This window comes from Micromonospora sp. NPDC005173 (assembly GCF_040608515.1).
GTDB lineage: Bacteria > Actinomycetota > Actinomycetes > Mycobacteriales > Micromonosporaceae > Micromonospora.
This window is the reverse complement of record NZ_JBEXIK010000038.1, coordinates 1-56,620: the sequence shown is the minus strand read 5'-3', so window position 1 is coordinate 56,620 and position 56,620 is coordinate 1. Positions and strand designations below refer to the sequence as shown.

Below are 56,620 nucleotides of genomic sequence, written 5' to 3'. Positions count from 1 at the left end.
TCACCACGCCGTTCGTCGGCCGGGTGACGGTGCTCGGGTCCAAGGCGTGGGTGGAGATCCGTGATCGCAACCACCCCGAGCTCCCGCGCGGCTGGGATGTCACCACTGTGCACCGGGGAGCGGAGCCGAAGACGGTGTTCTTTCCGCCGCACCCGAGCGTCCGCGAGAACATCGAAGCATTCGCCCGTGCCGCCGCCGGCGAAAAGCCGTACCCGGTGTTGTACGAGGAAATGCTGTACAACGTCGACGCGTTCGAGGCGATCACCCGCTCGGCGCACAGCGGGCTCGTTGAACGGGTGGGTGGTTCGTCGTGACGACCCCAGGCGCATCGTGGTTCGACAGCAGCCGGCTTCCCTAGCGGTCCGCGCCTAACCACTCCAACGACGAAACGTCTCGCGCGATCACCACCGAGTCGACACGATGACCGAATGCACGATTGGCCCGGACACTCCGGCAGCGAGGTTCCCGCACCAACTCCTGTCGCGTGGCTGACGCTGGGCATGTTGCCCACCGAATGGATCCCTCGGTGGGCCGCGTTCTGGCTCGCAGGGGGATACGACGGGTCAGCCCTCGTCGAGCTCGCCGGACTTCACGGCGACGACCCGCACGAGGTCCGGGCCCTGCTCCCGGCGGCGCTTGCAGAATGTGGTGTAGCCGTGTCAGGAACAGATGTCGCCGCCGCGATGGAAGCCTTCACCCACCTGACTCAGCTCTACGCTGACGGCAAGGCAGGCGAGCGGTGGATCGTCAACAAAGTCGACCAAATCCTCGCCAGTTCCGGATACGCCAACAGCGTTATCTCCCTCCCCCTCGGCCAGCTCTACGGTCTGGACGACGAGTGGGCAGGGGGTGGGGTAAGCAGTTACGCGGCAGAGCAACTACGACTGCGACGAGCGCACGGTGCGAAACCGGCTGCACAAGCCCGCGCTGCTCGGCCACTCCTTTCAGCGGCGGCGAACCCTGCCTGAGGTCGCCGTCCGGCTGGTACGGCTGCTCCTACCCCTCGCCCAGCCCGAACGCGAGGCGACGGCTTATCCGCACCGACGGTCAGGAGAGAAAGCCCGCCACCACGTCCGCAAAAGGCTTCGGGTGCTCGTATGCCGTGGCGTGCCCGCCCGGGAGCCACGCCACCGTCACCGCTGGAATCGTCGCGGCGAACCATTGGGTCGCTTGCCGGAACGGCGGCGCGTCGTCCCTGCCGCACGCCACGAGCACGGGCGCCGCAACCGACCCCACCAAGGCGGTGGTGTCCGCGATCGCCAACGCCTCACAGGTGCGGGCGTACCCCTCCGGGTCGCTGGCCAGCAGGATCCGGCGCACGCGCTCGACCGCATCGGTCGCGTCCCGGCGGAACGCCTCGGAGAACCACAGCGCCTCCATCGGCTCGACGACGGCCTCGATGCCCTCACGCCGCACCGTGGCCGCCCGGTTTCGCCACATCGCTCGCATGGCGTCGGGGTAGACCGCGACGGTGTCGGCGACGACGAGTCGCTTCACAAGGTCGGGCCGTCGAGCGGCGAGCACCTGGGCGACCAGGCCGCCGAGCGACACCCCTACGAGATGGATCTGGCTATGCCTGGCGATGTCAGCCTCGATCGCATCGGCGAAGTCATCAATTGTCGCGCCCTGCGGCGGCAGCGGGGCGGACCCGTGACCCAGCAGGTCGGGCACAACGACGTCGCCCACGTCGTCGGGCAGCGCTTCGACCACTGGGTTCCAGAACCGGTGGTCGACACCCAGCGGGTGCAGTAGGACCAGTGGGGCCTTCATGCGCGCTCCCGGGCCGGAAGTCGTGGCGCCCGGTCGGGCGGGGGTGTCCGGGCGGTGTTCATCGTCATTGCCAGAGTGGTGTAATAGCCGGCTGTGCCGACCACCTCGACGACCCGCGCCTCGCCCAGTGCCTCGACAGCGGAGGCGTACGTCGCGTCGGAGACCTGGCGCGTGGTGTGCAGTTCGTCGAGCAGGTCGTACACATAACCGACCTCCGGCCGGCCACCCGCCGGCCGCACGCCTCGCGCGACGGCGTCGACGACGTCCTCGGGGAGGCCGGCCTGCAACGCCAGCGGCTGGTGGTAGCCGAACTCGAACTCCTGGTCCCAAGCCCGCGCGACGTAGAGGATCACCAGCTCCACCAGGTCGTCGTCGAGTGCGCTGTCGAACCGCAGGTACTCGCCGACCAGTTGGAGCCGGGTCATCAGTTCGGGGCTGCGCAGCAGTGGCACGAACGGCCCGAAGATCGCGCCGCGCGGACCGGCGGCGATCCGTGCGGCGGCCGCGCGCTGCTCGTGGGTGAGCTCGGCGTCGGAGGGCAGTGGCAGGCGGTCGCTCACGCCGCGGAACCCAGGGCCGAATTGACGTCGGGCATGACCTTCTGCGCCATCAACTCCATCGAGCGGCGGGCCAGCCTCGGGTCGACCCAGTCCAGTCCGGCGTACACGAGTTCGCCGAACTCGCCGATCTCCTGGCGGAAGGCGAGGATCTGCTCGGTAACCGACTCCGGCGTGCCCGCGATGACCAGCTTGTCGAGAACGTAGTCGAGCGTGATCTCCTCGTCCGGCTGGTCCCGGTGCGTCTTGAACAGCTCGAGGCGGCCGAGTTTCCGCATCTTCTTCAGCATCTGCGAGTAGTAGAACCGGTACGGGCTGTCCTCGTTGTCGCGGCCGTAGGCCTGCGCCACGCTAGGGTCGTCGGCGACGAACACCGTACGAGCCACGCGCCAGTCGGCCGGGTCTGCCACCTCGCCGGCGGCTTGCTTGCCCTGAACATAGTTGGGCCAATGCGTGGCCACCCATTGCGGGAGCAGGAAGTTGGACGACAGCGGGTGGAAGTCCCGTTGGCCCATCGCGATGACGCCTTTGGAGAACGGCGCCACGACGGTGCCGACGATCTCGGGCCGGGGCTGTTGGAGCGGCTTCGGCATGATGCCGACGCCGAAGTCGAGGTCGATGGTGGTCTCGGTGGTGACCTTGAACCGGTTGTCGGGCAGATCGATTGAGTACGGCGGGTCCAGCTCCCAGATCTTCGTGATCACGTCGATCGCCTCGGCGAAGATCCGGTTGCGGTCCTCGTGCAGGATGCCGAGCGCCTCCGCGTCGGACGTCAGCGCGCCCGGGCTGATGCCGAGGATGAACCGGCCGTTGCTGAGGTGGTCGAACATCGCTGAGTTCGCCGCCACCAGCACCGGGTGCTGCTGTGACAGGTTCGTGGTGCCGGTCGCCAGCCGAATGTGCTGCGTGTCGGAGATCAACGTTGCCAGGAACAGCAGACTGTTGGTGATGTTCTCGTGCTGGTCGGTGAGGTGCTCTCCGATGAACGCGTCGTGGAAGCCCAGCGAGTCCGCCAGGATGACCGCCTCGCGGTCCTCCCGGAGGGTTTCGGCCCACGTCCGGCCGAGTGGGTGCAGCGGCATCGAGAAGTAACCCAGTCTCACGGCGTGCTCTCGCTTCCTGTGCGTCGCCCCGCGGTCTGTTCCGCGTATCGGCAGTCTCGTTCGCGATCCGTGTCTGGGCAGTGGCGCGGCCTGTGAATCCGCAGGCGGTGAATGACGCAAGTCGTCAGTGCCGGTGCGGTGGCCAGCGCTCCACCACAGCTGTCATGCGGCTGTCGATGACGTGCAGGCGGCCGGCTTCGGTGATCAGCCCGCGCACCGAGGGAGCCGGCAGGCGTCGTCGGTTCAGCGGCCGCCCGAAACGTCGAGCACGGTGCCGGTGATGTACGACGCGGATGTTGAGAGCAGCCACACGACGGCCTCTGCGACCTCGACGGCCGTGCCCGGCCGTCCCATCGGCTGCGCGGGGCCGAGCCGCGGCACGCGCCCCGGATCCCCACCCCTCGCGTGAATCTCGGTGTCGATGATGCCGGGGCGCACGGCGTTCACCCGCACCCCGTGGCGGGCCACCTCCAGCGCGAGTCCCCGGGTCATCGTGTCGACGGCGGCCTTGCTGGCGGCGTAGTCGACGTACTCCAGGGGCGAGCCGAGCTGCGCGGCGCGCGACGACAGGTTGACGATCGCGCCACCCTTGCCGCCGGTCTGGGTGGACATACGGCGGACCGCGGCACGGCAGCACGCGGCCGCGCCGAAGACGTTGACGGAGAAGACCCGGCGCCAGCGAGCCATGTTGATTTCGACCATCGACCGTTGCTGTTCGAGGATCCCGGCGTTGTTGACCAGCGCGGCCAGCGGACCCAGCGCGTCGGCGACGGCGAACAGTCGCTCGACATCGGCCTCGTCCGCGACGTCGCAGCGCACGGTGCGCACCTCGACGCCCCGCTCGCCCAGCTGTTCGGCCAGCTCGGCCGCCTCGTCGTCGCGCGACCGGTAGCCCAGCACCAGGTCGTGGCCGCGGTCGGCGAGGAGTTCGGCCGTGGCAGCCCCGATTCCACGCGTGCCGCCCGTGACGACGGCAACCGGGCGGCTCACCGCGCCCCCCGCGGCTGGGGTACGGCGTGGGCGAGCGCCGCGATGTCGTCGCCGCCGTGGCCTGCCGCGGAGGCGGTCGCGAGCAGCTCGAGCGTGACGGCGGTGAGGGGCGCGGCGTCGCCGGCCGCGGCGAGGATGAACCGGGCGTCCTTGATCCCGCTGTCGACTGCGAAGGAGAGCGGGTAGTCGCCTGCCGCCATGAGGGTGCCCTTGGCCGCGACGAACGGCGACTCCATCGGGCCGCCGTGGATCGCGTCCAGGAACGCTGTCGGGGCGAGGCCGAGCGCGCCCGCCACCGCCATCGACTCGGCGATGGCCGCCGTCACGTTGAGCACGAACGCGTTGGCCGCGAGCTTGAGCCGCGAGGCCGTGCCGGCCTCGCCGAGCCAGACGGTCCGGGAGCCGATGGCGTCGAGCACTGGGGTGAGCACGGCCCGCGTGTCGGCGGGCCCGGACGCCAGCACGACGAGGGTTCCCTGCTCGGCGGGATGTTTGGTGCCGAGGACTGGCGCGTCGACGTACCGCAACCCGAGCTCGGCCGCCACGTCGGCCAGGCGCGCGGCGCCGTCGACGCCGACGGTGCTGGTCTGCAGCAGCACCGCGCCCTGCGCGAACGCTCCGTCCGCGTCGCGGAGCACCTCCTCGACGGTGTCGGCGTCCCACAGCATCGTCAGCACGACGTCGGCGTCGCGGACAGCGTCGGCGACCGTCGGGGCCACGCGGGCGCCGGCCTTGGCCAGCGGGGCCGCCCGCTCGGGCGTGCGGTTCCAGACGTTGAGCGGCAGCCCGGCCGCGGCGAGGTTGCGCGCCATCCTGGCGCCCATCACCCCGGTGCCGAGCACGGACACGCGGGGACCGTTGACCTGACCGGAACTCCTGTATACCTTCACGCCATGATGTATACCAAGCGAATGGCGCCGTGACCACGGCCCACATCCGGCCGACGGTGGCGCTCCCCTCTGGACCATTGGCGACCGGGCTACGCATCGGCGGCCGGGTCGTCGAGGGGCGGGGCCCTCGGCTCGATGTCGTCAATCCCGCGACGGGCGGCGTGCTCGCGGTCGCCGACAGTGCCGACCAGGCCGACGTCGAGGAGGCCGTCCGGGTCGCGCAAGCGGCCTTCGACTCCGGCGTGTGGAGCCGGATGCCAATCCACGAGCGGTCGCGGATCCTGCACCGGTTCGCTGACGGGATCGCGGCGCGGATGAGCGACCTCTACCAGCTGGAGACCGCCAACAACGGCCGGCCACTGACCGAGACGAAGGCACAGATCACCCGGCTGCCGGAGTGGTACCGCTACAACGCCTCGCTGCTGCTCGCGGACCGCGACGCGGTGGTCCCGATGCCCGGGCCCTACCACTCGTACACCAGCCGGCTGCCCCTCGGCGTGGTCACGATTCTGGCGTCGTTCAACCACCCGATGATGATCGCGTCGAAGGCCCTCGCGCCCGCGCTGGCGACCGGCAACTCGGTGGTGCTGAAGCCGTCCGAGCAGACCCCCCTGACCGCGATGTTGCTAGCCGACATCGCCCACGAGGCCGGCATTCCCGACGGCGTACTCAACGTCGTCAACGGCCTCGGCCCGGTCGTGGGCGCCGCTCTCACCGAGCACCCGTTGGTGAAGAAGGTGGTGTTCACCGGCGGCACCGAGCCTGGCCGGTCGATCGCGCTCGCGGCGGCGAGGCGCTTCGCCAAGACCACACTCGAGCTCGGCGGCAAGTCGCCGGTCATCATCTTCGGTGACACCCCCGTCGACGTGGCCGCGCGCGGCGCCGCATTCGGCGGCTTCATCGGGGCCGGCCAGACCTGCATCGCGGGTAGCCGGCTGCTGGTGCACCGCAGCATCCACGACGGGTTCCTCGACGCGCTGACCGCGGTCGCCGAGGGAATTCGCATCGGCGACCCCAGCGACGAGTCCACACAGCTCGGCCCGGTGATCTCCGCCCGAGCCAGGGACCGGATCCTCGGCCGCATCGCCGAGGGCGTGCGGTCCGGCGCCCGCGTCGTCACGGGTGGCGCCGCCGCGACCGTGCCCGGGCTGGAGGACGGCTTCTTCGTGCAGCCGACCGTGCTGGCCAATGTCACCAACGACATGACCGTGGCCCGCGAGGAGATCTTCGGGCCCGTCGTCGTGGTGATCCCCTTCGACGAGGAGGACGAGGCCGTCGCGATCGCCAACGACTCGCCGTACGCCCTCGGCTCCGCGATATGGACCCGTGACATCGCCCGCGCCCACCGCGTGGCGTCCCGGCTCGAGGCCGGGATGGTCTGGATCAACGACCACCACCGCCTGGACCCGTCCTCCCCGTGGGGTGGTCTCAAGGAGAGCGGAATCGGCCGCGAGGGCGGCTGGGAGTCGTTCCACGACTTCACGCAGGTGCGTGCGGTGACCGTCCGGACGGCGCCCGACGACGTTGACTGGTACGGCGGCAAAGCGACCGGAAGGCTGAACTGATGAGCGACCTGACCATCCACCCGGTCGAGAACGGCGTGATCCTGGCCGAGCTGTCCCGGCCCCCGGAGAACCTGTTCAGCATCGAGCTGTGCGGACAGCTGGCGGCCGTGCTCGACGACCCGCCGGAGGGCGCGCACGTGCTGCGCCTGCGGGCAACCGGTGACGTGTTCTGCCTTGGCCGCGACCGTGGCGGCTCGACTCCGGCCGAGGTGCGGGCGGAGGCCGAGGCGCTCGCCGGGCTCACCCGCTCGGCGCAGCGGACGAGGCTGGTGACCGTCGCCGAGGTGCAGGGCGACGCGGCCGGGTTCGGTGTCGGCCTGGTGGCGGCCTTCGACGTGTCGGTGGCGGTGCGGGACGCGGCCTTCCGGTTCCCCGAAGTCGGCATCGGCCTCGCGCCGGCCCTGGTCCTCGCCTGGCTGCCTCGCGTGGTCGGCCGCCGGAAGGCGTTCTGGCTCACCGCGACGGGAGAGCCACTGGCCGCCGAACAGGCGGCGGAGCTCGGCCTGCTCAACGAGGTGGTCGACACGCGTGACGCCCTGACCAAGCGGGTCGACGACATGGTTGCGCAGCTGCGCGCCCGCAGCCCGCGGGTGCACGGCGACATCAAGGACATGCTCCGGGTGTTCGGCGATGTTGGCGACGAGCGCGCTCTCGACGTGAGCATCGACCGGCTCGTGGTCGGGTCGCTACGCCGTGGCGAGGGCTGACGTGGCGGCATGACGGGTTCAACCGGCGTACGGCAGACTGCTCGGGTGTCCACCGAGTCGGCCGCCGCGCGAGTGGCGGGTAGCCTGCGCGAGCGTGTGTCCAGCGGGCAGCTCCTGCCGGGGACCGCGCTGTCGCAGGCGGGCCTGGCCGAGGAGTACGGCGTCAGCCGTATCCCGGTCCGCGACGCCCTCCAGCAGCTCGCGAGCGAAGGGCTCGTCGAGCTACGCGGCGCGACCGCGGTGGTGACCCCGCTGTCTATCGACGACCTGCAGGAACTCTACGAGCTGCGTGAGGCGGTCGAACCCGTCGCCACCCGGCTCGCCGTCCCGCGGGTGGGCCGGGCAGGAATCACGCGGATGACCCATCTGCTCGCGGTGATGGATGACCCGGCCATCGGGCCGGGCACCTGGGTGGAGACCAACGCGGCTTTCCACGCGGAGGTCTACACGCTGGCCGGACGGCCGCGCATGATCGCGATGGTCGATCAGTTGCGGCGGCTCGCCGACCGCTACATCTATTTCCATCTCGACGTGGTCGGCCAGGCCGGGCACCTGCAGGAGGAGCACCGGCAGATCCTCGACGCGGTGAAGGCGCAGGAAGCGCGGGCTGCCGCCGAGCTCACCCGCGCCCACCTCGCGTCGTCACACGCCGTCGTGCTCGACTACCTGCTCACCCAGGAGCGGGACGGGGCTTAGCGCGCCACCATCCCCGCGGACAGGTCGATGTCGGCCGCGCAGAGGCCGGGCATGTGCAGCATCGCGACGACGGCCGCGGCCACCTCGTCCTCGGTGAGCATCCGGTGCAGCGCTGCCCGCGACACGAACGCCTCCTCGGCCTCCTCGTACGTCGTCCCGGTGCGCTCGGCCTCCAGGTTGAAGTTGCGGGTCATCCGCGGCCCCTGGACCGGACCCGGCGACAGGCAGTTCACCGAGACGCCCGCCGGGCCCACTTCGTACGCGAGCGTCGCGGTCAGCCCGATCACCGCCATTTTGGAGGCGGTGTACGGCGTGCGGCGGGTCAGCGGGCGCTTGCCGCTCACCGACGCGAGGTTGATCACGTCGCCGACGCCCCGCTCGACCATCGCCGGGAGGAACGCCCGGCACATCAGGTAGATGCCGCGGACGTTGATCGCGAAGACGTCGTCCCACTCGTCGGGCTTGATGTCGACCAGCGGCGCGACGGGGCCAGGGACGCCGGCGTTGTTGACCAGGATCCCCACCGTCTCGTCGGCCACCTCCTCGGCGAGCGCGGCAACGCTCGCCGGGTCGGACACGTCGGCCGCCGTGACCCGGATGCTCCCGGACATCGCCTTGGCCTCGGCCGCCACGGCATCGAGCCGCTCCCGGTTACGCCCGACCGCGACCACGCGGGCGCCGCGGGCCGCGAGAGCGAGCGTGATCGCACGGCCAAGCCCGCTGCCGGCACCGGTCACGACGGCGGTACGGCCCGCCACCCGGTCGCCCGGGAAGGCGGGCCCGTCGACGGTGGTCACGCTGGACCATCGAGCAGGGCGACCGCGCGGGTCGGGCCGCCGTGGGCGCCGAGCACCTTGAGCGGGAAGCCGATGAACGTGAACCGCTTGCCGATCAGCTGGTCGAGGTTGGTGAGGTTCTCGTAGTGGGTGATGTGGTGGCGGCGGCACATCATGTGGCACGGGTAGGACTTGCTGGTCGGGTTGTCGGGTGTCGGGCTGTCCACGCCGAACGTCTTCACCCCGTGCTCGACGATCCATTCGCTGCCGGTCTCCCCGAGGCCGGGGAATTCGGTGAGGTACTGCGGCTGCCCGGCGTACCGGCCGTGCGTCCCGGTGTGCAGCAGCAGGATGTCGCCGCGCTCGACGGTCACGTCGACGGCGTCCTGCGCCGCGTCGAGATGCTCGGCGGTGATGTCCTGGCCGGCGCCGACGTGCGAGACGTCGAGGCAGACCGCCGGCCCGTAGAACAGGTTGAGCGACATCTGGTCGATTGTCTGGGCCGACGGGTCGGGGTCGAGGTGGGAGAACGAGTCGACGTGGGTCGGGCCGTTGTCGTTGAAGATGATGCCCTTGGTCTGGAACGAGAAGCCGCCCACGAAGCGCAGCGCCGTCTCTTCGTGCAACGCGTGGTCGAACACCACGGTCTTGAGGTGGCCGGGATAGACCTGCATGCCCTGGTAGATGTCCTGTGACAGGTCGACGAGCTGCACGTCGACACTCCCTTCCGTCGGGCCGGCCCCGCTGACCGGGGTGGCTGGGTGTCGGAACTCTAGGGCGGCCGCGCGCGGCACGGACGCTTCAATCGGAGTAGGTTTACGGTCATGAACGCACCGATCGGTGAAGCGGTCCGGCGTCCCGGTTCGGCAGCCATGACACCGCCCCGGCCCGGGGCCACCGCGTCGCCGTTCGACATCGCGGACCGGATCGCCGAGGTGGTGGGCGGCCCGGTCATCCTGGAGGACCCGTCGTTCCGAGTGCTCGGCTACTCCGCTTTCGTCGGCCCGATGGACCGGGGCCGCGCCGAGGCGATCCTCGGCCGCAGGATCCCGGGTGTGTGGCTCGAGCATCTGACCCGGACCGGAAGCCTCGACCGGCTCCGCGGCACCGCGGACGTCGTCGACCTGTCCGACGGCCCGTGGAAGGCGCACCGCCGGCTGATCACGGCGTTCCGGGCCGGAGACCGCCTGCTGGGGTTCGCCTGGGTCGCGGAGGGCGAGCGGCCGCTCGGCGATGGGGCGGCCCGCGCCTTCCGCCGCGCCGTCGACGAGGAGACGCCCGCCCTGCTGCGGCACCTTGAGCGGCTCGACGCCGAGGAGGCGCACCGGTCGCGGCTCGCCTCCGCGCTGCTCGACGGACTGCCCGGGGCACCTGCCGCCGCCGACCGGCTCGGCTTCGACCGGGACGGCCGCTTCGTGGTCCTGTCCGTCGCCGGTCCGGCACAGGCGCGGGCACGGACGCAGGACGGGGAGGCCGGAAGGACGCGCCTGCTGGAGCACCTGCGTCTCTGTCTTGACTCGTTCCACCGCCGCTGGGTGGTGACCCCCCGCGGCGACGGCGGGCTCGCCCTGGTGGCCCTGCGGGCCGAAGAGTCCGAGAAGATGGCCGCGCGGCTCGGCCAGGAGGTGTTGAGGCTCGCTGGCGACGGCCCGCTGCGCACCATGCGGGTCGCGGCGAGCTCGGTCGGCGCCGGCCTCGCCGTCCTGCCGAGGCTGCGTGCCGAGGCGACCGCCGCGACAGTCGTGGCAGGCGACGACGGGTCGTTCGTCGCGTACGCGGACGTCGATGCCGAGGTGCTCGTCGCGGACGTGGTTGCCGCGCTGCCGGCGGGTGTCCGGCTGTCGGGGATCGATCGGCTGCGCGCGGCCGACCGCGGCACCGGGCCAGAAGGCGGCGAGCTGGAACGCACTCTGCGCGCGTTCCTCGCAGCGTGCGGCAGCGCCTCGGCGACGGCCCGTGAGCTCGGCGTGCACGTCACCACCGTCCGGCACCGGCTCGACCGGATAGCCGCGATTTCGGGGCTCCGGCTCGACCGCCCCGAGGTCCGCATCGCCTGCGACCTTGTGCTGCGCCGCCCCTGAGCCTGGGACACCTGTCGCCCAGCAGTCCGGCGGCCCGGCACTGACGTTTGCTGACACCCCTGTTCACACCGGCTCGCCCTAGGGTGGCCGGATGACGACAGCCCAGACGGACGTGACGACGGTCGGCGTGGTCGGCCTCGGGATCATGGGGTCGGCGATGTCCGGCCACCTGCTGACCGCCGGCTTCGACGTGACCGGCACCGACCTGGCCCGGCCCGCGGTCGACGAACTGGTCGCCCGCGGCGGCCGCCCGGCCCGGGACCTCGCCGCCCTCGCGCGCGAGTCGGCGGTCGTGGTCACCTCGCTTCCGTCCGCCGCGGCGGCGCTGGAGGTGTGCCGGGGCCTCGCCGCCGCGGAGCCGGCCGACCTCGTCGTCGTCGAGACGTCGACGCTGTCGCTGGCCGTGAAGCAGGAGTGCCGCGATCTGCTCGCCGCGGTCGGCGTACCGCTGCTCGACTGCCCGCTCAGCGGTACCGGCGCGCAGGCCCGCGACCGCGACCTGGTGGTGCTCGGCAGCGGCGACGAGGCGGCGTTCGAGAAAGCCCGTCCGGTGATGGCAGCGTTCGCGCGGTCAGTACGGTTCGTCGGGCCCTTCGGCCACGGCATCACGATGAAGCTGGTCGCCAACCTGCTGGTGTCGATCCACAACGCGTCAACGGCGGAGGCGTTCGCGCTCGGCGTGGCCGCGGGCCTCGACCCGGCCGTCCTCTACGAGACAGTCCGCGAGGGGGCGGGCGGGTCGGTCATCTTCGACAAGCGCGGGTCGCTCATGGTCGAGCGTGCCTACCGGCCGGCGACCGCGCGGGTGTCGATGTTCGTCAAGGACGTTTCATTGGTGCAGGAGCTGGCCGCGTCGGTCGGCGTCGCCACGCCGGTGCTCGACGCGACACTGCCGCTGTACACGAAGGCGGTGGACGCCGGGTGGGCCGATGCCGACGCGGCCGCGCTGCTGGAGGTCGTCGAGGCGGAGGTGCGGGGTTGAGCGGGATGACCTTGGCGCAGGCGGAGGCGGTTGCCGCCGGGACGCTGCGACACGCCCGCGCGGCCGGGGCGGCGCCGCTCGCGGTGGCGGTGCTCGACCCGGGCGGCCATGTGGTCGTGGTGAAGCGCGAGGACGGCGCGGGCATCCTGCGCGTCGAGATCGCGACCGCCAAGGCCTTCGGCGCGCTCGGTATGGGCATGTCGTCGCGGGAGATCGCCCAGCGGGCGGAGCGGCAGCCGACGTTCTTCGCCTCGCTCGCCGCAGTGACCGGCGGTCGGCTGGCGCCCGCGGCGGGAGGTGTTCTGGTACGCGACGCCGACGGCTCCCTGCTGGGAGCCGTCGGCGCGAGTGGCGACGTCTCGGACGTGGACGAGGCGTGCGTGCTGGCCGGGATCGCGGCCGCCGGTTTGGTCTGACGGCGCGCGTCCCGGTCGGCGGATCAGTCGGTGAGCTTCAGCAACCGCGCTGCCGTCCGACCGCGGATGGCCTCCCGGTCGTCGTCGCTGAGCCCGCGGGTCCCGTCGATCTGGCCGAGCGGGTCGTAGTGGCCCATGTCGAACGGATAGTCGGTGCCGATGACGACGTGATCGGCGCCCATCTGCTCGACCAGGAACTCCAGGTGCGGCGCGTCGAACACCAGGCAGTCGACGTAGATCTGCTTGAGGTAGGTGCTCGGCGGTCGTGAGATGTGGTGCCGGCCTTCGGGCCGCAACTCGTAGGCGTGGTCCATTCGGGAGGAGTAGAACGGCAGGTAGCCGCCGCCGTGCACGGCGACCAGCTTGAGGTTGGGGTGTTCCTCGAGGACCCCGCCATGGATGATTCGGGTCAGCGCGAGCGTGGTGTCGAGCGGGTTGCCGATGACGTTGGTCAGGTAGTACTTCCGGAACCGTTCGCCGCCCGTGAACCCGTTGGGGTGCAGCATCACGACGACGTCGAGCTCCTCCGCCTTGGCGAAGAACGGCCGGAACCGGCGGTCGTCGAGATCCATTCCCATGACGTTGGTGTTGATCTCGACGCCCCGGAAGTCGAACTCCGTGACGCACCGCTCGAGTTCCTCGACCGCCGATCGCACGTCCTGCATCGGTACGGTGGCCAACCCGACGAACCGATCGGGGTGGTCGCCGACGATCTTGGCGAGGTTCTCGTTCTGCATCCGGGCGAGCTCACGGGCAAGCTCCGGGTCGGCCCAGTAGAAGTAGCCGGCCGGGGCCACCGAGATGGCCTGGACGTCGATGCCCATCCGGTCCATGTCGTCAATCCGTGTCTGCGGGTCGGTTGCCTGCGGCATGATCTCGCGGACGTGCTCGCGCTGGTAGGCGTTGGTCTCGTCGCCGCCGTAGTAGCTGAACGGCTCCATCTCCGGCGCCATCAGCCCCTCCACGAGCGGCTGGCAGTCGGGGAGGATGACGTGGGCGTGGATGTCGACGGTTCGGTGGGATCCGCTGGGCATGGATGACCTTCTGTTCGTTGGGACGTGGGGCGAAAGCGGACTCAGCCGACGGGCGTGGGCGCCCAGGGCAGCTGCGCGCCGGCGTACTTCGCGGCCCGGACGTCGCCGGAGCGGGCGTGACCCTCGAAGAGCTCCACGCGTGCGGCGCGGCCGCACAGCTCGCCGAGCCGGGCGCTGGCGGCGGGATCGGTGACCTCCTGGTACGTCACCGTGCGCAGGTACTTCCCGACCCACAGCCCGCCGGTGTAGCGGGCGGCACCGCGGGTGGGCAGCACGTGGTTGGTGCCGATCACCTTGTCGCCATATGACACGCAGGTGCCCTCGCCGAGGAAGAGCGCGCCGTAGTGCCGCATCTTGTCCAGCGCCTCGCGCGGGTTGCGGGTGAGGATTTGCACGTGCTCGCTGGCGTAGGTGTCGGCGAGCGCGTACGCCGCGTCGAGGTTTTCGACGACGTGCACCTCCCCGTGGTCGCGCCACGCGGGGCCGGCCATGTCGTTGGTCGACATGCCCGGAAGGATCTCGTCGACGTGGACCATGACCGCTCGGGCGAGTGCCTCTGAGGTGGTGATGAGCACCGCCGGGGAGTCCGGCCCGTGCTCGGCCTGGCTGAGCAGGTCGACGGCCACCACGAACGGATCGGCGGCATCGTCGGCCACGACGAGGATCTCGGTCGGTCCGGCGAACAGGTCGATGCCGACCTCACCGAACAGCTGCCGCTTCGCCTCGGCGACGTACGCGTTGCCCGGGCCGGCGATCAGGTCGACCTTGCCGATCGACTCGGTGCCGATGGCCATCGCGGCGACCGCTTGGACACCGCCGAGCAGGAAGATCTCGTCCGCGCCGGCCATGTGTAGGGCGGCCACGGTCGCCGCTGGGATCTTTCCGCGCAGCGGCGGGGTGCAGGCAGTGACCCGCTCGACCCCGGCGACCTTCGCCGTCACGACGGTCATGTGCGCCGAGGCGGTCAGCGGATAGCGGCCCCCGGGCACGTAGGCACCGGCCGCGACGATCGGCAGGTGCTTCTGGCCCAGGAACACGCCCGGCTGGGTCTCCACCTCCAGATCCTGCAGGGTGTCGCGCTGGCGTTGGGCGAAGTCGCGGACGTTGGCCTGCACGGTTCGGATGTCGTCGACGACCTCGGACGTCAGTGACGCGACGAGCTCCTCGATCTGCTCCGGCCCGAGCCTGAACGACTCGGGCGACCAGTTGTCGAACTTCTCGGAGTAGCGGCGTACGGCCTCGTCGCCGTTCGCGCGAACGTCCTTGATCACCTCACGGACGACGGCGGAGACGTCGTCGTTGCCGTGGGCGGCGGGCACGCCGCCGGTGGGGGACTTCAGGTGGGTGCTCATGGTGCTCCTGTACTGGGCGGGTGCGGTCAGGCCACGGGCTCGGCAGTGGGGCTCGTTTCCTTCATGGCCTCGAGACGCGCGAGCACCTCGGCCTGGAGGGTGGCCACCGTGGGGTCGGTCTGCCGGCGCGGGCGGGGCAGATCGATGGTGATGTCCTCGTAGATCCGGCCGCCGGGCTGGAGCACGATGATCCGGTCGGACAGCTCGACGGCCTCGACGACGTCGTGGGTCACGAAGACCACGGTCTTCTTCGACTGGGCCCAGATGTCCTGTAGCTGCGCGCGAAGCCCTCGGGCGGTGATCGCGTCGAGGTGGCTGAACGGTTCGTCCATCAGCAGCAGGTCGGGCTCGACCGCGAAGGCGCGGGCGATGCCGACGCGCTGCTGCATGCCGCCGGACAGCTGACCGGGATAGAAGTTGGCGTTCTTCGCCAGGCCCACCATCTCGAGGTACCGCTTGGCCCTGGCCACGGTGGCCTCGCTCCGGTCATCCTGGACGTACATCATGTTCCGCATGACGCTGCGCCAGGGAAGCAGCCGCGGGTCCTGGAAGACGTAGCCCATACGGGCCGGGCCGCCATCGTCACTGGTCAGGCTGATCTCGCCGGAGGTGTGCTCCTCCACGCCCGAGATGATGTTGAGCAGCGTGCTCTTGCCGCAGCCCGAGGGCCCGACGATCGACACGAATGTCTGGCCGCTCACCTCGAAGGAGATGTCGTCAAGGACCCGGCTCGCCCGGGGAGTGCCCAGGTTGAAGGTCTTGGCGAGATTCTTGACGGTCAGGACTGCCACGAGAGCTCCCTAGGGCTGGGGGTGTGCAGGATGGGGGCGGACGGGGTCATCAGCCATCCCGCCAGCGGAAGGCGCGCTTGATCGCGCGGTCGAGCACGAGCCGGTCGAGCAGCACGATGAAGCCGACGAACAGCACGACCCAGGCGGCGAACCCGCCGAACCGGTTGGCGTCGTACCAGAAGCGGGCCCGGTAACCGACACCCCCGCCGCCGCCGAACCATTCGGCGAGCAGGACGCCGTTCCAGCCGATGATGATCGCGAAGCGCACGCCGGCCGCGATGTACCCGGTGACGGCTGGGAGGACGAGGTCGCGGATGCGGCGGGTGACCGGCACGTTGTACGTCGACGACATATCGCGCAGGTCGCGCGAGACGCCCCGCACGCCCTGGGCGACGTTGACGACCACGAACGGCACCGAGGTCAGAAACGTCGTGATGATCGGGCTCATGTCGCCGAAGCCGAACCACATCACCGTGAGAAACGACCAGATGATCGCCGGGATGGACAGGCCGACCAGGACCGGGCTCTCGAAGAACGCCCGGGACAGCGAGGAGAGGCCCATCAGCACACCGATCGCGATGCCCACGACGGTCGCGAGCAGCAACCCGACGCCGAAGCGGTAGAGCGTCGAGCCGAAGTTGCCGAAGACCTCGCCGCGGGAGAACTCCTCGCCGAGCCGCTGCACCACCTCGACCGGGCCCGGGACGCGGCCGAAGAGCAGCGACATCAGGACCCAGAACAGGAAGAAGGACAGCAGCGCGGCGACCCGGGCGGCCCCGTCGGAGGTGAGCCGCTTGCGCCAGGCCGGCGTGCTCTGCTCGATCTCGCTGGTCGAGCGGCGCCGGTTGACGGTGGCCTGGAACGTGGTGCTCATAAGGCGGAACTCCTTTCCTCCGGACGCCATGCGAGGAGCCGTGCCTCGGCCTTGAACAGGACCAGGCGCTCAATGAGGAGCATGAACACGATGAACAGGGACGTCCACGCGAGCACGGCAGCGATGTCGTAGAGCTGGTACTCGGTGCGGATCTGGAAGCCGACACCGTTGCGGCCTCCGAACACCTCGGTCAGCGCCTCGACCTTCCAGGCCACCGCGAAGCACATCCGGATCGCGGCGAACACGAACGGCACGATCGTCGGGAGCAGCACCTCCCGGCGGATCTGGTGTGGGGCCCGCCCGAAGGCCTCGCTCATGGTGACCAGGGACTTGTCGACGCCCCGGATGCCCTCGGCGACGTTGAGCGCGACGTAGGGCGCGGACACGAGCGCGACCGCGAGGATCGGCCCGAAGTTCGACAGGCCGAACACGATCAGCGACATGACCGCGTAGACGATCGCGGGGATCGTGCCAGCGATGGTCACGCCACCGTGGAAGAACGCCCGCCAGTAGTTGTACCGGCCCATCAGATAGCCGACCGGCGCCCCGATGGCGGCGGCGACCCCGAAACCGGCGAAGGTCTTCAGCACGCTCGCCGAGAAGTCGGTGACGAAGTTGCCGTTCTCGACGATCTCGACCGCCGCTTGGAAGACCTCGTGCGGGCGGGGCAGCAGCCGGGATCCGTACCACCAAGAGCCGAACTCCCATAGCAGGAACATCGCGATCCAGCCCAGGACGAGCAGGCCGGTGCGCCGCCAGCGCCGCAGCCGACCGATCCTGCGGGCGCTCGCCTCGCGGTCGTCGGGGTCCGCGGGGGGCGCGGCCGGAGCCGCGCCCACCAGCTGATCCGTCATCATCTCTCCTTCACTCGGCCCTACCGGGCCCACTCACCCGGCCACACCGGGCCTGCTGGATGCGTCGGGACTCGAGGTTCAGGACTTCGGGATGATGGTGAAGTCGGGGGCCGGCGTGTTCTTGTCGACGAAGCCGGTCTCCTTCATCAATTCGAACAGCTTGGTCTCGCTGTCGACCCACGCCTGGTCGAGGTAGGTCGTGTCGACGAACCAGTCGTACTTGTTGGCCAGCCAGTCCTGGATGAACGCCTTCTCCTCGGGCGTCTCGGCGGCGAAGTCCTCGGGGTAGGCCTTGACGATCGCGTCGCGGTTCTTGGCCCACTCCTGCACGCCGCGGTCCCAGATCTTGACCAGGAAGGCCGCCTCCTCGGGGTTCTTCTCGACCCAGGCCTTACGAGCGACGAAGACATTGTTCTGCGGGTGGGTGACGTTCTGCGGGTCGGAAGAGAACTTCTCGGCGTAGATCTGCGAGACCGACTTGGAGTCGTAGAGCGGCTTGATCGCGCCGCTGGACAGCTGCGGAATCGAGAAGTCGGGCAGCAGCAGACCGGCGTCGGCGTCACCACGCTCGATGAGGCCGGCGGCGTTCTGCGGGTCGGTCACGACGAGCTCGAAGTCGCCGCCCCCGGCGCGCAGGTCGAGGTTGCAGAACTTGCGGGCGTAGACGCCCCACATGATCGTGATCGAGACGGCGCTGTGCGTCACGATCTTCTTGCCCTTGAGGTCGCAGATGGTCTGGGCGCTGCTCTTTGCCGACACGGCCAGGATGCTTCTGTCCGAATTGAACTTGCCGAAGATTGTTGTCTTCTCGCCGGTCTGCTTTTCCAGGTCGGGTACCTCGTACGACGCAGCTGAGACGACGTCCGCGTGACCGCCGGCGTACACCCCGTACTCGTCCCAAGAGGACGAGGTGAGGACCTGGATCCCCGCCTCCTCCTCCATCTGCTGCTTGATGCCTTGGCTCTCCATCCACTTCCAGACCGGGTCGGGAGCCATCACCATGTTGACGACGCCGCCGGCGTCCTTTGCCTCGCCGCCCTTGGCGGCGCCTGGGCGCGATCCACAGCCGGAGACCAGCAGGGCAATGACACCGGCTGCGGCCACCAGGCGCGAGCGGTGGGGACGGAAGATGCGTGCAGTGCTCATATCGTGCCTCTCAGAGTCGTTCGACCGGTCCGAGGGTGCGATCAGGGGCGACGCGCTACGACGGGCCCGGTGGTGGTTGGGGGTGGGGGGTGAAGCGGTGGGGGGTGAAGCGGTGGGGGGTGAAGTGGTGGGGATGGAGTGGTGGGGATGTGGCGCCTGAGACTGCCGTGACTAATCTTGCAAGTCAAGCATTTCTCGGAAACTTATGCATGCTCCTGTTCTCGACCATGCGCTCGACGGCCGCCGGGTTCACGCCTGCGTGGCCGATATTTCCGGACTCAGGCGGGGCGCTAGGAAGTTGACAGCAAACGAGATGATCGTCTATCTTCGTCGTGCATAGATTATGCATTTCTGCCCGCATCGAGGGCCGACGCCTGGACACGAGAAGGAAGTGAGACGGGTTGTGAGCGTGAATCCGGGCACGACGGGCGATGGTCCGGGACGACGGCGCCGCGCGCGCCCTGCGACGAACAGCTCGACCGTGGCGCAGGCCGCCGGCGTTTCCCAGTCGACGGTCTCGCGCGCCCTGCGGGGCGACCCCCGGGTGCGGGAGGACACCCGCCGCCTCATCGAGGAGACCGCCGAGCGGCTGGGTTACCGCCCATCTTGGGTGGCTCCCCCGACGCCACAGCGCACACGCACCATCGGCGTTGTCGTCTCCGACCTGACCAACCCGTTCTTCCCGACGCTGCTCACGCCGGTGCACGACGAGCTGCAGATCATGGGCTACCGGGTCGTGCTGTTTGCCGAGCGCACCGACATCCCGACCGGGCAGGAGGCCCTGGTCAACCTGCTCAACCGGTCGATCGACGGCGTCCTGGTCACGACGGCCACCCTCGACTCGCGGCTCGGCCAGGCCCTCGCCGGGCGGGACCTGCCGGTCGTGCTTCTCAACCGGTACGTCGACGGGATGGACGTCGACCGCGTCATTGCGGACAACTACCAGGGCGGACGCGCCGCCGCTCGCCATCTGCTGGACTTCGGCCACCGCACCATCGGCGTCATCCGTGGCCCCGCCAACACCTCGACGAGCAGGGACAGGCACGCCGGCATCGTCGACGCCGGGGTCGCACTCGACGAGCGTCTCGTCCGCGAAGGACCGTACTCGCACCAGTGCGGCTACCAGAACGCCCGAGAGCTGCTCCGGCTGGCCACTCCCCCGACCGCGCTGATCTGCGGCAACGACGTGATCGCGTTCGGCGCCATCGACGCCGCGAAGTCGCTTGGCCTGGACGTGCCGGGCGACGTTTCGGTGCTCGGCTTCGACGACGTTCCGATGGCAGCCTGGGAGGTGTTCCAGCTGACCACGGTCCGCCAGCCCCTGTCGGAGATGGCACGGACGGCCGCCCGACTGCTCGTGGAGCGCATCGAGCACGGCGGCGACATCGGCGCCGGGCGCGAGCGTCTGTTCGCCACCAGCCTCGTGCAGCGGTCGACCACCCAGCGGGTGGCCCGCTGACACCCGGTGCCCACAGGGCCCGGCCGTCGCTGGTGACATGGCATGTCCTCCTCGAGAGGGGGCGGTAGGTTCGGCACCGCCCCACGCGCCACAGCCTCGCCGCGTCACGCGACGCGCCACCATGTGGGGCCACCCATTTCTGAGGCGACAGTGTGGTGAGCGACACATCGGCACGGATCCGCAGCCGGCGGCACCGTGGCCTCATGACCTCCGCCTCGCTCCACCAGGTGACTACGCCCACACCAGCCCCACGACCGCGTCCAGACGCCGACGTGCGCCTGCCGACGTGGGCACGCGAGGCCTCCGACGGCGTGGATCTGGTGGCCCTGGCGGACCGGGTCGTCGAGGCGGACCTCGCGGCGGCGTTCGACACGTTGCGCGACAACGACGAGTTCGTGTCCCGGCTACGGGCCAGCGTGGTTGAGAACCTCCGCCACCTCCGCCAGGTCATCGCCGGGCGGATCCACCTCACTGAGGTGACGCTCGCCGAGCCGTTCGCCCTGGCCCGCCTGCAGGCCCGGCTCAGGTTGCCGCAGACGGCGCTGCAGCGGTCCTACCGTGTGGGCTTCCTGACCATGTGGCACGAGTGGAGCGACCGGCTGGTCGAGCGGGCCGACCGCAACGACGTCCCGCGCGCGGAGAGTCTCGAGGCACTACGCGGCATGACTGCGCTGCTGCTCGGCTACCAGCACCAGGTGGCATCGCAGGTCGCGGACAGCTTCGCCCGGGCCGACGAGGCGCTGAGCCGCTCGCGCGAGCACGTACGCAACGGCCTCGTCCAGCATCTGCTACGCGAGGACTCCACGCCACTCCCACCGTCGGACCTGGTTCTGCTCGACTATCCCCTCGACGCCAGCCACATCACCGTGTTGCTGCCGGCGATGCCCGAAGGCGCTGCGCGCCAGATCCTCAACGCGCTGCGCGAGGCGTGCCACACCCGCGACACCCTCGTCCATCCGGTCGACCTCACCAACACGGTGGTGTGGCTGGCACACCCCCGGCCACCGGGATGGCGCGCCGCGAGGATCGCCAACCTGACCGACTGCCTCCGCGGCCTCGGCGTCGAAGCGTCGGTCAGCGACCCGCACGTCGGCGTACAGGGCGTGCGGGCCGGCTGGCTCCAGGTGCGGGACGTGCAACGGGTGCGCGCGGCGTGGGGTGCGGCGGGCAGCCCCAGGGTGCTGGGCCACCCCGACGTTAGCCTCGAGATCCTGTTGATGGCCGACTCGGTCAAGGCCCGTGCGTTCGTCCACGCCGAACTCGGACAGCTAGGTGCCGACGACGACCTGGCCGCGCGGCTGCGCGAGACCGTCGAGGCGTCCCAACGCTGGGGCAGTCATGTGACCACCGCCGCGCACCTCCACCTGCATGAGCACACCGTGCGCAACCGGCTGCAGAAGGCCGCAGAGCTGCTGGGCCGCCCGCTGACGGAGCGACGGACCGAGCTCCAGGTCGCGCTGAGGCTCGCGCGGCTGCTGACCGAGAACAACAGTCGGGCCGACAGCCCGATACTGCCGCCGCCGGTCAGTCCCGGCACGCCGGGATGACGCCCGGCGTGAGTACACCGCTCGGTCGGACCTCCCATCCTGAGGGTCCCCGCATGAGGAGCGAGCAGATGAACGGCGACGTGGCGCGTGTGAACCACTGGATGGGGCAAGAATTCGCAGGTGCGAGCACCCGTACCGCCTCGGTCACCAACCCAGCGACCGGAGCGGTGACCGCCGCGGTGGCACTGGCGTCCACGCACGACGTGGCCCGCGTGGTCGACGCCGCCGTCGCGGCGTTCCCGGCGTGGCGCGACACGTCGTTAGCCCGCCGCACCCAGACACTGTTCGGTTTCCGCGAGCTGCTGAACACACGCAAGACGGAGCTGGCCGAGCTGATCACCGACGAGCACGGCAAGGTGATTGCGGACGCCGTCGCAGAGGTCAGCCGCGGCCAGGAGGTCGTCGAAGTCGCCTGCGGGATCGCCCAGCTGCTGCACGGCGCCGTGAGTGAGAACGCCGCCACCGGTGTCGACGTGTCGACCGTGCGCCAGCCGTTGGGACCGGTCGCCGTGATCAACCCGTTCAACTTCCCGGCCATGGTGCCCCTGTGGTTCGTGCCGGTGGCCATCGCGGCAGGCAACACCGTCGTGCTCAAGCCCAGCGAAAAGACCCCGTCGGCCTCAATCTGGCTGGCGCGGCTGTGGGAGGAGGCAGGCTTGCCGGCCGGTGTGTTCAACGTCGTGCAGGGTGACGCCGAAGCGGTCGACGCGCTGCTCAGACATCCCGCGATCGAGGCGGTGTCGTTCGTGGGGTCGACGCACGTCGCGCGGCACGTCTACGAGACCGCAGCCGTGTCGGGCAAACGCGTGCAGGCCCTCGGCGGCGCCAAGAACCACATGGTCGTGCTCCCCGACGCCGACCTCGACGCCGCTGCGGACGCCGCCGTCAGCGCGGGCTACGGCTCGGCCGGCGAGCGGTGCATGGCGATCAGCGTTGTCGTCGCGGTGGGACCGGTAGCGGACGACCTGGTGACCCGAATCGCCGACCGGACACGTGCCCTGTCGGTCGGGTCCGGGCGCCGCGACGTCGACATGGGGCCGCTCGTGACGCGCGAGCACCGCGATCGGGTTGCCTCGTACGTCGAGGCGACGGAGGCGGAGGGCGGCAAGCTCGTCGTCGACGGCCGCGACTGGGACGTGGATGGCGACGCGTCAGGCTTCTGGCTGGGGCCGACGCTGGTCGACCATGTCACCCCCGAGATGTCGGTCTACCGCGACGAGGTGTTCGGCCCGGTTCTCGCAGTCGTACGAACGGAGTCCTTCGACGAGGCGCTTCGCCTGATCAACGCCAACCCCTATGGCAACGGCACCGCCTTGTTCACCTCCAGCGGCCCGGCCGCCCGGCGGTTCCAAAACGAGGTGCAGGTCGGCATGGTCGGGATCAACGTGCCGGTGCCGGTGCCGGTGGCGCACCACTCCTTCGGCGGCTGGAAGAACTCACTGTTCGGCGACACGCACGCCCACGGTGCCGAGGGGGTGCGGTTCTTCACCCGCGCCAAGGTGGTCACATCGCGGTGGGGCGCGCCGAGCGGCGGAGTGCAGCTCGGCTTCCCGCAGAACACCTGAAGTGGCGATCACGGCGGCACCCCCCGCTCCGACGCTCCTTCTTGCCTGCCTGCTCGGCGGTTCGGCCGGCTGGGCGATGACGGCCGCGGGCGCCGCAGCGAGCACCATGGCGGCCGCCTACGGCGCCGACCTTCTCTGGGTCGGCCTGCTCACCGCCGCGCTGGCCGCGCCCTATGCCGCCCTCCAGTTCCCCGGCGGGATCCTGGTCGACCGGCTCGGCGTGCGAACGGCGGCGGCCGCCGGGCTGTCCCTCGTCGTCGCCGCGCACCTGCTGGCCCTGCTGGCTCCCCTGCCCTGGCTGGCGGTGGCGGCCAGGATCGCATCCGGGACGGGATTCGCCGTCTGCTTCGTCTCCGGAGCCGAGCTGGCGCGCAGCAGCGGCCGCGGATCGTGGGGCATGGGGATCTTCGGTGGCGTGGCGCTCGCCGCGTCGGGAGCGGCCGTGCTCGTGGTGCCGTTCGCCGAGCTCGTGCTGGACTGGCGGGCTCCCTGGGTCACGACAGCTGCTGTGACGGCCCTCGCGCTGGTACTGGCGGCGCGGCAACCGCCGGACGGAGCCCGCCGAGCGATGCCCACGCATGGCGTCCACACCGCCGGATCACCACCGTCGACGCTGTTGCGCGACGGTGAGCTGTTCCGCCTCGCCGCCGTCCACGCCGTCACGCTCGGCGTGGGCCTCGTACTCTCGTCATGGGCCACCACGTTGCTCGTCGACATCTGGTCGTTCGAGTCCACGGCGGCCGCCGTGATCGGATCGGGCGTGCTCGGCCTCTCCGTGGTGAGCCGGCCCCTCGGCGGCCACATCGCGGCGATGTGGCCCACCCACAGCCGGACGATCTGTGTCCTCGCACTGATCGCGTGCTCGGCCGCCACCGTGGCGCTGTCCCGACCGACCGCGCCGGTGGTCGCGATCCTGGCCGTGGTGGTGCTCGGGCTGTTCAGCGGACTGCCGTTCGCGAGCGTGGTCGGCGCCGCCCAGGCGCGCTACCCGCAGCGACCGGCGGCTGCCGTCGGGATGATGAACACGGCCGCGTTCGGTCTCGTCGTCACGGCGACCCCGGCCATGGGGTGGGCAGCCGACCACGGGCACGCCTCCTGGACACTGGTCGTCGTCGCCATGCTGTGGCTGGTGCCGTTGCTCATGCTCCCGCGCGGTGCTCAGCCACGTACCGTGCCGCCGTCCTGACCACGGGTCCCGAGCGCGTCGGCCACCTCGTCGGCACTCAGCGCGATCTGGAGTTCGGCGAGGGACCGCACGTGCGCGGTGGACACCCCCAGCAGTTGCTCGGCCTTGCGGATGCGCAGGCCGACCGTGTTGGGGTGCACGAACAGCGCCGCGGCAGTGGCAGAGGTGTTGAGGTCGTGGGCGACGTAGGCGCGCAGCGTCTGCTCGAGAGCAGTCCCGCGCTTAGCGTCGTGGGCGCGGATCGGGGCGAGCGTCTCGGCGGCGAAGCGACGTAGCTCCGAGACGTCCTCGAGCTGCAGCAGCAGCCCGTGCACGCCCAGCGACTCGAAGCTCGCGACCGTGTCGGCCTGCCCACGGAGCTGGGCGATCGTCGCCGCACCGCGGGCACGTCGGTAGGCCGCGGGGTAGTCGGCAAGCGTCGTGCAGAGCGGCGAGACTGCCACCCCGGTGTCCGCCCCGACGCCGATACGGCGCAGCTGCCGTTGGAGCTGACCGGCGCGGTCCAAGGCGTCGGCCTGGTCCTTCGCCGGCAACAGCAACACGACGTCGTCCGCGATCGCGCTGACCAACGCACGGGGCTGAGCGGTGGCCACCAGCGACCTCGCGACCGACAGGACGCGGGCGGACCCGGCACGCTGCGTGCCGCCGTGGACCACGATCACGGCATGCGGGTTCGTCAGGTCGAGACCGAGCCGGCCCGCCCGCTCGGCGGCCGTCACCAACCCCGCTGGGTTCCCGGTGAGCAGGTCCGTGACCACCTCGCCGGACAGGCGCCACTCGACCTCGAGTGCCGTGCGGGCCCGCAGCACCTCGAGGGCGCAGACCGTGGCGGCGTGCTCGAGCGCGCGGACGTCGACGGCGGGCAGCGGCAGCACGGACCGGGGGACCCAGATCCGAGCGACCGTGTCCAGGCCGAGCATCACCGGCGTCGAGTGCGCCTCCGTGTCTTGCGTAACGAGAGGGTTCTCGTCGCGCTTCACTGCGGCCAGCTCGGCCCCAGACGGTTCCTCGGTCACCACGACCGATGTACCCAGCACCTCGGTCAGCGCCGCCGCGACCCCCGCAACGCCACCGCCCCGGAGCGCGACCTGGGTGAACTGCTCATGCACCGCCTCCCCGCGACGCAGCAACTCGTGCTGCTCGGCGAGAGCGGTGTTGGCCGCGAGCAGCTCGGCGATGGTCGCGGCCTCGCGATCGCGTAGCCTGGTCGTCTCGATCGCGACGCCAGCCTGGTCGGCGAGCAGAGAGAGCAGATCCCGCTCGTCGGCGCCGTACTCGTGGGGAACCCGCTTGTAGCAGTTGAGCGTCCCGACGGGCACGCCCGACGACACAACGGGGACCGAGATCAACGAGCGGTAGCCCTGCTGGCGCGCCACCCCACCCCACGGGAGGAAGGTCGCGTCGGCCAGGGTATCAACCACCTGCACCGACCTACCGGTGAGGAACGCCTTGCTGGAGGGAGCCTGCAGCTCGTCGTCCGGGTCCAGCATCACCGGATGGTCGGCGTTGACCTGCTGGATGTAGCTCGACGAGAGGCCGTAAGTGCCGGTGATGGCCAGCGAATTGCCCTCCTCGTCGACGATCAAGACGGCGCAGAAGTCGTAGCCAAGCAGGCGAGCCGCCGTCTCGGACACGAGGTCGAGCACCTCTGGCAGCGAAACCGGTCGATTGATCACGGTGGCGATGGTCGCGATCGCCTCGAGCCAGGGGCGCAGGTGCAGGGCACCGCTCGTCTGCATGGCGCGACTGTGCCACGACACCCGACTCCGCGCCATACCTGTGTGGCGACACATGTCCGAACGGGGCCAGCGGAGGCCACAGTAGGCGCCATGAACGATCACCACCTGTCCGAGGCCGAGCCGCCCGGGACGTCCCGCGAGGCCGACGTGCACATCATCCGCGGCGACGACCTATCCGACGAGACACCCCAGACGTCCGGCCTGAAGCGCTTCGAGGCCGTCTCCGCCCGCCGCCTCGGGTCCCAGGACCTGTGGATGGGGCTCTCGGTGCTCCCCCCGGGCAGCAAGACCGGTGTCCACCACCACGGCCAGTCCGAGACCGCGCTCTACGTGCTCAGCGGGGTGGGTCGCTGGTGGGTCGGCGACACCCTCGACGACATGCGGGAGGCGCACCCAGGCGACTTCGTCTACATCAAGCCCCACGTCGTGCACTGGGAGGAGAACGCCAGCAGCGCCGAGCCGGTGCGGATGATCGTCGCGCGCACCACCCAGGACGCCATCGTCGTCAACCTCGAGCACCACCCGTACGGACCCGCACTCGACAACAGCGAGAGGTACGACCATGACTGAGGCGCGCCGCGCGGTCGTCGTCGGCGGCTCGTTCGCCGGACTCACCGCGGCCCTGCTGCTGCGGGAGCAGGGCTTCGAGGTCGACGTCTTCGAGCGGACCCCGACGTACCTCGACGGCCGAGGCGGCGGCATCGTCCTCCAGCCCGACACCGTCCGCTGGATCGTCGAACGACCCCACAGCTTCGGCGTCGACGACATCAGCATCGGCTCGTCGGTGACGCGTTACCTGGGCGTAGGAAACAAGATCGTGCATGAGGAGCCCGCCGCCTGGCGATTCAGCTCCTGGACAACGATGTACCGCGTGCTGCTGGACGACTTCGGCACCGACCACTACCACATCGGCGAGTACGCCGTCGGAGTCAGTCAGGACGACGACGGCGTGGACATCCGCTTCACCAGCGGCCGGACCGAGAGGGCCGAGCTCGTGGTGTTCGCCGACGGAATCTCGTCGATCGGGCGCCGGCGGCTTCAGCCGCAGTTCCAGCCGCGCTACTCGGGCTACATCGGCTGGCGTGGAACCGTGCCCGAGCGCGCGGTGTCGGTCGAGACGGCCGACCTCATCCACAACGCGACGAGCTACGCCGTCATCGACGCCTCGCACCTCTGCATGTACCCGATCCCCGACAGCAACGGCAGCCTCTCCCGAGGGGACCGGCAGCTCAACTACGTCTGGTACCGCAACGTGCCCGAGGGTCCGGAACTGGACGAGATGGTCACCGACCAGCGCGGCTTCACCGCGCCCGTCTCGGTGCACCCGGGCCAGGTGCAGCAGCGGTACGTCGACCGGATGCGTTCCGACGCCTTGGAGCTGCTGCCGCCCGCGGCAGCCGAGCTGGTGACCCGGAGCGCGCAGCCGTACATCCAGATCGTTCTCGACATCGCGGTGCGCAAGATGGCCTTCGGACGCGTGGCCTTAATCGGCGACGCTGCGTTCGCCGCGCGACCCCACGCAGCGGCCGGCACCGCCAAGGCGGCCGCCGACGCCTGGGCGCTCGCGGATGCGCTCTCTGCTGAGCCCGACATTCCGCGCGCGCTGGCCGCCTGGGAGCCGGCCCGGCTGGCGTTGGGCAACAACCTTCTCAGTCGAGTTGCCGAGATGGGTGCACGGTCGCAGTTCACGAACACCTGGGATCCGGCTGACCCAGCGCTGCATTTCGGCCTCTACGGCCCCGATCAGTAGGACGCCCCAGGTGGGGCTGTGGGACGCAGGCAACGGGAAGACCCCTCGACTGCGGCCTACCTGACCGCCTGGGGCTGGGCGGACGAAGAGACGGTGGGCGACGTAGCCTTCTTGTCCTCGCAGGCCCAAGGCGACCGCACCAGCGAATTTCCTCACCATACGCACCGCGCTGATCCGCGTCGGTGCGGCGCATCACTCGGTTCGGGGCGCGCGGGGCGCTTGTGCCGCTGCCGCGGGGTTCACTGCCTCTGGGGATATGCGGGCGGCGGCGCGGCGGGATCGGAGTAGTTGGATGCCGATCGGCAGTACGGAGACCACGACGATGCCGATCAGGATGGCCTCGATGTTCGCCTTGACGAACGCGACCTGGCCGAGGAAGTAGCCCAGGACGGTGACGCCGACGCCCCAGAGGGTCCCGCCGAGGACGTTGTAGATGAGGAACGTCCCGTAGCGCATCCGGCTGACCCCGGCGATGATCGGGGTGAACGTCCGCACGATGGGCACGAATCGGGCCAAGATCACGGATCGGGCACCGTAGCGGGCAAAGAAGTCGTTGGCCCGGTGCACGTTTTCCTGTTTGAACAGGCGAGAGTTGGGTCGGCGGAACAGGCTCGGACCGATGCGCTTACCGAACAGGTACCCGACCTGATCTCCGGCGACCGCAGCGACGGCCACCAGCAGGCAGAGCAGCCAGAGCGGTTGGTGCAGGTAGTGGCCGTCGGCGACGAGCAGCCCGGCGGTGAACAGCAGTGAGTCACCGGGCAGGAAAAACCCGATCAGCAGCCCGGACTCGGCGACGACGATGGCGAGGATGCCGATCAGCCCGAAGGTGGAGATCAGCCACTCCGGGTTGAGAAAGCTGGGACCCACGGCCGCCAAGGCGAGGGACGTTGACACGAGGAGACCTCCGAGAGGGGCGTGCCGGGTGGAGCGGGCGGGGCAGACGGGCCGGAGCGGCTAGTGGTGGCTGGCAGCCGCGCCGGAACGGTGTTGATGGGCACGCCGGTCGAAGACGCGTACGGCAAGCGCGATGATCAGGACGGCTCCCGCTCCGATGACCGCGCCGGCGAGGATGTCCGTCGGGTAATGCACACCCGACCAGACTCGGGCGAATCCGATGACAGTGGCCAGCACCGACAGCAGGAGTCCCCAGCGCCAGGACAGGAACACCCCGACAGCGAAGGCCACCGCGAATGCCGCCGTGGCGTGGTCGCTAGGCAGGGATCCGCCTGGGTCGTGCGGAATCAGCTGGTGCACAGGGTGCGTCTGGAACGGGCGGACCTCGGTGCTGGCGAGGGCGACCACCTGACCGACGACGAACGCCAGGGCCAGCGACGCCCCGACGCGCACCAATATCGACCAACTACGCGATCTCAGGGCGAGCAGCAGCGCGACCGCCGCCAGAGCGCCGAGAAGGTAGATCAGCCAGACGGCGCACCACTCCAGCACGTCGTCGAGCGGATCGTGGTGTCCGGCGGCTGCGTTGATGAGGTGAAACAGGTGGTAGTTCATCGGGCGTCCGATCCCGTGGCCGACCCGGCTCCCTCGACCGGCTGAGCTGACCCTCTCCGCTCGCGACTGAGAGGACCCTGAAGAGCGAGGCGCGAAATCTCTCGCGGGTCAGTCGCTCGATTCGCCGTCGCTGGTCAGCGGCAGTCGGACCTGGATCGTCATTGGCGGGCCGGGCAGCACCCGCACTGTCCCGCCGTGCGCCGCGACGATCTCCCGGGTGATCGGCAGGCCGAGACCACTCCCGCCGTCGGCGCGGGCTCTGCTTTCGTCGAGCCGGACGAACCGTTCGAAGATGCGTTCCCGCTGGGCCTCTGGAACGCCCGGCCCGTCGTCGGTGACCTCCAAACATCCCCACCCGTCCTCGACCCGGACCCGTAGGAGCACCTCGTGGCGCGCATGATGGGCGGCGTTGTCGGCGAGGTTGCGCAGCGCCCGCCCGAGGTCGTGAGGGTCGCCGGTCACCCGGACCGGGGTGAGCTGGGTTCGGACGGTCAGGTCAGGTCGACGGGCGGAGAGGTGGTCCCGCTCGGTGTAGGCCAGGTCGTCGAGGTCGACGTCCTCGCGGCGCAGGGCGAGGCCGTGTTCGTCGATGCGGGCGAGTAGCAGCAGGTCGGCGATCAGCCGGCCCAGTCGCTGCGACTCGTGTCGCATCAGTCGGACCAGGTCGTCGTTCGCGCCGGGTAGGGGTGTCATCGTGAGGCGGTCGAGGCCGGCCTGCAAGGTTGCCAGAGGGCTGCGTAGTTCGTGGCTGGCGTCGGCGACGAACCGCCGTTGGCTGGTCGCCGCCATCTGTAATCGGTCGAGCATGCTGTTCATCGTCTGCGCGAGTGCCGCCACCTCGTCGTGTGCTTGCGGCACCGGCACCCGGGCGTGCAGGTCGCGGGCGGTGATGCCCGCGACCCGGCGGCGGATCGCCTCCACCGGGCGCAGTGACCGGCCGACGAACAGGAACACGGCCGCGCCGATCAGCAGCAGCATCGGCGGCAAACCGGTGACCAGGATCGCGGCGATCACCTCGGTGCTCTCGTGTACTGGTCGCAACGACTGGGCCACCAGCACTGTGCGGGTGCCCGAGTTGGTGCCGACACCGATCGCGACCACTCGGTAGGGGTCTTCGACAGCAAAGGGCAACGTCCGCTGTTCCCGTAGCGTTTGACCGGCGGCGGGGCGCAGTGAGGACAGCGGCTCCGCGCCGCCGAGCGTCGGCGATGCCGCCTGCACCTCACCCGACGGCGCCAGTACCTGCACCAGGCTCTGCTCCCCCGGGCTGAGCTTCAGCGTCCGAGCGATGGTGTCGGAGTCGCCGTCAGCTACCGCGGTGGCCACCTCAGCGGCGCGTTGCCGGGCAGCCGCATCCACGGTGTGGACCAGGTTGGCCCGGGCCAGGTAGATGAAGGCGGCTGCGCCGATTCCGAAGGCCACCGCCACCACCATGGTGGCGGCCAGCGCCGAGCGCAGCCGCACGCCCAAGCGGCGGCGTGCCCACCGGGCCGGGGCCCGCAACGAGGTGCGCATGGCGGCCATATCCGCAGCCTAGGGTCCTCAGGGCTGAGAAGGCGCTGAGAGACGGCGGGGTGGTGCGACTCCCCGCCGTCTCTCGCGATCATTCGCTGCGCGGGATTTCGCGATCGGCGTCACGGGCTCCGCGCACCGCGACCAGCGCCACGCCGGCGACGAAAACTAAGCCGGCGCAGAGTGCGGCGCCGACGTCATGCGGCGGTCGGGCCGGCCAGATCCACGGCGTGGTCACCGCCGGCCCGTGCCACTGCGTGTACAGCGCGTAGAGGGCGACCATCAGGTAGGCGGTAGGGCCGGCCCATGCCTGCGCGCCGCCGAACAGGGCAGCGCACAACAGGCCAATGCCCGTCAGCCCGGCGACGTTGCGCAGCACCTCCAGGGCGCCGCCGGCCAGGTGGCCACCGGCTCCGGCGGCGGCCAGCGCACCGACAGCGGCGACGGTCAGTGCCACCGCGGTGGCCAACCGGAGGAACGGTAGCCACCGTCCGGTGACGCGTTCCGGCTCGCCGAGCAGACTGGTGGCGGTGACAGCGATGGCCACGGCGCAACCGGTCTCGAAGATCAGCGGCAGCTGGAGCGCCCCGTATGCCTCCCACTGCCACCGCAGCGCGACCCTCAGGCCGACAGCGCAGGCCGCCACCGCTGCCAGGGCCGCCGGGACGCGGCGGTTGACCAGGTACAGGCGAGCCAACCGCAGCCTCGCCCGCCCCGCACCGCCCGGCGCCACCGCCGACAAGAGATTACGCGTTTCGTCCCCGGTCATGGCAGCTGCGCCAGGGTGAGCTGGCCCGCTCGCAGCGCCGCCACGTGCTCCAGGAGCCAGGCGCGCCGGGCAGTAGTCGGCAGCGCGGCTAACCGCTGCGCCGCAGCGGCGGTCGGGCTACCGGGCGGCGCCACGCTGGACGTGCCCAGGATGGCCTCCGTGACCGCCTGCTGCGCCGGATTCGCGTCGCGGCCGCCGCCCACGACGCTGTTCACGATGCTGTGCCCGGCGGCCGCGCGTAGCTCGACAGCAAATTCGTCGGTGGTCATCTGGTGGGGCAGGAGCAGGTGAAACACCGGCGGCGTGCCGCTCGTAGGAGGGCCAGCCCGACTGATGCTGACGCGATTGTCGGGCCCCTGTTCATATATCGCGGCGGATTGGCTGATCCGCACGGGTGCGCCGGGCAGGCCCACCACCTCGGTAAGTATCGGTTCGAGGGCTTCCGTCACGGCGGGCAGGTAGCCGGTGTAGGCGGGGTGCAGGCAGACCGGGATCGGGGTGTGGCTGCAGACCGGCGTGTAGCGCACCGGACGGTCGTTACCCGCATTGTGCAGCAGCGGAATGGCGATCATGCCGTGGGCGTCGAGCCGGCCGGTGCCGGCCAGCATAACCGCGGTTCCGGCTGCCACCAGCCCGGCCGCGGTGATGGCCGCCGCGCACCGGCGTAGCCACCGCCCGCCAGCGCCGGCCGGCAGGCCGAGGGCGCCCAGCAGTGCCGCGGTCAGGCCGGCGAGGAACAGCACCTGGGCGATGGGAAGGTCGGGCAGGTAGCGGTAGAAGGTCGCCACACCCGGGTCGGGCCCGATCTCCCAGGGGCCGGCGACCAACGGCGAGATCTGCCAGTACGAGTGGTCTCCGTGAATGAATTGCAGGCTGATCTGCAGCGCGAGGAACACGCCGATCGCGACCAGCGGGGCGGTGAACCGGCTGGGGCGAAGCACCCCGGCTACGAACCCGAGCGCGGAGAACGCTGGCATGCTCACGGCGCCCACCACGGCCGGCCACCACAACGGCCCGCCCCAGGCACCCTGCCACGCGGTCACCCCGTACAGGACACCCACGCATCCCAGGTAGGCGACGATCGCCCACCAGGTGGTCGCGGCCCAGGTCGCGAGCTGGCGAGCCCATCGCGGCCGGGCCGTACCGATCACCAGGTCGGCCATGCGATGACGACGCTCCCGCCAACCCAGCCAGGCGGCGGCGCCAACCACCGTCGGCGCGAAAACCGCCAGGGTGGTCGTCTGCATGGCCATGGCCCGGACGTTCCACAACGGCGGGGACGCCATGCTCGGGCGGTAGGTGATGAACCAGAACAGCATGGCGACCAGCGGCAGCATCCACAGCATCACGCTGCGGCGCGTCTCCAGCCGCAGCAGCCCTCCCGTCACCGTGAGCGCCAGGCGCGTACGACGAGCTGTTTCGCCCGGCGCAGGCATTACTGGTGCGGCGGTCATGCGCGTGCCTGCGCTAGCACCGCGCTGTATCCGCGCTCCAGGGGAGCATCGCCGGCCGCGGCGGTTCCCTCGGCGCGCGCGGTCAACTCCTCCGGCGTCCCCTGGAAAACGATCTTTCCCCGGTCCATCAGGGCGACCTCGCTGCAGGCGGCACCGACATCCTCGACGAGGTGCGTGCTGACCATGACGGTGGCCCGCTGCCCCAGGTCGCGCAGCAGAGCACGGAACGCCACCCGCTGCTCGGGATCCAACCCGGCGGTCGGCTCGTCCAGCAGGAGTAGTTCGGGATCGTTGACGATGGCCTGCGCGATTCCCACCCGGCGCAGCATTCCGCCGGAGAGCGTGCGTAGCTTCGCCGTCGCCTTGTCGCCCAGGCCCACACGCTCAATCGCGGCCGCTACAGCGTGATGCACTCGCGCTGGCGGCATCTCTTTGAGCAGTGCGAAATACTCGACGAACTCCACGACGGTGAACCGCGGGTAGTAGCCGAGGGTCTGCGGCACGTAGCCGAGCCGGCGCCGGATCTGCCGGCGCTGCCCGTACTGGTCGGGATCTCGGCCGAGCAGCCGTAACCGACCCGAGGACGGTGGGATCACCGTGGCCATCATCCGCAACAGCGATGTCTTTCCCGCCCCGTTCGGTCCCAACAAACCGAACACTCCGGGGCCGGTCTGCATCGTCACCCCGGCGACGGCCTCGGTGCGGCCGAAGCGTCGGGTGAGATCGCTGATCTCGACGTTCATGACGTTCCTCTCGGTGTCCGGGTCGCGTAGAGGACGATCGCCGCGCAGCAGGCGGCGAACGCCAGGTAGGCAGGCCAGAGGGCGGATTCGGTGACCGCGGCGGTGAGGCGACCGGCGGCCACCTGCCCGGACAGAACGGTGATCGTCCAGCCGAGCAGGCCCGCGGCCACGCCCACGTTCGCCGACCGGGCGACGGTCGCGGCGGCCAGGGCCAGCGCGCACACCGCGGTCATCGGGACCAGCCAGCCGAGCGTGACCGCAGTGGCGGATCCCGAGGCGCCCGAGGCGGCCAGCCCGAGCGCCGCGTTCACACCGAACACCGCCATTGCCCGGACCAGCAGCACCATGCGATCGCTGACCGCCATGCTGCACGACAGCTCCCACGTGGGGTCGATCCCCGGGCCGTAGGCGAACGCGATGCCCACGGCGGCGACCGCGGGCGCGAGGAGGGCCACGTACGGCGTTCCGGTGCTCAGCGTGGCGAGCAGTCCGGCGAGCAGCACCACCGCAGTAGCGCTGACCCACCCGAGCAGCAGCGACGGCGTCGTCACTAACGCCCGGGCCAGGCCCGGCGAGCGGAGCAGGTGGCCCGCCAGCCGCTCCACCGCCCCGGGATGGCGACGCCACACCTGGGCGGCCACCCCGATCCAGACCCGACCAAGATCGACGTCTTCTGGCCCGGGGCCGCGTTCCTGGGGCTCTTGGGCCTGGCGCGTCGCATCACCGCTGGTCACCGCCCACCTCCATCGCGCGCCGGCTCGTGGCGCCGCAGGGCAGCGCGCATCAGCCGGCGGATCTGGTACGCGCGGCTCTTCACCGTCCCCGCGGGAACACCCATCAACTCAGCCACCTCAGCCACGGACTTGTCCTCGACGTACATCAGCCGCCAGGTCTCGCGCTGCAGGCTGCCCTCCGGCCCCAGCACCTTCACGGCGTCGGCAAGCTCGGCCCTGGACAGCGCCGCGTCAGCCGGGTCTGCGCCGTGCTGGTCAACGGATTCGGCCAGGGCGGAGAGCAGCAGTTCTGGTTGCCCTCGTCGGCGCCGCCACAGCGCGGCCTGGCGGCGGGCTATCCCCCACAGCCAGCCGCCGGCACCCTCACGTCGGTACGCCGCGGCGCCTCGCCAGGCGGCCAGAAAGGTCTCCTGCAGGACGTCCTCCACGTCGGGGGGCGGCAGCACCGTGCGCAGCCGAACAGCCAGCCACGGGGCGTGCCGCGAGAACAGTTCCCGCAGCGCGCTCTCGTCACCGCCAGCCACGGCAGCGATCAAATCCTCGTTGTCCATCGCCACTACTGTTGCGTTCCAGAGCGGATCGGTTCACTGATCACACACGCATTTTGTGAACTTGGCCCCCCGACGCTGTCACCCTCCGTCGGCGGCCAGCCGGTAGCCCATGCCCCGTTCCGTCTGGATGGCCCGCCGGCCGAACGGCTGGTCAATCTTGCGGCGCAAGTAGCCGACGTACACCTCGACGATGTTGGGATCGCCGTCGAAGTTGGCGTCCCAGACGTTCTCGATGATCTGCCGCTTGGACACCACGTCGCCGCAGTGGCGCATGAGGAACTCCAGCAGCGCGAACTCCCGGGCGGTCACCCGGATCGGTTGCCCGGCGCGGGTCACCTGCCGCCGGGCCGGGTCCACTGCCAGGTCGCCGGCGGTCAGGATCACCGGTCGGGCGGGAGCGCCGCGGCGGATCAGGGCCCGCAGGCGGGCCACCAGCACCACGAACGAGAACGGCTTGATCAGGTAGTCGTCGGCGCCGAGATCGAACGCGTCGGCCTGGTCGTACTCGCCGTCCTTGGCGGTCAACATCAGCACCGGCGTCCACACATCCCGCGAGCGCAGCTGGCGGCACACCTCATAGCCGTTGAGACCGGGCAGCATGATGTCGAGCACCACCACGTCGTACGGGTTCTCGGTGGCCGCCCACAGCCCATCGGTCCCGTTGTGCTGCACATCGACAGCGAATCCCTCGTCGGTCAGGCCGGTGCGGATCACCTCCGCCAGGGCGGTCTCGTCCTCGACGACCAGCACGCGCACGCCGTTCGTTCCTTCCCGCCCGTAGTCCCCGGCGGGCCCGGCCGGGTCCGCGTCACCTCCGATCATCGCGTGCAAAGGGGCGGGGGCAGGCCTGCTACCCCGATGGTGAGGTGCCGTCACCGGAGCGGGGCCCCGGTGTCCTGGTCCGACACGTCCCGCTTCGTGACGTTCAGGTACGCGACCAGTCCCAGGATCGTCGCGAGGAACAGGGCGCTGGTGAAGACCGTGCCCAGCCCGAGGCCGCCGTCGTTGGGCGCCTGGGACAGGTAGTCGCCCAGCGACGCGCCGGGCAGGGTCACCAGGCCCACCGTCCGGGTCTGGTCGAGCGCCGGGACCAACGCCTGCCCGGCCGCCGGACGGCACACCAGCAGCACGGCGTCGCGGGGCAGCAGGCCCAGGGCCAGGCCGGCCTCCACCTCACCGCGCCGGCTGGTCAACTCGTCGAGTGCGCGGCGGCCCGCCAGCGACGTCGCGGTCATCGCCTCGCCGATCAGGATTCCCGCAACCGGGATGATCGCGATGCCGCGCATCGGCACCAGGCCCGCCAACAGCAGCCCCACCACCACGGCCATGCTGCCCACGACCATCGGCACACCGGCCCACCAGCCTCGGGCACCGCCCGTGACACGCCAACCGGAGGTGCCAGCCGCCACCGCGCCACCCTGGGCAAGGGTTCTTCCGGGGCCATGGCGGTCGGCAGCGGCCGAAGTGGCTTCTCAGGCGACTGCGGTGGCCATCCGGCGTACCGCCTCGGTGATCAGCTCCGGTGCGGTGGCCAGATTCAGCCGGCGTGGCCGCCGCCGGTGCCGAAGGCCAAACCGGAGTTGAGCGCCACCCGAGTAACGCCATGGTCCACGGTGAGGCGAGCCAGATCCCGGGCGATTTCGACCCGTCCAATGCCGCCCGCGTGCTCGCCGCGCGCGCCGCCGACCCCGCCGCCACCGTGGCGGACATCGCCCGGCGAGCTGGCGTCACCGACCGGACGGCGCGACGACACCTCAACGGAACGCCGGTCGGTTAGCAGCCCTCGCCTGCCTCGGACAACCGACCGCATCAGCCTGCGCCTGAGCTGTCAGTCGTCGTCTTCCTCGTCCCGCGCCTGCGAGTACCCGGCGAGCAGGTCCTGAAAGCGGGTGGCGGTGTCGGCGCTGATCCGGCCCCCGTCGGCCGCGTCGGCGACCCGCTCGCTCAGTTCCCGAATCCGTTTGGCTCGGTCCTTGGGCTTGCCCCGGTCCAGATCGGCGAGCTTGTCCCGCAGCTCCTCGGCCGTCTTTGGGTCGATCTCGCTCCGGCTCTCCGCGTTGTCGATCACCGCCGTCAGCTGGGCGGCCAGCTGCCGCAGCGTGACCGGGGTGGGCCCGCCGGTCATTGGCGGAGCGCTACCCGGATCGGACGAATCACCCGGCGCCTCCGACGCCGGCTGCTCGACGGGTGTGACGGCGACCGGTGGCGCGGCGGGCGGATTGTCCGGTTCGCCGCCGAGAGTAAGCATTCCGACCACCCCGACGACGAGGGCGAGGCCGGCCGCGACGAGCACCGCGAGCAGCCGATTCGACCGGCGCGACTGGCCTGCCGGCGATGCGGCGCGCACCGGTCGCGCCGTGGGCAGCGACCGGTCGATCAGCGTGGGCGGGTGCGCGGGCGCGACGGCCGCCCGGCTGGCCGGCAGGGTGGGCAGGACCGCGGTGGGCGGATCGGCCGGCTGGCCGGCGCCGAACCGGGTGGCGAGCTGTGCCGCCGTAGGCCGGCGGGCCGGGTCGGCCGCCAGGCAGGCGAGGCTGAGCTCGGCGATGTCGGTGGGCAGGCCGGGGATGCGCAGCGGCGGTACCGGGGTGCGCCCGGCGTGCACCTCCATCGCGTCCTCCCAGGTCTGCACGGGCAGCGGGGCCCGGCCGGCCAGGGAGCGGTAGAGCAGCGCACCGAGGGCGTAGACGTCGCTGGCCGGGTTGGGCGGGCCGGCGGCCAGCCGCTCCGGGGCGAAGTAGGCCGGGGTGCCCATCAGCAGTTCGCCTGTCTGTCCGGCGAGCGGGTGGTGCGGGCCGGCGAGCGCGGCGATGCCGAAGTCGAGCACCTTGGCGCCGGTGTCGGTGAGCATGACGTTGCCCGGCTTGATGTCGCGGTGCACCACCCCGATCCGGTGTGCGGCGGCGAGCGCCGCGGCGACCTGGCCGGCCATCCGGACCGCCTCCGGCCAGGCGAGCGGGCCGCCGGTGAGCCGATCGGCGAGGTTGCGCCCGTCGACCAGCTCCATCACCAGGTACGGCACCACCGTGCCGCCGGCCAGGGTCGCCTCGCCGTAGTCGTACACCTGGGTGACGTGCGGGTGGGTCAGCCGGGCGGCGGCGCGGGCCTCGCGCTGGATGGTGGCCCGCAGCTGCGGGTCGACGGCGAACTCACCGGCGAGCGCCTTCACGGCAACGGGCCGGCCGAGCACCTCGTCGTCGGCGCGCCACACCTCGGACATCCCGCCGAGGCCGATGCGCTCGCGCAGGACGTACCGATCGTGCAACCGGAGGGTGGGCGTGAACGGCGACATGGCCGTCCAGTCTGCCCGCCCGGCGACACCAGCCATCAACCGCCCTGCCGCCGCCGGGCTGAGCGCGCCGAGGAGACAGCGCTGGGGTACGGCGGCGGTGCTGAAAGGAGCCGCCCGCATCGGCATCGGCTACGCCTGGCGCGGGCACCACCTCACCGCCATCCGCGACCACCACCACATCACCGTCTACACCGCGGACGGCCACCCCATCGGCCATGCCACCACCAACGACACCCGCTACGTCCGCCTCACCCCCACCCCATGACACACGTCCCGGGACACACGTTTGACACACCTCCCGGGACATGACACTCCTGCCACGCTTGACTTGGGCCACGGCTGCACAGCCCGGGCGTGCCGGGGTCGCGCTCTGGGTATCAGGAAGGCGTGGACATGGACCTGGAGCAGTGGCAGGTGTTGGCGGAGCGGCACCGGCAGTGTGATGACAACCCCCGCCGGTGTCGAGACTGCCAGGCCTACTGGCCGTGCTCCTACCGGCTTCGAGCCGATCGCCAGTTGCTCACGACGGTTGGCGAGGGTACCGCGGCGGCTCAGAGCCCGTCCATGATCATCTAGCGCTGCAGGCCGAGCCAGGATCATGTAACAGCGGTGCGGCTCGTTGACGCCTGCACGGAGGTGTTATCACACCCCGGTGAAGGGGCCGTCGTGCCTGATCTTTCCGCGAAGGCCCGCGCGGCAGCGCTAGCAACTATTGCCGACGCGACCGTCGCAGCGTCGGTCGGCAAAGGCCTAAGGATCGCGGCGGCCTGCCCGACCTCGCACCTGGCCGTGGCCGACAGGCGTTGAACGCCCGTGGCCGGGCCTGCCGCTGCCTAACAGCAAGTAAGAAACGGCGCCCCGCGGGCTACCTGGCCAGCAGGACGACCACCATCGCCAAGCACCCGAGCAGTAGGGTCCCTGCGCCGAACACCGCATAGGGCCACCACTCGCCCGAGCGTTGCGGCTGTTGGGGAAGTGGCTGGGTTGGCAGGTTCCAGACGGCGGGTGCGGCGACGCCGTTGTGGCTGCCCGGCCACCGCGGCGGTGGGGTACGAGGTGTCGAACTAACCATAGGGATATCTCCCGACGGGCTTCATGGTGCGCTGTTCGGTCCAGGTACCGGGCGAGATCGCGGGGGTGGTGCGGTTCCGCCCGTTCGTCAGGCCGCGCACCCGACCTTTCCATCATTTACAGGCGTCGCGGGAATGTGGGGCGTTACATCTTCACTCGTCCAGCGCTGCCCCCTTCGCCACCTTCGCCGCACTCACCGTGCGCGACCTTGGCCCGGGTACGGCCAAGGAGCGGCAGGGCGTAGCGGTGGGCACAAGTGATGATCGGTTGCTCCGTTCCGCCGGGGTTGGGGACTTATCAGTCGCACACCACGCCGTCCTTGTTCCGGTCGGTGTACCAGGCGTACTCGGGGTCGAGGCCGCGGTAGTACGGGCCGTAGCCGGCGTTGTTGGCCTCTTTGCAGGTGCCGAATCGCGGGTCGGTCGTGGGCGCGGGTGGAGGCTTCGGCTGGGAGCTGGTGGGCGCCGGCCGTGGCGTGGTGTTGTGGGTGGCGGTCGGATTCGGCCGGGCTGATGACGGGCTCGGCCGCGCCGCGGACGTGGTGGGGGTAGATCGTGTCGGTGTGGGCAGTTGCTGCAGGACGTTCGAGTCGGTGGTGGCGGTCGCGCCGCCGTCGGGGGGTGCAGCGGCGGAGGGGCCGGCCTGGGTGGGGCTGTTTCCGGCGGAGGGGCGGCTCGGTTCGTCGTCGTTGGCGGCGACGATGAAACCCCCCCAGCAGCAGAGACCGAGGAGGACGGAGGCGGCGATCACCCATGGGACCGCCTTCTTCCTGGCTGCTGACGGGGGCTGGTAGACGGGTAGCTGCACGGTGTCACCGTGCGGCGCCTGGTGGGGGTCGGGTGTCATCAGTGGCGGCTTCCCTGTCGGTTGGGTAGGAGACGAATCTGGTAGGCCACGGTCCGGGCCTGACGGGCAGCAGTATTTCTTAGCTTCCCGTGTCGTCGAGGCCCGTGATGAGGAGCACGGGTGTGGCGCCCGCGGCGGGCGGCTCGGTGAGAGCGACCCGCAGCGTCACCTGGTTGGGCGCCGGCGTCGCCGCGCCGCGCTGTACGTCATGTGCGTCCAAACTGCTGCGCCTGGGACGGACCGGGTCCGTGGATGCGGGCGAAGAGCGTGGGCGGCACTTGCACCCCGGCCTGGCCGGGTCAGGGAAGCGGTGGCAGGTCCGCGAGGGCGGTTGGCCGAGGTGGTCTCTGAACGGTGATGCGCCCGATGGCGACCCGCCAGGAGGCCGCCGCACGATCGGCGGCGTAAGCGACTGCCCGGCCTGCGGCTATGGGAGCGGTGGTGATGTCATCGGCCATGACACTCAGGGTCACCTCGCAGGTGTCTGTTTCGATCATGCAGCGAACGGTCGGCGCGATGACGCCTTCCCATCGGTGCTGAAGCTGCGTCAGCTGATCGCGCAGATCGTCAATGAATGCCGGCAGCGAGGCGTCCTCGGGTGCGGTGATCAAAAGGATGAGACTGACCTGAAAGACCTGCACAGAGGATTCACCCCTTCCCGCAATGAGAGCGGGTCCGGTCGGCGACCGCGGCTGCAGGCCCGAGCAGGTCCGACACGCCCTCCCCCAGGTCGGGCTCTGCGCCGCCCCGGGCGGACCCAGTGGCCACGCCCGTACAGCTTCGCGGGTGAAGCGCTGACGGCGGTGGTGATGACCTACTCGTGAAGGTGCTGCAGGTACCAGTCGAATATGGGAACGGTCATGGGTACTTCCTCGATGAGGACGCCGGGTCGCGGCACACCGGCGGTGGTGAACGTCGATTCCTCGATGCCCCGACCGTACATAGAGTACGTGTGAAACACTTCGCCATCAACCTAGAGGAACGCGCTAATCCCGGGCATTTCGGTGCCGCGCATGTCTTCCGTCCAAGGGCCGCCGGTCCACGGTGTTCCTTTCTCCTCGGCCAGCTCATCCTGGGTGCGGAAGGTCACCGTCTTCCCGCTGTGCCACGCCGGTCACCTCGACGCCGAATGGATCTACCTCACCGACCCGGGCGCCGCCGCCATCGCCCTGCGCACCGGCGACGGCACCCGTGTTGACTCCTATCGGCTCGCCGGCTGCCTGACCGCCCAGCGTGGACCGCGGTCCACAGCTGCCCTGCGATCGCCGGCCGGCTGCGGGAGCGCTGCGGTGAACGCCCGCGCCCTCGCCGCGATCAGCGCTGCGGTGATCGCCGTGCTGGTGCTGTGCGCGGGCGGGATCGGCAGTCCGAACCAGTTGCTGGAGTGGGCACAGGGCAGCGATGCGACCAACAGGGCACCTGGCTGTTCTGCCTGCTGTGACTTGTTCAGGTGCCCGGATCTGCCGCCGACCGCGCGTGACATGACAGCCTCGGACGACTATCCGAACCGGTCAGCGAGCTTCGTCAGCTTGCTGACGTACGCCGGCCAGTCATAGTCGTGGGGGATGTTGCTGTTCTTCCGCTGCCAACCGATCGCTCCGTCGTGCTGCTCGCGCATGAGGTCTTCGTGACCGGCGTGACGGACGAGGTCGCAGCTCACATGGATCATGATCCTGTGGGCCCATCTTCAGCTGGAAGACGTGAAGGCCCTACGCTCTGATCCGGGCGCCCGCCGCGCACCAGTAAGGACCACAATGGCCGCGCCGGCTTCACCATAAGCCACCCGCCCAGGGAAGCTTGGCTTCTTGTTGAGGTGCGAACCGGGGCCAGGTGCATCCGCCCTCCGAACCGGCTGCGCCATACCCGCGGCTCGCGGTTGACCAGCGCGCGAGCCTACCGACTCCATCGGCAATCGCACACGAAGAGCTACTTTCGTCCGTCTCGGACGAAAGTTCGGTTGAGTCGAAGGAAAGCTATAGACACGTCTACATGTCTTTTGTAGCGTCGGCCAGGTCGATGGTGTTTCGTCGCGGTTAACCGCGACGTTGGCGGCCCTGGCTGCCGGCCGACATCTGACCGCACCTGTCCCCCTACCCCTCTCCTCCGCCCCGTTCCCGACCACGCAGCCGCAGGCCGTCGGCAACCTGCTCGACGCCGCGGTGGCGGCGTGCGTCGCGACGGGCGACTCAGCCATGCCCGCACAGGTCCATCAAGGAGTTGTTGGCTTCCTCGACCTGCCCCGACCAGTCCCGAGCAAGGAGAGGCAGATGAAGAGACGACTCGCGCTCGCAGTAGCGGGTCTGACGACCATCGCGCTCGTCGCTACCCCCACCGTCGCGACGGCCGCGCCGACCAGCCCGCCGCCCGAGAGCGACTTCCAGAAGGTGACCCTCAACGACAACCCGGGCGAGCCGATGGACCTCGCGGTGCTGCCCGACCGCCGGGTGCTGCACGTGACCCGCGCCGGTGAGGTCCGGCTGCACGACCCGGACACCGGCCGCAACACGATCGCCGCGACCCTGGACGTCTACCGGCACGACGAGGAGGGCCTGCAGAACGTCGCGATCGACCCGAACTTCGGCAAGGCCGGCAACAACTGGGTCTACCTGTACTACTCCCCGCCCATGAACACCCCGGTCGACGACCCGTCGACGCCGAACGTCAACGAGGGCGACGCACCGGCCTGGGGCACCGCCGCGGACTTCGCGAAGTTCAAGGGCGCTCTCCGGCTATCCCGGTTCCGGCTGGTCAAGGACAAGCTGGACCTCACCACCGAGCAGCAGATCCTCGACGTACCGGTCGACCGGGGCATCTGCTGCCACGTCGGCGGCGACATCGGCTTCGACGCCGAGGGCAATCTGTACCTGTCCACCGGCGACGACACCAACCCCTTCGAGTCCGGTGGCTACGCGCCGCTGGACGAGCGCCCGGGCCGAAACCCGGCATACGACGCGCAGCGCACCTCGGCCAACACCAACGACCTGCGCGGCAAGATCCTGCGCGTCAAGGTCGGTGTCAACGGCGGGTACAGCATCCCGGACGGGAACCTGTTCCCGCAGGGCACGGCCGGCACCCGTCCGGAGATCTACCTGATGGGCCTGCGCAACCCGTTCCGGATCGAGCTGAACCGCGAGACCGGCGACCTGTACGTCGCCGACTACTCGCCGGACGCGCGCCAGGCGGACCCGCTGCGCGGGCCGGCCGGGCACGGCAAGTGGCTCGCCGCCCGCGAGGCCGGCAACTACGGGTGGCCCTACTGCGCCACCGCGGCGCTGCCGTACACCGACTACGACTTCGCGACGGGCGTGTCCGGGGCGCCGTTCAACTGCTCCGCGCCGGTCAACGAGTCGCCGCACAACACCGGCCTGCGGGAACTGCCGCCGGTGGCGCAGCCGCAGGTGTGGTACACCTACGGCCAGTCGGCGCAGTTCCCCGAGCTGGGCACCGGCGGCATCGGCCCGATGGCCGGGCCGGCGTACCAGTTCAGCCCGCCAGGGACGCAGGGACACGCGCCGGTGGCGTGGCCGGCCTACTACGACGGCGTCCCGCTCCTGGCCGAGTGGACCCGCGACTACGTGAAGGGCCTGCGGCTGGACGCCGGCGGCGACCTGACCGGAATCGAGCCGGTGCTGCCGTCGTTCACGTTCGACAACCCGATGGACCTGGAGTTCGGTCCGGACGGGGCGCTGTACGTGCTGGAGTACGGCGACGGCTACTTCAGTGAGAACCAGGACGCGCAGCTGGCCCGGATCGACTACACGGGCTGGACGGGCAACCACACTCCGGCGCCGCAGGTCTCGGCCACGCCCACCGCCGGGCTCGCGCCGCTGACCGTCACGTTCTCCAGCGACGGCACCACGGACTACGACGGCGACCGGCTGAAGTATGCGTGGGACTTCGACAACGACGGCAAGGTCGACTCGCGCGCGGCGAACCCGACGTTCACGTACCGGGACAACGGGCTCTACAACGCCACCCTGCGGGTGACCGACCCGGGTGGGCTCTCGGCCGCCGCGTCGGTGCGGGTGGTGGTCGGTAACGCCCCGCCGGTGGTGGAGCTCGTCAAGCCGGTCGCGGGCCAGCCCTTCGCCTTCGGCGACACCGTGCAGTTCGAGGTACGGGTGACCGACGACCAGCCGGTGGACTGCTCCCGGGTCAGCGTCACGTACATCCTCGGCCACGACACCCACGGGCACCCGCAGACCACCGCGAACGGCTGCACCGGCTCGATCCAGACGACGGTGCCGTCCGGTCACGACCCGGCGACCGACCACCTGACCGGGGTGTTCGTCGCGTCCTACACCGACCCCGGCGGTGACGGCCTGCCGTCCCTGACCGGCACCGATGAGGTCGTCCTCGTCCCCAGCGCATAACGTTCGAGAAGGAGAGACCATGTGTTACGGACATGACGGGATGGCCGCGCTGCGGCGCTCCGTCGACCGGCGCAGCCTGCTGCGCGGCACGCTGGCCGCCGTCGGCGTCGGGCTCGCCTCGTCCGGCCTCGGCGCGACGGCCGCGTCGGCCACCGCCCACCGGACCGGACGGCACCACGTACCCCCGGGTCTGATCAGCATCCAGCTGTGGACCGTGCGCGACGCCCTGTGGGGTGCGCCCGGCTACGACGCCACCCTCACCCACCTGGCCCGGATCGGATATCCGCGCGTGGAGCTGGCGCTCGGCTACTTCGGTCGGACCGCCGCCCAGCTGCGCCAGTTCCTGGACGGCATCGGCATCAGGGCCAGCTCCAGCCACGACGGGATCAGCGGTACTGCTGCGGAGCTGGAGCAGAAGGTCCAGAACGCGGTCACCCTGGGCCAGCAGTTCATGGTGGTGCCTTACCTGTACTCCGAAAGCACGGACGACTGGAAACGCTGGGCGGAGCAGATGAACGTCGAGGCCGCCGCGGCGCGGGCAGCCGGCCTGCGCTACGGCTACCACAACCACGCCCACGAGTTCACCATCGACCTCGGCGGCGGCAAGCGGCCGTGGGACGTGCTGACCGCCGAACTCGACCCGAAACTCGTGCACCTGGAGGTCGACCTCTACTGGGCGGTCACCGGCGGCATCACCTCCGGCGACGGCGTCGCGGACCCCGAGGGCTTCACCCTCGACGTCATCCGCTCCGCGCCGCAGCGCGTCCTGCAGTACCACGTCAAGGACCGGGACGAGACCACCGGCGACATGGCCGACCTCGGTACCGGGACCGTCGACTTCGCCCGGATCTTTCGCGAGCACTCGGTCCTGGAATACATCGTCGAGAACGACACGCCCGACGTGACACCGCAGCAGACGGCCGAGATCGGCTACCGCTACCTGCGCAAGCTGCGGTTCTGAGGAACCGCCGACGGGAGTGCTGACGGGCACCAGGGCCGGCGGCCGGAAATCTCGGCTCTGGTGCCCGACCAGCATTTATTGTCGATATAAAACTGACCGCGATAACCACTCCCTCTTCGCGAGGAGAGTGGTTATCGGCATGCCATGAAACGGCAGCAAGAAATGCGCCAACGCCGAATGCGGGCGCCGTCAGAATATTGACCTGCCAAAATTGATCTCGTAGGGTTCAGGGCACGTGGAAAGCGCTTTCTTACCACCGACCCTCGCCAAGGAGCGCGTGTATGAGACGCCAACGCACGCTACTGTTCGCCCTGCTCGTGGCCGTCACACTTCTGTTGCCGAGCACCGCAGCGACCGCCGCCGAATCCGCGACCGCCGCCAATTACCGGGTGCTGGTCTTCTCCAAGGTCACGAACTTCTACCATGACTCCATCCCGGCCGGCGTCGCCGCCATCCGGCAGCTCGGAGACCAACAGGGATTCGCCGTCGAGGCGACCACCGACGCGGGCGCGTTCACCGACGCCAACCTCGCCCGCTTCGACGCTCTCGTGTTCAACAACACCAACTCCACCCCGGCGTCCGGCGACCTCCTCGACGCCGACCAGCGGGCCGCGCTGCAGAGGTTCATCCGTAACGGCGGTGGCTGGGTCGGCCTGCACGCCGCGTCGGCGAGCGAGCGGAACTGGACCTGGTACGAGGGACTGGTCGGGACCATCTTCGACCAGCACCCGGACTTCTCCGCCACGGACGGCACCTTCCCGGGCCGGATCAAGGTCCTCGACCACGCCCACCCGTCCACGAAGGACCTGCCGGAGCTCTGGGAGCGCAGCGAGGAGTGGTACAACTGGCGGACCAACCCCACCGGCAAGGTCCACACGCTCGCCCAGATCAAGGTGCGCGACGGCATTCCCGGGCTCGACGAGGGCACCGACCATGCCTACTCGTGGTGCCAGAACTACGACGGCGGGCGCTCCTGGTTCACCGCTGGCGGGCACAGCTCCTCGTCGTTCCAGGAGCCGGCCTTCCTCGCGCACCTGCTGGGCGGCATCAAGTGGGCCGCCGGCGCCGCCCCCGGTGACTGCGGCGCCACCAGGACCACCAACTTCGAGCGGATCCCCCTGGTCAACCAGGACCTCTCCGACCCGTTCGAACTGGCAGTGGCGCCCGACCGCCGGGTCTTCTACATCGAGCGCACCGGCGCACTGAAGGTCGTCAACCAGGACACCCTCGCGGTCACCACCCTGCTGGACTTCGCCTACACGCCGGCGCAGACCAGTCAGTCCGACGGCCTACTCGGCATGACTCTGGACCGACACTTCGCCAACAACAACTGGCTCTATCTGCTCTGGTCCGACCGGGTGGAGAAGCAGCTGAACCTGTCCCGCTTCACCGTCGACGGCGACAGCGTCAGTCTCGCCTCGGAGAAGCGCCTGCTCACGATCCCGACCTGGCGCGGTGAGGCTCGCGCCAACTCGCACATGGGCGGCTCGGTGACGATGGACCAGCAGGGCAACCTGTACGCCGCGATCGGTGACAACACCGACCCCTTCGAGTCCAGCGGCTTCACCCCGATCGACGAGCGGACCGGCCGTCGCGCGTACGACGCCCAGGGCACCGCCGGCAACACCAACGACCTGCGCGGCAAGATCCTGCGGATCAAGCCCCTGCCCAACGGCAAGTACGCCATTCCCGACGGCAACCTGTTCGCCCCGGGCACGGCCCGCACCAAGCCCGAGATCTATGCGATGGGTATGCGGAACCCGTTCCGCATCACCGTCGACTCCAAGACGAACGCGCTGCTCATCGCCGACTACGGCCCCGACGCCCGGTCCGCCAACCCGGCCCGCGGGCCGGAGGGCACGGTCGAGTTCAACCGGATCACCAGCGCCGGCAACTACGGCTGGCCCTACTGCATCGGCAACAACATCCCGTTCAACGACTACGACTTCGCCACCGCCACCTCGGGGCCGAAGTTCGACTGCGCCGCGCCGGTCAACGACTCCCCCAACAACACCGGCCTGACCAACCTCCCGGCAACCCGGCCGGCCCTGGTCTCGTACGCCTACTCGGCCTCCCCGCAGTTCCCGGAGCTGGGCACGGGCGGCGGCGGCCCCATGAGCGGGCCCGTCTACGACTACGACCCGTCCAACAAGCGGCTGACCAAGTTCCCCCAGTACTACGAGGGCAAGTGGATCGTCTACGAGCTGACCCGCAGGTGGTTCAAGACGCTGTCGATCCACGACACCGCCCAGACCTTCAGCGATCCCCGCTTCGGCCCCACCAACGCCGGTGACCTGCAGTCCATCAACGGGATCCTCGGCAACATGTCGTGGATCCAGCCGTTCGAGGCGGAGTTCGGGCCGGACGGCTCCCTCTACGTCATCGACTTCGGCGAGGGCAGCGGCAGCGGTCGGGGCGGCAGCAACGAGGGCGCCGGCATCTACCGCATCGACTACGTCGCCAACAGCCGGCCGCCGGTGGCCAAGCTGGCCGTCGACAAGGACAGCGGCCCGGCGCCACTGACCGTCGCCTTCTCCAGCACCGGCTCCAGCGGGCCGGACGGCGCCGCGATCCAGTACGCCTGGGACTTCGACGGCAACGGCAGCGTCGACTCCACCGCCGCCAACCCCAGCCACACCTACAGCACACCGGGGCGCTTCACCGCCCGGCTCACCGTCACCGCCACCAACGGGCAGACCGCCGTCGCCGTACAGGAGATCACGGCCGGCAACACGCGCCCGACGGTGACCCTCAGCGTCCCCGACGGGGCCTTCTTCGATTTCGGTGACCGCATCCCGTACACGGTGACGGTCACCGACCCGGAGGAGAGCACCATCGATTGCTCCAAGGTGGTCGTGCAGACCCAGCTCGGCCATGACTCACACGCCCACCCGCTGGACAACTACGTCGGGTGCGCCGGGGTGGCAGTGACCGAGAGCAACGGCGGCGACGGGCACGGCCCGGGACAGAACCTCTACACGCTGCTCTCCGCCCAGTACACCGACGGCGGGGCGAACGGGGCACCGAAACTGGTCGGCTCGACCCGGGCCGAGCTGCAGACCAAGAGCAAGGAGGCCGAGCACTTCGACGGCCAGAGCGGCATCCAGGTCCTCGACCGCGCGACAGCGAGCGCCGGCAAGCGCATCGGCGACATCGACAACGGCGAGTGGATCAACTTCGGCCCGGTCAACCTCCGCAACATCGACTCGGTCACCTTCGGAGTCGCCTCGGGCAGCAGCGGCGGCGACATCGAGATCAGGGCCGACTCCCCCACCGGCCAGCTCCTCGGCCGGGCCACCATCGGCGGCACCGGCGGCTGGGACAACGTCGTCTCGCCCACCGTCGAGCTGACCGATCCGGGCCGCACGACCACCCTCTACCTCGTCTTCCTCAACCCGAACCAAACGGGTGGCACCCCCGACCTGATGGCACTGGACTGGCTGCGCTTCAACGGCGCCGGGGTACGCGAACAGACCGACGCCACCGTTTCGGCCTCGGCCACGCCCACCACCGGCACCGCGCCGCTGGAGGTCGCCTTCGCCGGGACAGCCTCGCCGGCGGCTGGGCGCACCATCACGGATCACGCGTGGAACTTCGGCGACAACTCAGCCGTCGTGCACGGGTCGTCGGCCAGTCACACGTACGCCCGCCGAGGCACGTACACGGCACGACTGACCGTCACCGACAGCGTCGGGGCGACGACGTCCTCGATCGTGGTCGTGACGGTGAGCTGAGCGTCACGGGTGGCGGGGCGCAACGCCGCCCCGCCACCACCGACCCGGCGCGGCCCCGACAGCCTCCAGCAACCGCCATCCGTGGCGCTGCACTCGGTGGCCTGACCACCTGCCCCTCCGACTTCCGGGAGACAAACGATGAACTCCAGCTCCGCCCGCCCGTCCCACCATCGACCGCGAGCCCGTCACCTCGCCGTGTTGCTCGCGGCGACACTCCTGCCGCTCACCGCGGCTCCGGCGTCGGCCGCCGAACCCGACACGTCCGCCGCGGAACAGGTCGCCGCCGACCTCTGCCCGTGGGGCTACACCACCTCGTCCACGGTCTTCTTCGGCCGTGCCGGCGCCGACTCAGGCGTACCCAACCGCGACCTCGGCAACGGGTGCACCATCCTGGACGCCGTCTGGGCGAAGGCCCCGTTCGCCGACCACGGCAGCTTCGTGAGCACTGTCAGCGGCCTGACCAAAACGCTCCGGCAGGACGACGTCATCACACCGGAGGAGAGCGCGAGCATCGTACGAGCGGCGGCCGGCTCCGAGATCGGCACACCGCAGCCGGCATCGGGGACCCGCGCGCTACCCGACGACCGCATCGGCCTCGTCCTCTACACGGTCCGGGCCACCATGTCGAGCGCACCCGAAGCCACCCTCGGCGCGCTCGCCGCCTGCGGCTACCGCAACGCGGAACCCTCGGGCGCGGTCAACAACTTCTACGGCAGGACGGCCACCGCGCTCGCGCCCCTGGTGGCCGACGCCGGACTGTCCGTTCCCTCCATCGGGATCGGCCTCGGCGACCTCCAGAACAACCTCGACGGCGTCATCGCCAACGCCAAGGCGTTCGGCGCGAAGTACGTCCGCATCTCCGGATCGGGCTCCTGGACCCTCGCCGACTACTCCAGGGTGGCCGTGACCCTCAACACCGTCGGCGCCACGCTCAAGCAGGCCGGCATCACCGTCGCGTACCACAACCACGGCTTCGAGTTCACCGCCCAGAACGGCGTACGCGGCTACGACGTGCTGGTCCGCGAGACCGACCCGAACCTGGTGGCGATGGAGCTCGACCTCTACTGGGCGGCCAGCGTCGGCGTCGACCCGGTGGAGCTGATCAAGCAGTACCCGGGCCGGTTCTCGCTGTTCCACGTCAAGGACATGGCCGCCGACGGCTCCTTCGCCGACGTGGGCGAGGGCACCATCGACTTCGCCCGCATCTTCGCCTACAGCCAGATGAGCGGCGTCGGCCTCTACCTGACCGAGAACGACAGCCCCCGCCCGGACGGCGTCTCGTCCGCCTGCGACAGCTACGCAAACCTCCGCACCCTGCGCTACTGACAACTCCCACAGATTCGCCCGCTCCGGCCGACCCGCCGGGTCGGCCGGAGCGGGCGATCTTCTGCCTAGCGCCGCCGTCGGCTTCCTCAAGACAATTCGGTGCGCCTACCCGTCACGACCCCGTCTACCGCAGGCATGGGGGTTCGTGTCGGCGGGGCGACACGACCCATTGCCCCACCGCCGATGGCGCTCGGCGCGACTCTGTGAAGATCAGGCAAGTTTAGCTGCGTTGGTGTTGGTGACCTCCCTGGCGCCGCCGAGGAGGTCACCAAGCAAAGGGCCTAATCAGGTGCTTGGGGAGCAGCGTTCCAGACAGGCGGAACCGCCGCCGACACCAGTACGGCCACCCACACCGCTATGCATGGATCGACGCCGCTCCTGCCCCCTGGACTGGTCGAGGTTGCGTACGCAGGATGCGGCGGGAACGCTCAGCGGCCGAGTTCGCCGCGGGTTGAATCCTTGTCCGTCTTTACGGCACACGCCGAGGCAGCGGTCGACTGTGGTTCGGGTGCGGAGGGCGCCGACCTCGCCGGCACCCTTGAGTAACTCGCAACGTTCGTGGTGCCATGCCTACCGGCGCCGTCCCCGCGCGGCGCCAACGACGGTCTCGCCCGTCGCCGGAGTGGGTCATCCCTCAGCAGTGGGTCGGCTATGCACCACCAGCTCATCGATCTCCAACCGTCCGACGCGCAGCTCCCGCACGACCGCCCGGCGGATCGCTAGCCGCCCGATGACCAGCGCCCCGACGGCCACGGCCCCGACGGCCAGCGCCCCCACGGCGAGGGCACCGAGCGACGCCGCCCCCGCAGCCCGCGCGCCTGTCGCCGCCGCGCCCGTCGCCACCGCGCCGTTGGCGCGCGTCCCGGTCAATCGCATCAGGCGTACCTCTCGCTTCATCCCCCCATTGTCCGCGTACCGCCGGCCGCCCGCTCCCCACAGACCCGAGACCCGCCCACAAAGGCTGACGCACCCACAGCCGCGACTTCGGCGGCGCAACCGAGGCCCGATCCCGGCATACCGGCGGTCCAACTCCCCATGCCACCGATCAAACTCGACGCCGGTCACAGGAGGACCAACGAACGCGAGCCGAACTCGGCTCGGCCTCGGTTGATTCGAGCTCGGCCCACTCGCTCGGCATGTGCTCGGCGATCAGCGCATGCAACCGGGTAACACCCTCAAGTCCCTCGGGTAGCCGCTTGCGGGCCAGCTTCGACCCTCGATCGTCGACGAGCTCCACGTCGTGATGGTCCTCGGCCCAATCGTCTCCCAGGAACAGCATCTCGCCTTCTTCCTCGACAAACCATGTCGGTCACGGCAGCGTGGAAGAGACCCCAGCGATCTAATGGCCAAGTGCTCACCGCACACAAGCGGGGCACGTCATCCCATCAGCTGTCCAGCCTCCTCACGACCAGCGGGCGCACGGTCTGCCGCAAGACCTTGAAGGCCTGATGAGAAGAGTGCTGACCCGCCAGCCGCTACCGGAGCCATCCTGCGCCAGCAGGCTGACAGAACCCAATAGATGAGTGCGTTCACACTCACCGAACTCGGTCAGACTCTAGGAGGGGAATCGTCCTCGCTCGGGCGGCCCAGGCATCGACGATGCGGTCCAGGGTGCGCCTGCCCCACCGGCTCATCGTCGGGTTGGAGTCGAGGTAGTACCAGACCAGCCCCATCGCCTGCTGGAACGCCCAAGCCATCCCGCGCCGCCACTGGACGTCGCCGCATCCGAGCTCACGGCGGAGGATGCCGCGCTGGGTCTCGTCGAGGAGGTGCCAGGCCGCCACGAGGTCGAGCGCCGGGTCCGCCGGGCCGAAGCCGCCGCCGTCCAGGACGCCGACGAGACGGCCGTCTTCGACGAGGACGTTGGGCGGGATGAGGTCGCGGTGGCACATCGCGTCCTCGTCGACCTCGGGCAGCGTCCGAAGCTCCGCCCAGATCCGCCGCAGGAGGGGTACGTCGAGCAGGTCCTCGCTCTGCCGGAAGCATGTCTCGAGCCACTCGTCGTGGTCCGGAAGGTGCCCGCCGCGACCGACGCCGTCGAAACGTCGCCCACGGATGTCGTCGGCGCGCATCCCGGCGATGAGCTCGGCCAGGTCATGGGCGAACGCGTTCGACCCTGCGGGGTCCTCGACCGTCGCGTCGTGGCCGGACAGCCAGGTCTGGACGCTCCACGGCAGCGGATAGCCCGCGCCCGGCTCCCCGATCGCCACCGGCTCCGGGGTGGGCACGGTGGCGGCGTCGGCCAGTTCACGCGCGGCCTCGGCCTCGGCCGCCAGCAACGCGCGGGCCTGCGCCGGGTCGTGACCGACCAGCGGGAAGCGGGCGGCCAGGTCGTCGCCGATCCGGAAGATCGCGTTCACGGTCCCGGGCGTGCGCAGCTCGGTGACCGGCAGTCCGCGCCACTGAGGGAACTGCACCTCGACCAGCCGGCGGACGGTCTGCGCGTCTACGTGGAGCTGGTCGGCGTGCATCGTCATGCCGCCATCCTCCCGTCGGCGACCGCGGGTGTCCTCCGACTTTCGCGCGGCAGGCTCGGCGCCGTCATTGCCCGGCCAGCCGCCAGCGCCCGGTCGAGACGACGTCCACCTTGTCGCCGCGGACCCGGATCGCGGAGTCGTCGTCGAGCAGGTAGAGCGGGAAGTCCACGCTCGCCGCCAGCCGGTCCGCCCATGCCTCGTCGCGGTTGCGGAAGGACGGGGAGTCGAGGTGCGGCTTGACGTACCAGTCGAACAGCGGGCAGGCCGGCTTGATCCGCTCCTCGCCGACGAGGTGGAGGTCGGCTAGGTCACCGAGCAGGTCGGCCGCCCGCTCGTCGAAGCGCCGGCTGAAGATCATCGAGCCAGCGCTGGTGCCGACGTACACCTTCTCGCGCAGCAGCCTCGGGAACGCCTGGGACAGGCCGGCGCGGGCGATGCTCTGAGCGAGATGGAACTGGTTGCCGCCGGTGACCCACCAGACGTCGGCCCGGCCCAGACGTCCCTCCAGCACGTCCCGCGTCAGGCCGTTGAGGTCGAGCACGTCGAGCTCGCCCCAGCCCATGCCGTGCAGGTCGGCGAGCGCCTCGACGAACCAGCCGTGGTCGCCGGGTTCGCCCAGCGAGGCGGTCACGATCGCGGCGACCCGGGCCTCGGCGCAGGGCTTGCCCAGCAACTCCGCAAACGCCTGTCGCAGTGTGTCGTTGGCCAGTCCGTTCGAGGTCAGCAGCATCCGCACGGCCCCGATTCTGTCGCACGCCGGCCAGAGACGGCGTGGCCCGCCGGTCAGGCGGTGAACAACTCGGCGATCTGGCGACCAGCGTGTTGACGAAGGCGTCCGGTAGGCCGCGATGCCGCCACCCCAAAGGTCCACACACAGCGGAACAGCTCGAGCCCGACCGGGTGCCGTTGCCTTCTCCTCGCAGCAGCACCACACAGCCGGGTGCCTCGTCAGGACTTTGACGCGGCCGGTCGCACGTCCGCACATCGGCATGACCGAGCGGATCGCGGCGGATCCGGATGCCGTCGCCCAGAGATCTCGGACGTCGTCCGACACGAGGTCGGTGGCCGTCACTCAACAGGCAGAGCACCGGCGTTCGACGGAGGTTGAGGGTTCGAGACCCCCGGCCATCCGGCGCCTCAGGGCTGCCGGCCGACATGGCGGCAGCAGCGGATGGCTGGCGCCGCCGATGGTGTGGCAACGGTCCGGCTACCCGGCTGCCGCCGGCGCCCGTGCGGCCGTGTTCTCGGCTGCCGCGGCTCTACGTTCGACCAGCAGGAATAGCGCCACGAGGCTGATCAGCCCCCCGGCTACGCAGGTGAGGAACGTGCCGGTTGCGTGGGCGGCGAAGGTTTGGCCGGTGGGCGCCCACTGATCGCCGGACAGGATGGTGGGCATGCTGAGGAAACCGGTGCCGACCATGCCGCCGGCACCGAGCCACGTCGCGATCAGGGGCAGCGTGAACCGCCGCTCCTTGCCCCATCTGTGGACGAGCACGAGTACGCCCAGGACAGCGCACAAGATCTGCATCGCCGCCACAACGTCGCCGAGCCGCAGCCAGACGTCCCGCGGCCCGGGGTGCAGCCCGACGGTAGCGCCGAACGCCCAGGACAGCCGCAGGCCGGCCAGGCCGGTGGCCAATACTGCGGCTGCCCACGCCAACGGAACCTGCGCCAGGTGCGTTGAACCCGCCGGCACCTGCCCCACGGTGCCCAGCAGAGCAGTGCGGAACCGGGCCCACGCGTAGACCGGGAAGGCGACCGCGAGTCCGGCGCCCAGCACGATGAAGCTGCCGTAGACGATGACGAAGGTCCACGGCTCGAGTGTCGGTTCAGTGCCATCTGCAGCCGTGGCCGGGGGTGCCCACCAACCGGCAGCCACGAATACCGCGGCCGCCGGCATGAGGACGATGAACGGAGCGAGCAGCCCGGCGCCGACCCACATCGGCACAGCGATCAGCCAAAGTGGGATGCGCATCCCCCAGGAACGTACCGTGGCCAGCGCCACGATCGCCCCCACGATGCCGAGGCCAGCGGTACTGATGTTGCCGGCCATCCAGTCAGCACGGGAGAGTCCGCGCATCTCGCTGATGCCGACCGAACTTCCGGCGATCCAGGCAACCTTCAGCAACGTGTAGGTCAACGCCGCACCGAACGCCGCATAACCAGCGATTCGCCCCGCCTTCACCGCACCCCCCGGATGGTCGACGCTGCGGATCCGCAGACTTCAGTGATTGCGATAAGCATTGCCGAGCAACAGTGTGAGAGCGCTGAGTGAGACTGAGACCGATTACAGCCGAGGACAATTACCGTCCCGGGCCGAAACTTGTCAAGGCCGGTGGGACCAGTGGGTGTTACGCCGCTGTCGGGACGCGACCCGGTGGCGACGGGCGATCATCGGGCCAGCGTGCGCCGGTGCCAGTAGTTGGCCGCGACCGCGAGAACGAGCGGCCCCCACGCCAGCAGCGGGACGTAGAGTGACACGATCCCCGGCCCGGGCGGGGTCCGCTCGACATCGTGCTGCCCGACCAACACCGGTCCCCGATCGACAAAGTGAAAAGTCATGTTGAGCACGGCGTACAGGCAGAGTCCGATGACCAGCGAAGCCCCGACCAGCGCGGGGACCGCGGCCGCCCGGGCTGGAATGGTCCGACCACGGACGCCGGGCACCCAGCCGGGGATTCGCTCACCCCAGTGGTGGACGAGGCCGAGGGTGAGCAGCGCGAGCCCCATGGACAGGCCGGAGAGCAGGAGGAGGTACCAGCCCCCGTTCGCCATGCTGACCGTGCCGTCAATTGCGGCGGTAGCGCGCCAGATCGTCGATGGCAACACGCAGAGCGGCACGGCATAGGCCGCCCACACCGCCCAGCGCGGCGCGGCCGTCGAGTCCCGACTTGTCGTTGACTTTTGCATGGCTCTCCCTCGTTCTGGGCCTGAAGCCATGCTCGTAGACCAGACCTGACCCGGAATCCACCACGGGAGCTAGCACCGTCCCCCGGCGGAGGGAGAACGAACCGCGCTTCTGGGTCAGCCCCGCGCACTTCGCAGCGTGACCGGTCCTCAGCGAGTCGTGGTATGCGTCGACGATCCGGGCCACGCGTCGCGCGTGCATGTCGGCTTCGGCCTCGGCGGGCAGGTCTGCACATTGACCATGGTCGCCGGTCATCCGCTGCCCGCCGTCCTTACCGCCGGGGGTCGATCTCTCCCGGCCGGCCGAACTCGGGTTGATGTTGGATGGTCACAACTCGCCTCTTTCGCGTCTGGCAGCTGCGGTGAAGCTTCTGGCGGTGCCTCTCGGGATGGGGCGTCGCCGTATCGGCGTCTCCGGCGGAACGGGCGTCCGGGGTCTGTTGCGTTGCCCGTGTTCAAGGACCGAGGCAGGCTTGACGGGTGAAGCGGTCGAGTCCTCGTCGTCCCTGGTCGCCGCCGCCGAAGTCG

The 56,620-nt window shown here is 70.1% G+C and carries 54 protein-coding genes and 1 pseudogene (1 of these 55 cut by a window edge); 21 read left to right on the top strand and 34 right to left on the bottom strand.

Translation table 11 applies throughout. The features are described from left to right. Positions 1 to 314, top strand: the end of a protein-coding gene (locus ABZV00_RS29355) for a Gfo/Idh/MocA family oxidoreductase (protein WP_355611972.1). It extends 688 nt beyond the left edge of the window; the window shows 314 of its 1,002 coding nt (coding positions 689-1,002); its start codon lies beyond the left edge, outside the window; the stop codon is at positions 312 to 314. A 114-nt stretch (positions 315 to 428) separates the two neighbouring features. Next, the gene (locus tag ABZV00_RS29350) at positions 429 to 968 is read left to right on the top strand and encodes a hypothetical protein (RefSeq protein ID WP_355611970.1); all 540 of its coding nucleotides are present in this window, start codon (positions 429 to 431) and stop codon (positions 966 to 968) included. 79 nt (positions 969 to 1,047) lie between these two features. Here ABZV00_RS29350 and ABZV00_RS29345 read toward each other — a convergent pair whose 3' ends face one another. From ABZV00_RS29345 to ABZV00_RS29325, 5 genes are all read right to left on the bottom strand, one after another. Further along, on the bottom strand, positions 1,048 to 1,770 hold the full coding sequence (locus tag ABZV00_RS29345; protein WP_355611967.1) for an alpha/beta fold hydrolase: 723 nt from the start codon (positions 1,768 to 1,770) through the stop codon (positions 1,048 to 1,050). Beyond that, complete coding sequence (locus tag ABZV00_RS29340; protein WP_328415434.1) at positions 1,767 to 2,330, bottom strand: carboxymuconolactone decarboxylase family protein; 564 nt, start codon at positions 2,328 to 2,330, stop codon at positions 1,767 to 1,769. Before ABZV00_RS29340 ends, ABZV00_RS29345 begins: the two co-directional genes overlap by 4 nt. Continuing rightward, complete coding sequence (locus ABZV00_RS29335; protein WP_328415432.1) at positions 2,327 to 3,430, bottom strand: LLM class flavin-dependent oxidoreductase; 1,104 nt, start codon at positions 3,428 to 3,430, stop codon at positions 2,327 to 2,329. The genes ABZV00_RS29340 and ABZV00_RS29335 overlap by 4 nt, the downstream gene beginning before the upstream one ends. Before the next feature lie 243 nt (positions 3,431 to 3,673). Continuing rightward, the gene (locus ABZV00_RS29330; protein ID WP_355611964.1) at positions 3,674 to 4,420 is read right to left on the bottom strand and encodes an SDR family oxidoreductase; all 747 of its coding nucleotides are present in this window, start codon (positions 4,418 to 4,420) and stop codon (positions 3,674 to 3,676) included. Beyond that, positions 4,417 to 5,310, bottom strand: coding sequence for an NAD(P)-dependent oxidoreductase (locus ABZV00_RS29325; RefSeq protein ID WP_355611961.1), 894 nt, complete (start codon positions 5,308 to 5,310; stop codon positions 4,417 to 4,419). Before ABZV00_RS29325 ends, ABZV00_RS29330 begins: the two co-directional genes overlap by 4 nt. A gap of 29 nt (positions 5,311 to 5,339) precedes the next feature. On the opposite strand from ABZV00_RS29325, the gene ABZV00_RS29320 reads away from it, so the two are divergent. Genes ABZV00_RS29320 through ABZV00_RS29310 form a run of 3 tightly spaced genes read left to right on the top strand, consistent with a single transcriptional unit; the run spans position 5,340 to position 8,278 of the window. After that, positions 5,340 to 6,875, top strand: a complete 1,536-nt coding sequence (locus tag ABZV00_RS29320) for an aldehyde dehydrogenase (RefSeq protein ID WP_355611958.1) — start codon at positions 5,340 to 5,342, stop codon at positions 6,873 to 6,875. Beyond that, positions 6,875 to 7,582, top strand: a complete 708-nt coding sequence (locus ABZV00_RS29315) for an enoyl-CoA hydratase/isomerase family protein (RefSeq protein WP_355611955.1) — start codon at positions 6,875 to 6,877, stop codon at positions 7,580 to 7,582. The genes ABZV00_RS29320 and ABZV00_RS29315 overlap by 1 nt, the downstream gene beginning before the upstream one ends. Positions 7,583 to 7,627: 45 nt before the next feature. Next, positions 7,628 to 8,278 (top strand): GntR family transcriptional regulator, encoded by a 651-nt coding sequence (locus tag ABZV00_RS29310; protein ID WP_355611952.1) that lies wholly within the window; start codon positions 7,628 to 7,630, stop codon positions 8,276 to 8,278. On the opposite strand, the gene ABZV00_RS29305 is transcribed toward ABZV00_RS29310, so the two are convergent. Next, positions 8,275 to 9,075 carry an SDR family NAD(P)-dependent oxidoreductase gene (locus ABZV00_RS29305; protein ID WP_328415420.1) on the bottom strand — a complete coding sequence of 267 codons (801 nt, stop codon included), beginning with the start codon at positions 9,073 to 9,075 and terminating at the stop codon, positions 8,275 to 8,277. The two genes, ABZV00_RS29310 and ABZV00_RS29305, sit on opposite strands and share 4 nt — an antisense overlap. After that, positions 9,072 to 9,767 (bottom strand): cyclase family protein, encoded by a 696-nt coding sequence (locus tag ABZV00_RS29300; protein ID WP_355611949.1) that lies wholly within the window; start codon positions 9,765 to 9,767, stop codon positions 9,072 to 9,074. Before ABZV00_RS29300 ends, ABZV00_RS29305 begins: the two co-directional genes overlap by 4 nt. Before the next feature lie 111 nt (positions 9,768 to 9,878). Here ABZV00_RS29300 and ABZV00_RS29295 point away from each other — a divergent pair, with 111 nt between their 5' ends. From ABZV00_RS29295 to ABZV00_RS29285, 3 genes are all read left to right on the top strand, one after another. Next, a complete protein-coding gene (locus ABZV00_RS29295) occupies positions 9,879 to 11,135 on the top strand; it encodes a helix-turn-helix domain-containing protein (protein ID WP_355611947.1) in 1,257 nt (418 codons plus the stop codon). A gap of 91 nt (positions 11,136 to 11,226) precedes the next feature. Continuing rightward, complete coding sequence (locus ABZV00_RS29290) at positions 11,227 to 12,117, top strand: NAD(P)-dependent oxidoreductase (RefSeq protein WP_355611945.1); 891 nt, start codon at positions 11,227 to 11,229, stop codon at positions 12,115 to 12,117. Between the two features lie 5 nt (positions 12,118 to 12,122). Beyond that, positions 12,123 to 12,533, top strand: a complete 411-nt coding sequence (locus ABZV00_RS29285) for a heme-binding protein (RefSeq protein ID WP_328426562.1) — start codon at positions 12,123 to 12,125, stop codon at positions 12,531 to 12,533. A gap of 23 nt (positions 12,534 to 12,556) precedes the next feature. Here ABZV00_RS29285 and ABZV00_RS29280 read toward each other — a convergent pair whose 3' ends face one another. The 6 genes from ABZV00_RS29280 to ABZV00_RS29255 form a co-directional block, all read right to left on the bottom strand. Continuing rightward, positions 12,557 to 13,567: an amidohydrolase family protein gene (locus ABZV00_RS29280; RefSeq protein WP_355611943.1), complete on the bottom strand. Its 1,011-nt coding sequence runs from the start codon at positions 13,565 to 13,567 to the stop codon at positions 12,557 to 12,559. A 41-nt stretch (positions 13,568 to 13,608) separates the two neighbouring features. Continuing rightward, complete coding sequence (hisD, locus tag ABZV00_RS29275) at positions 13,609 to 14,919, bottom strand: histidinol dehydrogenase (RefSeq protein ID WP_355611940.1); 1,311 nt, start codon at positions 14,917 to 14,919, stop codon at positions 13,609 to 13,611. A gap of 26 nt (positions 14,920 to 14,945) precedes the next feature. Further along, positions 14,946 to 15,710 carry an ABC transporter ATP-binding protein gene (locus tag ABZV00_RS29270; protein WP_355611937.1) on the bottom strand — a complete coding sequence of 255 codons (765 nt, stop codon included), beginning with the start codon at positions 15,708 to 15,710 and terminating at the stop codon, positions 14,946 to 14,948. A 49-nt stretch (positions 15,711 to 15,759) separates the two neighbouring features. Then, positions 15,760 to 16,584: an ABC transporter permease subunit gene (locus tag ABZV00_RS29265; protein WP_355611934.1), complete on the bottom strand. Its 825-nt coding sequence runs from the start codon at positions 16,582 to 16,584 to the stop codon at positions 15,760 to 15,762. Then, a complete protein-coding gene (locus tag ABZV00_RS29260) occupies positions 16,581 to 17,438 on the bottom strand; it encodes an ABC transporter permease subunit (protein ID WP_328415405.1) in 858 nt (285 codons plus the stop codon). Before ABZV00_RS29260 ends, ABZV00_RS29265 begins: the two co-directional genes overlap by 4 nt. A 78-nt stretch (positions 17,439 to 17,516) precedes the next feature. Next, positions 17,517 to 18,584 carry a hypothetical protein gene (locus ABZV00_RS29255; protein WP_355611931.1) on the bottom strand — a complete coding sequence of 356 codons (1,068 nt, stop codon included), beginning with the start codon at positions 18,582 to 18,584 and terminating at the stop codon, positions 17,517 to 17,519. A 481-nt stretch (positions 18,585 to 19,065) separates the two neighbouring features. Here ABZV00_RS29255 and ABZV00_RS29250 point away from each other — a divergent pair, with 481 nt between their 5' ends. The 4 genes from ABZV00_RS29250 (at position 19,066) to ABZV00_RS29235 (ending at position 24,341) form a co-directional block, all read left to right on the top strand. Further along, complete coding sequence (locus ABZV00_RS29250; RefSeq protein ID WP_328415401.1) at positions 19,066 to 20,043, top strand: LacI family DNA-binding transcriptional regulator; 978 nt, start codon at positions 19,066 to 19,068, stop codon at positions 20,041 to 20,043. Positions 20,044 to 20,315: 272 nt separating this feature from the next. After that, on the top strand, positions 20,316 to 21,590 hold the full coding sequence (locus ABZV00_RS29245) for a helix-turn-helix domain-containing protein (protein WP_355611927.1): 1,275 nt from the start codon (positions 20,316 to 20,318) through the stop codon (positions 21,588 to 21,590). An 80-nt stretch (positions 21,591 to 21,670) separates the two neighbouring features. After that, positions 21,671 to 23,155, top strand: coding sequence for a CoA-acylating methylmalonate-semialdehyde dehydrogenase (locus ABZV00_RS29240; RefSeq protein WP_355611992.1), 1,485 nt, complete (start codon positions 21,671 to 21,673; stop codon positions 23,153 to 23,155). Position 23,156: 1 nt separating this feature from the next. After that, a complete protein-coding gene (locus ABZV00_RS29235; protein WP_355611924.1) occupies positions 23,157 to 24,341 on the top strand; it encodes an MFS transporter in 1,185 nt (394 codons plus the stop codon). Here ABZV00_RS29235 and ABZV00_RS29230 read toward each other — a convergent pair. Continuing rightward, a complete protein-coding gene (locus ABZV00_RS29230; RefSeq protein ID WP_355611922.1) occupies positions 24,314 to 26,080 on the bottom strand; it encodes a GAF domain-containing protein in 1,767 nt (588 codons plus the stop codon). The two genes, ABZV00_RS29235 and ABZV00_RS29230, sit on opposite strands and share 28 nt — an antisense overlap. 90 nt (positions 26,081 to 26,170) lie before the next feature. Between ABZV00_RS29230 and ABZV00_RS29225 the strand changes: the two genes are divergently transcribed. Continuing rightward, a complete protein-coding gene (locus ABZV00_RS29225) occupies positions 26,171 to 26,650 on the top strand; it encodes a cupin domain-containing protein (RefSeq protein ID WP_355611920.1) in 480 nt (159 codons plus the stop codon). Beyond that, positions 26,643 to 27,830, top strand: coding sequence for an FAD-dependent monooxygenase (locus tag ABZV00_RS29220; protein ID WP_355611917.1), 1,188 nt, complete (start codon positions 26,643 to 26,645; stop codon positions 27,828 to 27,830). The genes ABZV00_RS29225 and ABZV00_RS29220 overlap by 8 nt, the downstream gene beginning before the upstream one ends. Positions 27,831 to 28,022: 192 nt before the next feature. Here ABZV00_RS29220 and ABZV00_RS29215 read toward each other — a convergent pair whose 3' ends face one another. The 10 genes from ABZV00_RS29215 to ABZV00_RS29170 all read right to left on the bottom strand — a co-directional run bounded on the left by ABZV00_RS29215 (position 28,023) and on the right by ABZV00_RS29170 (position 36,514). Then, positions 28,023 to 28,709, bottom strand: coding sequence for a VTT domain-containing protein (locus ABZV00_RS29215; RefSeq protein WP_355611989.1), 687 nt, complete (start codon positions 28,707 to 28,709; stop codon positions 28,023 to 28,025). 78 nt (positions 28,710 to 28,787) lie between these two features. Then, positions 28,788 to 29,342: a phosphatase PAP2 family protein gene (locus ABZV00_RS29210; RefSeq protein ID WP_355611914.1), complete on the bottom strand. Its 555-nt coding sequence runs from the start codon at positions 29,340 to 29,342 to the stop codon at positions 28,788 to 28,790. A 108-nt stretch (positions 29,343 to 29,450) separates the two neighbouring features. Next, a complete protein-coding gene (locus ABZV00_RS29205) occupies positions 29,451 to 30,866 on the bottom strand; it encodes a HAMP domain-containing sensor histidine kinase (protein WP_355611911.1) in 1,416 nt (471 codons plus the stop codon). Positions 30,867 to 30,945: 79 nt separating this feature from the next. Beyond that, positions 30,946 to 31,623, bottom strand: coding sequence for a hypothetical protein (locus ABZV00_RS29200; protein WP_355611909.1), 678 nt, complete (start codon positions 31,621 to 31,623; stop codon positions 30,946 to 30,948). Continuing rightward, positions 31,620 to 33,011: a hypothetical protein gene (locus ABZV00_RS29195; protein ID WP_355611906.1), complete on the bottom strand. Its 1,392-nt coding sequence runs from the start codon at positions 33,009 to 33,011 to the stop codon at positions 31,620 to 31,622. Before ABZV00_RS29195 ends, ABZV00_RS29200 begins: the two co-directional genes overlap by 4 nt. 62 nt (positions 33,012 to 33,073) lie before the next feature. Further along, complete coding sequence (locus tag ABZV00_RS29190) at positions 33,074 to 33,820, bottom strand: ABC transporter ATP-binding protein (protein WP_328415381.1); 747 nt, start codon at positions 33,818 to 33,820, stop codon at positions 33,074 to 33,076. Then, entirely contained in the window at positions 33,817 to 34,554 is a 738-nt protein-coding gene (locus tag ABZV00_RS29185; RefSeq protein ID WP_328415379.1) for a hypothetical protein, read from the bottom strand. Before ABZV00_RS29185 ends, ABZV00_RS29190 begins: the two co-directional genes overlap by 4 nt. Beyond that, positions 34,551 to 35,105, bottom strand: coding sequence for a sigma-70 family RNA polymerase sigma factor (locus ABZV00_RS29180; protein WP_355611901.1), 555 nt, complete (start codon positions 35,103 to 35,105; stop codon positions 34,551 to 34,553). The genes ABZV00_RS29185 and ABZV00_RS29180 overlap by 4 nt, the downstream gene beginning before the upstream one ends. A 78-nt stretch (positions 35,106 to 35,183) precedes the next feature. After that, positions 35,184 to 35,861 carry a response regulator transcription factor gene (locus ABZV00_RS29175; protein ID WP_328415375.1) on the bottom strand — a complete coding sequence of 226 codons (678 nt, stop codon included), beginning with the start codon at positions 35,859 to 35,861 and terminating at the stop codon, positions 35,184 to 35,186. 116 nt (positions 35,862 to 35,977) lie between these two features. Next, positions 35,978 to 36,514, bottom strand: a complete 537-nt coding sequence (locus tag ABZV00_RS29170) for an ABC transporter permease (protein ID WP_355611898.1) — start codon at positions 36,512 to 36,514, stop codon at positions 35,978 to 35,980. Between the two features lie 137 nt (positions 36,515 to 36,651). Between ABZV00_RS29170 and ABZV00_RS29165 the strand changes: the two genes are divergently transcribed. Next, positions 36,652 to 36,882, top strand: coding sequence for a hypothetical protein (locus ABZV00_RS29165; protein WP_355611896.1), 231 nt, complete (start codon positions 36,652 to 36,654; stop codon positions 36,880 to 36,882). A gap of 51 nt (positions 36,883 to 36,933) precedes the next feature. Here ABZV00_RS29165 and ABZV00_RS29160 read toward each other — a convergent pair whose 3' ends face one another. Beyond that, positions 36,934 to 38,397 carry a protein kinase gene (locus tag ABZV00_RS29160; RefSeq protein WP_355611893.1) on the bottom strand — a complete coding sequence of 488 codons (1,464 nt, stop codon included), beginning with the start codon at positions 38,395 to 38,397 and terminating at the stop codon, positions 36,934 to 36,936. Between ABZV00_RS29160 and ABZV00_RS29155 the strand changes: the two genes are divergently transcribed. Beyond that, the gene (locus ABZV00_RS29155; RefSeq protein WP_355611890.1) at positions 38,384 to 38,662 is read left to right on the top strand and encodes a hypothetical protein; all 279 of its coding nucleotides are present in this window, start codon (positions 38,384 to 38,386) and stop codon (positions 38,660 to 38,662) included. The genes ABZV00_RS29160 and ABZV00_RS29155 overlap by 14 nt on opposite strands. A 1,103-nt stretch (positions 38,663 to 39,765) precedes the next feature. Here ABZV00_RS29155 and ABZV00_RS29150 read toward each other — a convergent pair. Both ABZV00_RS29150 and ABZV00_RS29145 read right to left on the bottom strand, forming a co-directional pair. Further along, entirely contained in the window at positions 39,766 to 40,314 is a 549-nt protein-coding gene (locus tag ABZV00_RS29150) for an excalibur calcium-binding domain-containing protein (RefSeq protein WP_355611887.1), read from the bottom strand. A 299-nt stretch (positions 40,315 to 40,613) separates the two neighbouring features. Beyond that, positions 40,614 to 40,955, bottom strand: coding sequence for a hypothetical protein (locus ABZV00_RS29145; protein ID WP_355611884.1), 342 nt, complete (start codon positions 40,953 to 40,955; stop codon positions 40,614 to 40,616). Positions 40,956 to 41,390: 435 nt separating this feature from the next. On the opposite strand from ABZV00_RS29145, the gene ABZV00_RS29140 reads away from it, so the two are divergent. From ABZV00_RS29140 to ABZV00_RS29120, 5 genes are all read left to right on the top strand, one after another. Continuing rightward, a complete protein-coding gene (locus tag ABZV00_RS29140; RefSeq protein WP_355611881.1) occupies positions 41,391 to 41,870 on the top strand; it encodes a hypothetical protein in 480 nt (159 codons plus the stop codon). Between the two features lie 711 nt (positions 41,871 to 42,581). Next, complete coding sequence (locus ABZV00_RS29135) at positions 42,582 to 44,687, top strand: PQQ-dependent sugar dehydrogenase (protein WP_355611878.1); 2,106 nt, start codon at positions 42,582 to 42,584, stop codon at positions 44,685 to 44,687. 19 nt (positions 44,688 to 44,706) lie between these two features. Then, positions 44,707 to 45,648, top strand: coding sequence for a sugar phosphate isomerase/epimerase (locus ABZV00_RS29130; protein WP_355611875.1), 942 nt, complete (start codon positions 44,707 to 44,709; stop codon positions 45,646 to 45,648). 281 nt (positions 45,649 to 45,929) lie between these two features. Beyond that, a complete protein-coding gene (locus ABZV00_RS29125; RefSeq protein ID WP_355611872.1) occupies positions 45,930 to 49,382 on the top strand; it encodes a ThuA domain-containing protein in 3,453 nt (1,150 codons plus the stop codon). A gap of 138 nt (positions 49,383 to 49,520) precedes the next feature. Next, positions 49,521 to 50,708 carry a sugar phosphate isomerase/epimerase gene (locus ABZV00_RS29120; protein WP_355611869.1) on the top strand — a complete coding sequence of 396 codons (1,188 nt, stop codon included), beginning with the start codon at positions 49,521 to 49,523 and terminating at the stop codon, positions 50,706 to 50,708. A gap of 627 nt (positions 50,709 to 51,335) precedes the next feature. On the opposite strand, the gene ABZV00_RS29115 is transcribed toward ABZV00_RS29120, so the two are convergent. The 7 genes and pseudogenes from ABZV00_RS29115 to ABZV00_RS29085 form a co-directional block, all read right to left on the bottom strand. Next, positions 51,336 to 51,605 (bottom strand): hypothetical protein, encoded by a 270-nt coding sequence (locus tag ABZV00_RS29115; protein WP_355611866.1) that lies wholly within the window; start codon positions 51,603 to 51,605, stop codon positions 51,336 to 51,338. 241 nt (positions 51,606 to 51,846) lie between these two features. Further along, positions 51,847 to 51,987, bottom strand: a pseudogene (locus ABZV00_RS29110) (IS110 family transposase); the annotation flags it as partial. Positions 51,988 to 52,243: 256 nt separating this feature from the next. Beyond that, entirely contained in the window at positions 52,244 to 53,185 is a 942-nt protein-coding gene (locus ABZV00_RS29105) for a phosphotransferase (RefSeq protein ID WP_355611863.1), read from the bottom strand. Positions 53,186 to 53,249: 64 nt separating this feature from the next. Next, a complete protein-coding gene (locus ABZV00_RS29100; protein ID WP_355611986.1) occupies positions 53,250 to 53,915 on the bottom strand; it encodes a Type 1 glutamine amidotransferase-like domain-containing protein in 666 nt (221 codons plus the stop codon). 477 nt (positions 53,916 to 54,392) lie between these two features. Beyond that, positions 54,393 to 55,370 carry a hypothetical protein gene (locus ABZV00_RS29095; RefSeq protein WP_355611860.1) on the bottom strand — a complete coding sequence of 326 codons (978 nt, stop codon included), beginning with the start codon at positions 55,368 to 55,370 and terminating at the stop codon, positions 54,393 to 54,395. Positions 55,371 to 55,576: 206 nt separating this feature from the next. Further along, positions 55,577 to 55,960, bottom strand: a complete 384-nt coding sequence (locus tag ABZV00_RS29090; RefSeq protein ID WP_355611857.1) for a hypothetical protein — start codon at positions 55,958 to 55,960, stop codon at positions 55,577 to 55,579. A gap of 13 nt (positions 55,961 to 55,973) precedes the next feature. Next, on the bottom strand, positions 55,974 to 56,348 hold the full coding sequence (locus ABZV00_RS29085) for a hypothetical protein (protein WP_355611854.1): 375 nt from the start codon (positions 56,346 to 56,348) through the stop codon (positions 55,974 to 55,976). Positions 56,349 to 56,620: the final 272 nt, after the last annotated feature.

What these genes read in the sequence shown, in the direction of transcription:
- ABZV00_RS29180 (WP_355611901.1), bottom strand. Translation starts at nt 35,105, where the DNA reads ATGGACAACGAGGATTTGATCGCTGCCGTGGCTGGCGGTGACGAGAGC.
- ABZV00_RS29090 (WP_355611857.1), bottom strand. Translation starts at nt 55,960, where the DNA reads ATGGCGAACGGGGGCTGGTACCTCCTCCTGCTCTCCGGCCTGTCCATG.
- ABZV00_RS29115 (WP_355611866.1), bottom strand. Translation starts at nt 51,605, where the DNA reads ATGAAGCGAGAGGTACGCCTGATGCGATTGACCGGGACGCGCGCCAAC.
- ABZV00_RS29225 (WP_355611920.1), top strand. Translation starts at nt 26,171, where the DNA reads ATGAACGATCACCACCTGTCCGAGGCCGAGCCGCCCGGGACGTCCCGC.
- ABZV00_RS29260 (WP_328415405.1), bottom strand. Translation starts at nt 17,438, where the DNA reads ATGACGGATCAGCTGGTGGGCGCGGCTCCGGCCGCGCCCCCCGCGGAC.
- hisD (WP_355611940.1), bottom strand. Translation starts at nt 14,919, where the DNA reads ATGAGCACCCACCTGAAGTCCCCCACCGGCGGCGTGCCCGCCGCCCAC.
- ABZV00_RS29210 (WP_355611914.1), bottom strand. Translation starts at nt 29,342, where the DNA reads ATGAACTACCACCTGTTTCACCTCATCAACGCAGCCGCCGGACACCAC.
- ABZV00_RS29230 (WP_355611922.1), bottom strand. Translation starts at nt 26,080, where the DNA reads ATGCAGACGAGCGGTGCCCTGCACCTGCGCCCCTGGCTCGAGGCGATC.
- ABZV00_RS29295 (WP_355611947.1), top strand. Translation starts at nt 9,879, where the DNA reads ATGAACGCACCGATCGGTGAAGCGGTCCGGCGTCCCGGTTCGGCAGCC.
- ABZV00_RS29205 (WP_355611911.1), bottom strand. Translation starts at nt 30,866, where the DNA reads ATGGCCGCCATGCGCACCTCGTTGCGGGCCCCGGCCCGGTGGGCACGC.
- ABZV00_RS29085 (WP_355611854.1), bottom strand. Translation starts at nt 56,348, where the DNA reads ATGACCGGCGACCATGGTCAATGTGCAGACCTGCCCGCCGAGGCCGAA.
- ABZV00_RS29345 (WP_355611967.1), bottom strand. Translation starts at nt 1,770, where the DNA reads ATGAAGGCCCCACTGGTCCTACTGCACCCGCTGGGTGTCGACCACCGG.
- ABZV00_RS29255 (WP_355611931.1), bottom strand. Translation starts at nt 18,584, where the DNA reads ATGAGCACTGCACGCATCTTCCGTCCCCACCGCTCGCGCCTGGTGGCC.
- ABZV00_RS29135 (WP_355611878.1), top strand. Translation starts at nt 42,582, where the DNA reads ATGAAGAGACGACTCGCGCTCGCAGTAGCGGGTCTGACGACCATCGCG.
- ABZV00_RS29220 (WP_355611917.1), top strand. Translation starts at nt 26,643, where the DNA reads ATGACTGAGGCGCGCCGCGCGGTCGTCGTCGGCGGCTCGTTCGCCGGA.
- ABZV00_RS29265 (WP_355611934.1), bottom strand. Translation starts at nt 16,584, where the DNA reads ATGAGCACCACGTTCCAGGCCACCGTCAACCGGCGCCGCTCGACCAGC.
- ABZV00_RS29290 (WP_355611945.1), top strand. Translation starts at nt 11,227, where the DNA reads ATGACGACAGCCCAGACGGACGTGACGACGGTCGGCGTGGTCGGCCTC.
- ABZV00_RS29190 (WP_328415381.1), bottom strand. Translation starts at nt 33,820, where the DNA reads ATGAACGTCGAGATCAGCGATCTCACCCGACGCTTCGGCCGCACCGAG.
- ABZV00_RS29120 (WP_355611869.1), top strand. Translation starts at nt 49,521, where the DNA reads ATGAACTCCAGCTCCGCCCGCCCGTCCCACCATCGACCGCGAGCCCGT.
- ABZV00_RS29160 (WP_355611893.1), bottom strand. Translation starts at nt 38,397, where the DNA reads ATGTCGCCGTTCACGCCCACCCTCCGGTTGCACGATCGGTACGTCCTG.
- ABZV00_RS29150 (WP_355611887.1), bottom strand. Translation starts at nt 40,314, where the DNA reads ATGACACCCGACCCCCACCAGGCGCCGCACGGTGACACCGTGCAGCTA.
- ABZV00_RS29350 (WP_355611970.1), top strand. Translation starts at nt 429, where the DNA reads ATGCACGATTGGCCCGGACACTCCGGCAGCGAGGTTCCCGCACCAACT.
- ABZV00_RS29125 (WP_355611872.1), top strand. Translation starts at nt 45,930, where the DNA reads ATGAGACGCCAACGCACGCTACTGTTCGCCCTGCTCGTGGCCGTCACA.
- ABZV00_RS29280 (WP_355611943.1), bottom strand. Translation starts at nt 13,567, where the DNA reads ATGCCCAGCGGATCCCACCGAACCGTCGACATCCACGCCCACGTCATC.
- ABZV00_RS29315 (WP_355611955.1), top strand. Translation starts at nt 6,875, where the DNA reads ATGAGCGACCTGACCATCCACCCGGTCGAGAACGGCGTGATCCTGGCC.
- ABZV00_RS29130 (WP_355611875.1), top strand. Translation starts at nt 44,707, where the DNA reads ATGTGTTACGGACATGACGGGATGGCCGCGCTGCGGCGCTCCGTCGAC.
- ABZV00_RS29105 (WP_355611863.1), bottom strand. Translation starts at nt 53,185, where the DNA reads ATGACGATGCACGCCGACCAGCTCCACGTAGACGCGCAGACCGTCCGC.
- ABZV00_RS29100 (WP_355611986.1), bottom strand. Translation starts at nt 53,915, where the DNA reads ATGCTGCTGACCTCGAACGGACTGGCCAACGACACACTGCGACAGGCG.
- ABZV00_RS29200 (WP_355611909.1), bottom strand. Translation starts at nt 31,623, where the DNA reads ATGACCGGGGACGAAACGCGTAATCTCTTGTCGGCGGTGGCGCCGGGC.
- ABZV00_RS29285 (WP_328426562.1), top strand. Translation starts at nt 12,123, where the DNA reads ATGACCTTGGCGCAGGCGGAGGCGGTTGCCGCCGGGACGCTGCGACAC.